Here is a 57,671-nt window from a genome sequence, read left to right as displayed (position 1 = left end):
TTTTTAAAACACTGAAAATAAACAGGTTAAAGGTTTAATGTTAAGTTAACGTTACCAAATGGTTTCGTAAGCGTTAATTTTGTAAATTTGATTATTCTGAAAATCTAAAACTTTGAAAAATGAAAAATTTAATCACCCTTTTTGCAATCGTATTAACAGTTTCAATGGCATTTGCACAAAATGCTAATAAAAACACGTATTATTTGGATGGCAATGTGATTAAGGCAACAATATATCACGATAATGGAACGGTTGCACAAACTGGCTACTATACTGCAGACAATAAGCTAACTGGAGAATGGGTGAGCTATGATTTTAACGGTAATAAGACTGCCATTGCGCAATATAATAATGGTGAAAAAGTGGGCACGTGGTATTTCTTTACAAATGAAGACATAAAAGAAGTTTCTTATGCTGATGCCCGTATTGCCAAGGTTGTAACTTGGAAATCTGACGATATTCAAATTGTTTCTAATTAAACTCTAATTCTATTATACATAAAAAACCCTAGCTCAAATGCTAGGGTTTTTTATTTTTCAAGTAATACATTTTAAAATTTGAGTGAGTAGCCCAAACTAATTTCTTGTCCCGGACTCCATTTGGAAAATAGTTGATCTTCTGCTCCAAACGATTGATAAACGCTTTCAATATCGTCATTTAATAAGTTGTCAAACTTTAAGGATATTGTTGAATTTCTGTTTGATCCAAAGCTTTTTGAAATGTTCAGTTTCACATTGTGAAAGGGCATTGTATAAACATCTGCCACATCTGCTGCGCCTACAATTTGAAGGGTTTTTCCCTGAGTATTGTAGAAAAGGCCTCCTTGGAGTCCAGTTTCCGCATCTTTATAATTGAAGCCAAGATTTATTAAATAAGGGCTTTGGCCTTGCAATTGTCTATTGTCGTCAAGAGTTTCACCGGTACGTAAATTATCTAGCCTTCCTGTCCTTTCGTCTTCACTGTACTGCTGTTGCGATTCTATAAGTGAGAAATTTAAATTGAAATCTATGTTCTGTAAACCGCTTATAAACCCGAGATTTTTTCTTATTTCTAGCTCACCCCCAAAAACTTTTGCGTCTCCTAAGTTTAGTGGCGTGTATTGTCCATATGCCCTCCTGATAAATGAAAGCTCAATAGGATCAGTAAAAGATTTATAGAATCCGCTTATTGCGAAGAAATCTCCTGCTTCTCCATATTGTTCGTATCTAATGTCAAAATTATTTACATAAGTAGGCTGAAGGTTTATATTGCCAATAAATGTGGTACTGCTTATTGGGTCAAAAATTTCGGCGAGTGAGGCTTCTTTAAATGAAGGTCTTGCCGTAGTTCTTGAATAGGAAGTACGTATTTTTTTGTTTTCATCTTCATTCAAATCAAAAATTAGATTTGCCGATGGGAAAAAGTCTGATTTTTCTAAAATTTTGGCATCTTCCAGTCTGGTTCCGTCCTGTCTTTCACCTGTGTAAATCAAGTCGAATTTTTCAAACCGCACCCCTAAAGCTGCATTCATCCAATTTGTTACCTTAAATTCTTCAGCTATATACCCTGCTGCGATTTGTATTTTTGAATTGTAAGAATCTGAATCGTTGGAGTCTTGGCGCACATAGGTTCCGCTATTTGTATTTGGGTCATAAATATTTTCTGGGATCAATAGTTGGTTTGGATTACCTCCAAATGTTGCCGACGAAAAATTAAGCAACGGCAAAGAGTATTTTATTACTTCAAAGTCTCTTTCTTTTTGGGTAAAAGCACCGCCAATTTTAGCTTTTGCTTCAAATCCAAAAAGATTGTGCTCCTTTTCAAGACCAATTTTTCCGGCAAGATTTAATTCTTCAAGTGATCTAAAAAACCTTGACGCATCGCCAGATTCACTTGGCTCAATTGTGAATACTTCCTCGCCCGTAGTTGGATTTATGGATACTCTAAAAGGAGTTGTGCGAAAATCTTTATCGTCCACCTTGGCAAGGGAGGGCGATAGGTTCCATTCCAAATTCCAGTCATTATTACTGCCAAGGGTATGTGTGCCTTTTAATAGTCCATTTGTAATGGATCTCTGAACGTAGGTAAGGTTGTCTTTTTTAATCGTATTGCTGCTAACTATAAAATTATCCAGCCTAAAAATGCCAGCTTCAGATTCTCCATTTTGGATGTGAAGTACATTAAATTGATATTTTGATTTTTCGGTTTTAAATGTCAACCCACCAAGGGCGCTAATTAAAACGGTGTTGTTTCCTAACTCACCAGTTTGTGTGCGGTCTGCTAAAAGTTCAAAATTAGATCTGTCTGATTCGTCTTTTCTGTATAGCTGGCCATTGATGTATTCATCGTAATACTTTGTTTCATTTCGGTATGACACTGATGCCAAATACCCTAATTTATTTTCGCCTACATCAAATTGATCTCCCGCTGTTATAGCAAAGTTATAGTTCATAAAACTTTGTTCCCGCTCTGCTGCCATTTGTGGGTTAAACCGTTGGGTTAAATCTCGAACAAGCTCTCCGTCCTGTTGCGGTAAAGGCACTTGTTGCGATTGGGGAATAGGATTGTCCCTTAGCCCGTCATCAAAACCTAAAAAGTCTGTACCACTTTTATCGCCTGTTAAGTAGTTGTTTTTGAAATGAAAATCAGCGTTGTAGCCCACTCCAAGCGAAATACTATATTCAGCCCTGCTAGGAATGTCCTTGGTTACGATGTTTATTACACCGCCGGTAAAGTCGGCTGGCTGGTCTGCAGTTGCAGATTTGGTAATCAATACATTTTCTAGAATTTGTGAAGGAAAAATATCCAGTTGCAGTGTATTTCTATCAGGGTCCAAACCGGGCACTTCCATGCCATTTAGTATGGATTTTGTGTATCGGTCTCCTAAGCCCCTAACATACACGTATTTTCCTCCTTGTACCGAAACGCCCGGAACGTTTTGAACTGCTGAAGCCACATCGCTTGCACCAGTTTTTTTAATGGATTCCAAAGACAAGCCATCCATTAGGGTAACTGAGTTTTTCTGAATGCTTAAAACAGAAGCTTCTGTGTTTTTACGGGCAGTTGTGGTAACAACCACTTCATCCAGTTGTCCAGCAGAAGCATTAAGCGTAACATCAACAGTTGTGGTTTGGCCTGGATTTATTTTTACTTCTGTAATTTCCTTAGTTTGATATCCAACGAACGAGAAAACAAGTGTGTAAGTTCCAGCATCTAACTTTAGGTTGTACTTGCCATCAAAATCAGAGGTTGTTCCCGTTTGTGAACCTTTCACAATAACGTTTGCAAAAGAAAGCACGTCATTATATTCACCATCATTTATAACCCCCGTAACAACACCTGTTTGTGAAAAGGAAATTTGAAATAAAAACATTGCAATAAGCAATGGGAAAATATTTTTCATAAAAATATATTTATAAAATTTGCCCGTCTTCTTTTAGAAAGACGAGCAAATTGCTAATTGATTTAAAACAAGTTAAATGAGAATACAAATTTTTAGAAAGCTCCTTTAGATTGTGTGTAAGTCCAAGTAAAGTTTGAAAGATTGGCTCCTCCTGAATTTCCAGAGTTTGCCCAAGAAGCAGCTCTTTCAGTAAATGATGGATTAAGGATTATCGGTGTTTCGCCTTCGCCAGTTTTTTCAACAAAAATGTCATTAGCGTTAGCAACACCACTAGGTAAGCTTACAGTCCAATTTGAAAACGATAGCTTTCCATCGAGGAAGTTTTGTGCCACTGCATTGTTGTCTAACTCTACATCAGAATCTGCTTTAAAACCTACTGCATAAATGTTTTTTAGGGTGCCCATTGCTCTGTCGCGCAAATCTGCATATTCGCCATTTTCTGTAGTAGTATTTCCGATTAACGTGATACCGTCCAATGTGAATCTTCCTTCCAACGATCCTGCTGGGCCGTCAATTTCCAAAGCGTGGTCTGAAACATTTCCTAAGATTGCAACAGAATTTGAAATTGTACCGGAATAAGCCTCGTCTATATCAAGGGCATCATCACCGCAGGCCCAAACTATTGCGTTTGAAACATTTACAGATCCTCCGAACCACTCGATGCCATCATCCACATTTGCTACAACTTCAATGTTTGAAATAGAAGTTCCTGTTCCCACGGCTCCAAGTGTAAGACCGTTGATTTCATTACCATCACCAATAGAAGTACCTCCGTGGCGAATGGAAACATAATTCAAAGTACCTGAATCATCTGCATTATCAGATCCTCCATAAAGACCATTGGTGTCACTGGCTGGAATACCTTCAATTTGGTTTTCAAGGGCATCACCAGACAAAGAGGCTTTTGCCTTACCTAATATTATAACACCGCCCCAAAGGCCTCTGTCATTTTCAGTAAGATTAGTGCCAGATTTTTGTCCCAACGCTATATTATCTGCAATTGAAGTAAAAATAATTGGCTTATCAGCTGTTCCATTGGCTTCAATTTTTGCACCTCTAGCAATAATAAGTACAGCAGCACTAGCTTCTTGACCCGCATAGGCTTTTATTATTGTTCCTTCATTAATGGTTAAGGTAGCGCCGGAGGTAACTGTTACACGGCCATCAAGTTCCCAAATAACATCATTGGTTAATGTCATGTCTGATGTAATTTGACCAGATAGTTTATTGTTTACGGGATCTGGGTCTGGATCAATAATTGGTCCGTCGTCATTACTGCTGCAGCTAACGCTAAGCACAAGAGCAAAAATCGCTATTAGAGGTAAAAAGAATTTTTTCATTAGTTTCATCTTAATTTTATAAATTAATTTCTTGGGGCAAAGATGGTTCTCTTATGTAAGGTTTGTGTTAAACTGAAGTTACCAGTTCGTCATTTTAGGGTTAGCTAAACGTTAAGCCGAAACCAAAAAAAATTGATTGGTTTGCCTTTTGAAAATAGTATCTTGCCTACAAAATTTTTAAAATTATGATGCAATGGGAACAGTTGCTTTCACTACGGAAGCACGGAGATAAAAACAAAAGACTGAGAATTGAGGAGAACGAGACCCGTTTGGGGTTTGAAGTAGATTATGACCGGGTAATTTTTTCCTCCGCTTTCCGAAGTTTGCAGGATAAAACCCAAGTTATCCCGCTTTCAAAGACTTCGTTTGTTCACACCCGATTAACGCATAGTTTGGAAGTTTCCGTGGTGGGCCGCTCTTTGGGAAGAATTGTTGGGAAGGAAATTTTGAAAAAACACCCACAATTGCAGGGTGTGCACGGGTATCAGTTTAACGATTTTGGGGCGATTGTTGCCGCCGCTGCTTTGGCGCACGATATTGGCAATCCTCCGTTCGGTCACAGTGGCGAAAAGGCCATTGGCGATTACTTTCTTAACGGAAATGGCAAACGTTTTAAAAATCAACTTTCCGAGAAGGAATATCAGGATTTGGTTGCTTTTGAAGGAAATGCAAACGGTTTTAAAATTTTAACCGAATCCAAAAATGGCGTTGAGGGCGGACTGCGATTGACGTACGCAACGCTTGGTGCATTTATGAAATACCCCAAACAATCGCTTCCCAAAAAACCTACTTCTCACGTTGCCGATAAAAAATTCGGCGTTTTCCAAAGTGACACTGGATTTTTCAATGAAGTAGTCACAGAACTTGGACTTTTAAGTAGGGGAAATAACGGTTATTCCCGCCACCCACTTACATTTCTTGTAGAAGCTGCAGATGATATTTGCTATACTATTATTGACTTTGAAGACGGTATAAACCTGGGTTTGATTGAAGAAGACATTGCGCTGGAATATTTGATTAATTTGGTTCGAGATAGTTTGAAAAAAGACATCTACTCACGTCTGCAAACGGTGCAGGACAGGTTGGCTTATTTGCGATCACTCGCCATTAATACTTTAATTGCCGAAGCAGCTTCTATTTTTATTGAAAATGAAGAAGAAATTCTGAGAGGAACTTTTTCTGAAGCATTGTTAGACAGAAGTCAATACAAGGCCCAAATTGCTGACATAATAAAAATTAGCATTGAAAAAGTTTATCAAAGTACAGAGGTGATGGAAAAAGAAATAGCAGGCTATACTATATTATCAACTTTGCTGGAAACATTTACTTCTGCTTTTGAAAATTATCAAAATGGAATAGCGCGGCATTATGACAAAATTTTGCTGCAACTTATTGACTCCCATCCTCATCAAAACCGATCTGTCTATGAATATTTAATGGAGTGTTGCAATTATATTTCACGCTTAACAGATGGTAATGCACTTCAGATTTTTCAAAAAATAAAAGGCAATTTGTAGCAAAATCATGTTTATATGGTTTAAAAATGTTAAAAATTGAATTTTAGAGGGTTATATTGTCAATTTTATGATATTTTTAGCAATCCTATATTTGGGAATAGAAAATCAATAATTTATAGATAGGTCTTATCTACCATTAATCACCTAAAAACTTAATTTAAAGCTTATGAAAAAAGTTCTTTACTTAATTATCATTTTTGCTGTAAATGTTTCCTTTGCGCAGGATTACAGCAATTTGGTAAAAACGTATCTTCAGCAAAACCGAACGCTGCATTCTTTACAGCCACAGGATATAACAGATGTATCTATTACCTCGCAGAGTTTTTCAAAAAGTATGCAGGTTCATAACGTATATGTAGAACAACGTTATCAAGGCATTGAGATTTTTAATTCAACATCTCCATTCGTTATTAAAGATGGAGCTGTGTACAGTGCTAAAATTTCTTTCACTGAAAATGTTTCTGCAAAGGTTAATAGTACTGCTCCATCAATATCGGCAGTGGGCGCTATTGGGAAGGCAGCCAATGCACTTGGTTTGCAAAGTCCCTCAAATTTAAGTTTGATTGAAACACTTTCAGACCACGACTATATTTTTTCTAATGGAAATATTTCTTTAGAAAACATTCCGGTAGAGCTTGTGTATCAAAAAATGGAAAATACGGGCAATTTGAGATTAGCTTGGAACTTGAGCATTTATCTTTTAGATGCATCACATTATTACAGTGTTCGTATTGATGCTATGACTGGAGAATTATTAGAAACAATGGATTGGGTTGTAAGCTGTAATTTTGGCGAAGAAGCTCATTCGCACTCAAACGAACAAAGTGTTTTGTTTGCCAATAAAAGTGAAGCCAGCTCTCTTGTAACAAGCGCCGCTGCGGCCTATCGTGTATTTCCATTGCCATTGGTTGGACCCAATGATGGTGCAGATCAATTAGTGAATGATCCATCAGACCCTGTTGCCTCTCCATTTGGATGGCATGATAATGATGGAGTTCCAGGACCAGAGTACACATACACTCGTGGTAACAATGTTATTGCACAAGAAGACAAAAATGGAAACAACGGAGTGGGTGCAAAAGCCGAAGGTGGTCCAACACTTACATTCGATTTTCCATTTAACTTGCCTCAGAATCCAAATTCATTTACCGATGGAGCCATCACCAATTTGTTTTATATGAACAATATGATGCATGATGTTATGTTCCATTATGGTTTTGATGAAGCTAGCGGAAACTTCCAGGTAAATAATTACACTGGAGCCCCAGGTGCTGGTGATTATGTTTTTGCCGATGCCCAAGATGGTAGTGGAATAAATAATGCAAACTTTGGAACTCCTCCAGATGGTGGAGCGCCAAGAATGCAAATGTACCTTTGGACTGCTCCTGGCACAGTATTGGGGACCTATCTGACTGTTAACAACGGACCATTAGCTGGACAATATTACGCTATGGATTCCAATTTCGCAGAGCCATTGACCAATACCCCGATAACAGCAGATCTTGTAGTGGTTGAAGACGATAACTCAGGACCTTCCACAGATACTTATGACGGTTGTGATAATATTACAAACGGATCAAGTATTTCAGGAAAAATAGCTGTTGTAAGGAGAGGTGAGTGTAACTTCACCGTTAAAGTATTAAATGCACAAAATGAAGGCGCAATAGCTGTAATAATTGTGAACAATGTGCCTTTAGAGCCAATTGTAATGGGCGGAAATGGAGCTCAAATTAATATTCCTGCTGTGATGATTTATCAATCTGATGGAGAAGCTTTAATTACTTCACTTTTAAATGGAGATACAATTAATGCAACTTTAGTAGATGATGGATCGGGAACTGATAATTTTCAACGCGATGGAGATTTAGACAATGTAATAGTTGCTCACGAATACGGTCATGGTGTTTCAAACCGTTTGACTGGTGGACGCTTACAAGCTGGATGCTTGCAAAACCAAGAACAAATGGGAGAAGGATGGAGCGATTATCTAGGATTTGTACTTACAATGAAACCTGGTGATACTCGAAATGATCCTCGTGGAACAGGAACTTATGCTTTAGGACAAGGTATTTCAGGTATTGGTTTAAGGACCAAAGCCTATAGCTCAGATTTTGCTGTTAATGATTTTACTTATGATGATATTAAAACACAGTCAGTTCCACATGGAGTGGGATCAGTTTGGGCCACAATGTTATGGGATTTAACTTGGGATTTAATAGATGTATATGGTTTTGATGCAGATCTATATAATGGTACAGGGGGTAACAATATTGCATTGCAACTTGTTCTTGACGGTATGAAATTACAGCCATGTAGTCCTGGTTTTGTAGACGGTCGTGATGCAATACTTGAAGCAGATCAAATTGCCTATGGCGGAGCAAACAGATGTTTGATCTGGAGAGCTTTTGCTAAGCGTGGTCTTGGTGAAAGTGCAAGCCAGGGAAGTTCAGGTAGTAGATCTGACGGTACTGAAGCTTTTGATGTGCCTGCTGGATGCGAGCTAGGAGTTTCTGATAATGGTAACTTAGAAAATAACTTTATAGTTTATCCAAACCCATCAAATGGAGAGATTACAATCAAATCTCGTGTGGATGTTGGAGAAGCAACTATATCAATTTTTGATATGAACGGAAGGAAGGTTTACACGCAACAACTTGAACTTCATACTACTGCAAATGTAAATGCAAGCGGTCTGAACGCTGGAATTTATTTAATACAGATAGAGGGAGATAACCGTTCTCAAACATCTAAGCTGATAATTAACTAAAACTGAAATAGTTTTAAATAGAAAAGAGGCTCAGAAGAGCCTCTTTTTTTATAAATATTTTTTAATGGTTTTATAGATTTCTTCTGAAGAAATACCTGCTTGTTTCTGAAGCTCCTCAACAGTACCATGTTCTAGAAAAACATCGGGAACGCCCAATTGTTCAATTTTCCGCTGATAATTATGGATAGCGGCGAAAGAAGCAATACTCCCTCCCAGACCACCTACGGTAGTACCATCTTCCACAGTGATTATAGTTCCGTATTTCTGAAAAACTTCGTGCAGTAGATTTTCATCCAGAGGTTTTAAAAAGCGAACATCAATGCAGCCCACTTTTTCTCTTTCGGAAGCGGAAAGCAAGTCAATTGCTTTCAACGCATTATGATTTATAGTGCCAATAGTTAATATGAGAATTCTATTCCCTTCCTTTAGAGTTTCAGCCTTTCCAATATCAATTAAATTGAATGGTTTTTGCCACTCGAGTATATTGCCTCTCCCACGCGGATAACGGATAAAGATCGGCAAATCAAGTCCCTTTTGCGCAGTGAACATTATATTCCGCAGCTCTGTTTCGTTACGGGGTGCAAAAATGATAAGGTTTGGAATGCAGTTTAAATATGCCAAATCAAAAATACCGTGGTGTGTTGCCCCATCTTCACCTACAATCCCGGCGCGATCCAAACAAAAAATTACAGGTATTTTTTGAAGGCACACATCGTGGATTACCTGATCGAAAGCCCGTTGTAAAAAAGTAGAATATATATTGCAGAAAACGACAAAACCTCGCGTAGCCATTCCCGCTGAAAAAGTTACAGCGTGTTGTTCAGCAATCCCTACGTCAAAGGCACGTTGGGGAAAAGTGTCCATCATAAACTTTAAGGAACTCCCCGTTGGCATTGCAGGGGTAATGCCAATAATCTTTTCATTTTCTGAAGCTAATTCAACCAACGTTCTTCCAAATACATCTTGAAATTTGGGAGGTTGCGCCTCGTTGGTTTTTGGCGGAAGATCTCCCGTAAGGGCATCAAATTTTCCTGGAGCATGATACACTACTTGATTTTCTTCTGCTTGTCGTAGCCCTTTGCCTTTGGTTGTTATTACGTGAAGTACCTTTGGTCCAGAAACATTTTTAAGTCGCTCCAATTCTGAAATAACCAATTCCAAATTATGCCCATTGATTGGTCCGGAATAATTAAAGTTTAATGCTTCAAAAATATTATCAGCCTCTTTTGCGCCGTTCAGTTTTACTTTGGTGAAATAATTTTTCAGCGCGCCCACACTGGGGTCAATGCCAATGGCATTATCATTTAGAATAATCAAAAGGTTTGTGTCCGTAACTCCTGCGTGGTTCAATGCTTCAAAGGCCATTCCGCTGGCAATGGAAGCGTCGCCCACTACAGCAATATGCTGCTTTTCTATTTCACCTTTTAATTTTGAAGCAATTGCCATTCCCAGAGCTGCAGAAATTGCGGTACTGCTATGTCCAACCCCAAAAGTATCATAGATACTCTCGGCCCGTTTTGGAAAACCACTGATGCCGTTTAACTGTCTATTTGTGTGAAAAATGTGTTTTCTGCCAGTTAAGATTTTATGTCCGTAGGCTTGATGACCAACGTCCCAAACCAAAATATCATCAGGGGTATTAAAAACGTAATGTAAGGCGATGGTAAGTTCAATTACGCCTAGGCTAGCACCCAAATGACCTTCTTTTGTTGCCACAATATTTATAATAAATTCACGAAGTTCCTGCGCTAATTGCGGCAATTTTTCCTTTGGAATTTTCCGAAGGTCGGCAGGATAACTTATTGTATTTAGTACATCTTGTGGCACGGTGTAAAGATACAGTTATTGCGAATTTGTTAATTGATGAATTCGTTAATTTGTTAATTCGTAATTTCGTTTTTAACTATCATTATAAAATTCCAAGAAACTTGAGTATAATAAATCCTTACGACGATACCTATTTTATGAAAAGGGCCATGCAAGAAGCTGAAATGGCCTATGATAAAGGCGAAGTGCCCATTGGTGCCGTAATAGTTATAAACAACCAGATTATTGCCCGTTCGCATAACCTTACTGAAACACTTAATGACGTTACGGCACATGCCGAAATGCAGGCAATTACCGCTGCTGCTAACTATTTAGGAGGAAAGTATTTAATAGACTGTACGCTTTATGTAACGATTGAGCCTTGCCAAATGTGCGCAGGAGCATTGTTTTGGAGCCAGATTTCAAAAATTGTATATGGCGCTAGAGATGAGCAGCGTGGGTGTATTGCCTTAAATACTAAACTTCACCCTAAAACCGAATTTAGGGGAGGAGTGATGGCAGATGAGGCATCAAAACTGCTAAAACGGTTCTTTATCGAAAAAAGGAACTTAAACTAAAATAAAAAGCCTTTCAAAAATGAAAGGCTTTTACAACTCGAAACGTATATCTTTTTAGTCATGGATTACGCGAACTTGAGCCGCAACCATTCCTTTTCTACCTTCTTCTTCAACATATTCTACTTTGTCACCTTCGTTAAGGGCTTCGCCGTTTAAGCCGGTTACGTGTACAAAAATGTCTTTTCCAGTTTCATCATTGGTGATAAAACCAAAACCTTTTGATTCGTTAAAAAATTTTACTGTTCCTTCCATTTTAAATAAAAAATAAATTAATAATAAGTTACAAATGTATAATATTTATGATTTTAGTTGTTAAGAAAATGAAAATTTTTTGAAAACGGATTGCCTTTTAAATCTTTTTTTCCTTCTGATAATCTTGCATTTTTTTAATATTTTCTTTTGTAAGCATATAGTCTTTCACACTTCTGTTTTTCCAGCGGTAATAAATAAACAGCGGCATGAGTACAAGAAATCCGATCATTAAGGATAGACCAATGATTAAATTGCCCGTTGCTTCATCATCAGGCTTGAGGTAAAACCCGATGCCTAAAGCAATAAGTACAGAAATAAAGAGGATACCTATAATGTATTTCATTTTTATTTTTTATTAATTCCAACTTCGCTTATTTTCCTGAAAAATCAATTAATTTTCTGCGATAGGCAGTAAGTAGTTTTGATTTTGAAACGAAACCATAATATCTCCCGTGGCTTATCACAGGAAGATTCCAAGCGCCTGTGTCCTGAAATTTTTTCATAACATCGGTCATTTTATCTTCTTCCAAATTTATAATATTTGGAGGGCTGTGCATAAGCTCCTTGGCTTTCAATTCTTCATACAAGTTTTGGTCAAACATAACTGGTCTTAAATCATCAAGAAGGATAATTCCCTCAAGGGCATTTGTATCTTTGTCAAGCACAGGAAAAAGATTTCTTTTAGATTTTACAACGGCTTGATGCACAATTTCACCAAGATTCATCTGTGGGTAAATTGATATGAAATCACGTTCAATAACAGACCGTATATCCATCAAGGTAAGTACGGCGTGATCCTTATCGTGTGTTATTAGTTCACCCTTTCTGCCCAACTCCATTGCATAAACGGAATGTGGAATGAAGTATTTGGTAATGGAAAAACTAATAGCCGCCGTAATCATCAATGGAATGAAGAGTTCGTACCCGCCAGTTACTTCCGCAATTAAAAATATTGCGGTAAGTGGCGCGTAAAGAACACCCGCCATTAGGCCCGTCATTCCCACCAATGTAAAATTGCTTTCAGAAACACCGTTGGGAAATAGACCGCAGTTGTTCAGAATTTTTGCAACCACATTGCCCATGATACTCCCCATAAACAATACGGGAGCAAAAATACCACCTACGCCACCTGCGCCAAAGGTAAGTGCACTGGCAATAATCTTGAAAAAAACCAGACCTGCCAAAAGTGCTATTACCACCCAAATACTAGTTAAGTCTAGATTAAAGATGTTGTTCTGTAAGGCTATTTCGGGATTTCCTTTTACAAGATTGTTTATTACATCAAACCCTTCGCCATAGAGTGGAGGGATAAAATATACAAGTATCCCAAGTCCTACACCGCCTGCAAGTAGGCGCTTTGCGGGAGAATTTATTTTTTCGAAAATCATTTGAAAATAGGCATATACCTTTGTGAAATAAACAGAGGTAAACCCTGCGGCAAGACCCAGAATCATATAAAATGGCACATCGCTTAAATAAAATGCGTCGGTATTCTTAAAGGGAAGAAGAATATCATTTCCGAAGAAAAAATACGATGTGAGAATACCCGAAATAGAAGCCAACAAAAGCGGAAGCATAGAAATCAAAGTTAAATCCAGACTGAAAACTTCTATTGCGAAAATTAGTGCTGCGATGGGCGCTTTAAAAATTGAAGCCATTGCTCCCGCTGCGGCGCAACCAATTAATAGGGTTCTGTTTGCCTGGTTAAGGTGCAAAACGCGAGATAGGTTTGAACTTAAAGCGGCTCCAGTAGCCACGGTAGGGCCTTCCAGTCCCACCGAACCCCCAAAACCTACAGTTATGGGCGCCGTTAAAATACTGCCAAACATTTGATACCGCTTTATGAACCCTTTCTTTTTTGATATTGCAAATAGCGTGGAAGGAATGCCATGGCTTACTTTCTTTCGAATTACATATTTTATTATAAAATAAACAAGGGTGAGTCCAAGGATGGGAAACACAAAATAAAAGGCCGTATGGTAATATTGTATTAGGTTTCCTTCCAGCATGTGCTGGATAAAGTGCGTAAGGTTTTTAAGAATGACCGCGCCAACGCCAGATAAAAATCCCACAACTATAGCTATTAAATACACAAACTGCGTTTGCGAGATGTATTTAATTCGCCAAATAAGAAAGCGGGTCAGTAAGTTTCGTTTTTGTTTTGGCATTGGGTTTTCAGTTCCGTATTAAGTTTTTCAAAGTCTTGCGGGTAAATTTGATAGAGCGTTTCCACATAGTGCCTATTGTTGTAATACCCGTTTGCAAAATCTGTTTCTGCTTCGGCCAACAATTGCCGAGAGGTTTCACAATCTTCTTTTTCCTTCAAAATTAGGGCTTTATAATATTTTCCATCAGCGGAACGGTCCTTATTGTAAAAAAGCAATTTGTCAAAATCTTTTAAAGCTTCCTCAAAATTACGCTTTTCATAATAAGCAATTCCGCGGTACAGGAATGCCGTGGGCTCTGCCCAATCTTCACCGCTTTCTTCTGTGATTTGGGTTAAATACTTATCGAAATAACTGATTGATTTTTCATAATCCCTCAGTCCCAAATAGGCAATGCCACGCCAATAATCTACACTATGGCCCTGTGGTGCATCTGTAAAATTTGGAGTCAAAGTGTCCGAAGCATCAAAATCTGCGATTGCTTTTTTATAGTCGCGGTAAAACCATAAGTAATTGTAGCCTCTGTAGGGTTGCCAAATAGCAGTATTACAGGCTACGGCTTTGTCCATTTCAATTTTCCACTTATTCGGCATACCGCGTTTTAAATAGGCTACGGAAAGTTCGCGGACAGCATCACAATTATCGGGGTCTATTGCAATGGCTTCCTCAATACGGGTCATACTTTTTGGTGATCCCTGCGGAAGATGGCTGCCTCCATCAAAGACTTCGGAAGATAATTTTTTGCGCTCTTCTTTGGAAAGTGCGCTGTAATCCTTGCCTTTTTCTGCACATGAAAATGCCAGAAATAGCACGAATATACTAAGGAAGTATTTCGATAATTTCTCCATTTTCAATTTTATAGGATACGTAATGGTAATAATTTTTGGGCATTTTATCGGCAGTATAAATTGCCCAATGCGAAGGATCTGAAGTTATTTTTAAAAGTTGGGCAACCATTTGTTTGGTATGTGAAACCTCTTCATAATTTTCATTGATTTCAATAATCTCGAACCATCCGGGATTACCTTCACAGTTTACCAAAAACCTGAAATTTACATAACCAGAATCGGTATAGCCTTCGTTTTTATATGTTTTATGAACACTTTCAGTAAAAGTTCTTTTGTTGTTTTGGTATGCATCAAACGGTGCGCCGTGGTGGGTTTTGTAAATTGTGCGATCTCCACAGAGCTCAAAATTATCATTTAGCAAAGCGGTTTCTTGGTCTATGTAGCCTATATAATACGGATACCTGCTTTCATCTGCCTTAAATTTTCCGTAGAAATTATAATAAACATAACCGCTAAAACCAATAAAGGCTAAAACAAGAAACCCAATAACTAATGCGGCGATCTTTATTGTTTTTTTCCAATTCATCTTTAAAGCTATCAAAAAATCCTGCAAGTGCAGGATTTTTTATTATGAATTTATTTGAACCTTTAGATGAAGTTCCTCCAACTGTTTTTCGTCAATTAGCGCAGGGGCGTCAATCATCACATCGCGGCCCGCGTTGTTTTTTGGGAAAGCAATAAAATCACGGATGGTTTCTTGACCGCCCAAAATGGCAACCAATCTATCCAAACCGAAGGCAATACCACCGTGCGGAGGCGCGCCATATTGAAATGCGTCCATCAAAAAGCCGAACTGTGCTTTTGCTTCTTCGGGTGTGAAGCCCAAATAATCAAACATCAACGCCTGTGTTTTTTTGTCGTGGATACGGATGGAACCGCCGCCAATTTCGTTTCCGTTTAAAACCAAATCGTAGGCGTTTGCTTTTACTTCGCCAGGATTTGTGGCTAAAAGTTCAAGCTGTCCCGGTTTTGGGGAAGTAAAGGGGTGGTGCATGGCGTGGTAGCGCTCCGTTTCCTCGTCCCATTCCAAAAGTGGAAAATCCACAACCCAAAGTGGTGCGAATTCGTCATTCTTTCGTAAACCAAGTTGTTCTGCCAAATGCATACGCAACGCACTCAACTGTGTTCTAGCTTTGTTTTTTGCTCCGGAAAGCACACAGATTAAATCGCCCGCTTTTGCGCCAGTAACTTCTGCCCATTTTGCTAAATCTTCTTCAGTATAAAATTTATCCACGGAAGATTTATAAGTTCCATCCTCATTGCAGCGAACGTAAACCATTCCCAAAGCTCCAATTTGCGGACGCTTCAGCCAATCAATTAAATTGTCTATTTCTTTTCGTGTGAAATTGTTTCCGCCGGGAACCGCAATTCCGATCACCAATTCAGCTTGGTTGAAAACGTTGAAATCTTTGTGTTGCGCAACTGCGTTCAGCTCGCCAAACTCCATCCCAAAACGAATATCCGGTTTGTCGTTTCCGTATTTCGCCATCGCTTCATCATACGTCATTCTTGGGAATTCGGAGATTTCAATGCCGTTAATTTCTTTCAGCAAATGTTTTGTCAAGCCTTCAAAAGCATTTAAAATATCTTCCTGCTCCACGAAGGCCATTTCGCAGTCAATTTGTGTGAATTCCGGCTGGCGGTCTGCACGCAAATCCTCATCGCGGAAGCATTTCACTATTTGGAAATATTTATCCAATCCGCCAACCATCAGCAATTGTTTAAAAGTTTGGGGCGATTGCGGAAGGGCATAAAACTGCCCTTCATTCATTCGTGAAGGCACAACAAAATCGCGCGCACCTTCGGGAGTTGATTTTATTAAATATGGGGTTTCTACTTCAACGAAACCTTGGTTTGATAAATAATTGCGAACGGCAATAGCCACTTTGTGGCGGAAGATAAGATTCTCGCGAACAGGTTTTCTGCGGATGTCGAGGTAGCGATATTTCATACGCAAATCCTCGCCGCCATCGGTTTCATCCTCAATAGTGAAGGGCGGGGTGAGGGATTCATTCAAAATAGTCAGTTCAGAAACTAAAATCTCCACATCGCCGGTAGGCATGTTTGGGTTTTTGGATTCGCGCTCAATAACGGTTCCCGTAACTTGGATAACGAACTCGCGCCCCAGTTTTGTGGCTTTTTCCATTACTTGTTTGGGTGTTCTTTCCTCATCAAAAATAAGTTGGGTAATACCGTAGCGGTCGCGGAGATCCACCCAGACCATAAAGCCCTTGTCACGGGTTTTTTGTACCCATCCCGCGAGGGTTACTGTTTTATTGATATCTGCCGCGCGAAGCTGGCCGTTGTTGTGCGTTCTGTACATTTTATTCTGAAAAAAATTGAGACGGCAAATTTAATAAGTATTAAATGAATTGTTGTGGTTTTAAGGGTATTATTATTTTGGCAGATGGGTTATCAAGAATACAAAATTGTTTTGAAAAGAAAAACCTGCAAGGTTTTCAAAACCTTGCAGGTGATTTATATAATCTAATATAAGTTTTAGACTAATTTCGAAAGGATAAAATTCTATTGATTTTCCATTCTCAGTTGTTGCTTCGCCTTTTGCTTCTTTAACTCTTTCATCCTGCGCTTTTTCCTGAATTTAATCTTGGCGCGGTTTACCAAATAGAACATTACCGGAACCACAATCAAGGTTAGGAAGGTAGCGAAGATCAAGCCGAAAATTACCGTCCACGCCAGCGGGCCCCAGAATATTACGTTATCACCACCTACATAAATGTTTGGGTTGTAATCTGTAAAGAAACCAAAAAAATCTATGTTTAGACCAATGGCTAAGGGGATAAGCCCCAATACGGTTGTTATTGCGGTAAGCAATACGGGGCGCAGACGCGACTTTCCTCCAGCAACGATAATATCAAAATACTGCATTTTTGTGAGCATATCATCATCTTCCATTTCCAATTGCTGCATTTTTCGGTCTATTAGAATCTGGGTGTAATCTATAAGTACGATGGCATTGTTTACCACAATTCCCGCGAGTGAAATAATACCCATCATCGTCATAATAATCACGAAATCCATCTGGAAAACTACCAGACCAATAAACACCCCCGCCAAACTAAGAACAATGGCGGTTAAAATGATGAAAGGTTTGCTCAGGGAGTTAAACTGTGCCACCAAAATAAGCATGATGCCGCCCATGGCATAAAACAAGGCCAACAAAAGGAAACCCATATTGTCTGCCTGTTCTTCCTGCTCGCCAGTAAAGGCAAGATTTATGTCTTTTGGAAGCTCGTAGTTTTGCAGTTCGGTTTTTAAATCGTTTACAATTTCTGTTGCGTTATATCCTCCAAGTACGTTGGAATATACGGTTATGGTTCGCTTTAAATCTTTCCTTTTTATGGAACTGAAAGAAGCGGTATTGTTTTTTGTAACCATTGCCGAAATAGGTACTTGAACAATATTGCCTTGATTGTTTCTGAAAGTGATCGGCTGATTGAAAAGCGCACTTTCATCATAACGTGATTTGTCGGAAAGACGAACGTTTATTTCGTAATCGTCATCGCCTTCTTTATAAGTGGAGGCTTCTTCCCCAAAAATAGCACGGCGTAAGGTTTGTCCAATTTGTGAGGTGGAAATGCCCAACTGGCCTGCTTTCTCGCGGTCCACGGTCACGTCCATTTCAGGCTTGCTTTTGTTTACGTCTATCTTTAGTTCTTCAATACCACTAATGCCCAAACCTTCAATATAAGAGCGCAGGTTTTCAGCTTCGCGAAGCATTTGTTCATAATCCTCTCCGCTCAATTCAATATTGATTGGGTAACCCACGGGTGGGCCTGCGGCATCCTTTTCAACAATAATGGAAGCGCCCGGGAAACCTTTAACCGCATCGCGCACTTCTTCCAAAACGGTGCTACTCTTTACGCCACGGCGCAATTGGAAATCGCGCATGGAAAGGGTTATTTTTCCTTTTTGTGGCATTTCATTGCTTTGTCCGCCATCGGTCTGTGGATTTCCGGCGCCTTGGCCTACCTGCGAAATGGCTGATTCTACCATATAGTTGTAGCCATTGTCGTCATATTTTGCAATGGCGTCAAAAACCTGTTTTTCAACCTGCTTGGTAAGTTCGTTGGTTTTTTCAATATCCGTTCCCTGCGGATATTCTATATAAGTAATAATCTGGTTGGGTTCATTTTCAGGAAAAAAGAGCACTTTTGGCTGTGCAATACCTACCAAAACGAATGATAAAATCAAAAGGATAATTGTTCCAAAAAAGAAAACATAGGCTTTTCTTCCGCGCAAAGCGTATTTTAGGGTTTTTTCGTAAAAATTCTCCAGCTTTTTAAGTGATTTATACTGAAAGTAATCTACCGCGCCTGCCAGAACATATTTATACAGCCAAAGTAAAAGCGCTGCTAGTATCGCTAAATTTCCGAAGCCTCGGAAAGCGGCAACGTCCATTGCAAAGCCGGCTGCCAATAGCAAAATACCCACTCCAACCAAAATCAGGCTCCAGCGTATTAGCTTCTTTTTTGTAAGTGGTTCCTCTTCCACTTTCATAAATTTTGAAGTAAGCATGGAGTTGATGATAAGCGCCACAAAAAGTGACGACGAAAGCACCACCGAAAGGGTGATTGGGAAGTAAATCATAAACTTACCAATCATCCCCGGCCAAAGCCCAAGCGGAAAGAATGCCGCAAGTGTTGTAGCCGTTGAAGCAATAATGGGCCAAGCAATCTCGCCCATCCCTTGTTTGGCTGCTTTTCTCGGAGACATTCCCTCGCTCATTAGCGTATATACGTTCTCCACTACCACAATACCGTTGTCCACCAGCATTCCCAGCCCCATAACGAGCCCAAAAAGCACCATGGTGTTTAGGGTGAAGCCCAAGGATGAAAGGATAAACAGGGACATTAACATAGAAAGCGGAATGGCAAAACCTACAAAAAGCGCGTTTCTAAAACCGAGGAAAAACATCAACACGATTACTACCAAAAGTACCCCGAAGATGATGTTGTTTACCAAATCGTTCACTTGGTTTTCAGTTTTGATGGATTGATCGTTGGAAAGGCTTATGTGAAGACTTTTAGGTAGATAATTTTCCTGCTCCTGGGCTACTATTTCTTTGATCTGCTCAACGGCCTCGATCATATTTTTTCCTGCGCGCTTTTTTACATCAAGCATTACTACCGGATCGCCGTATTCGCGCGCATAGGTTGTAGCGTCTTTTTCCTTAAATTTTATTTCGGCTATATCTTTTAGAAATATGATGCCATCGTCCTTTTTCACTACAACTTTTTCCAGTTCATTCGGGTCTTCAATTTCGCCTGTTATCCGAATGTTTTTTTGAACGCCATTCGTAATTATATTTCCACCGGAAATAGTGCTGTTTTCGCCCTTTATAGCATTAATTATATTATCGAAGCTTACTTGCGAGGCGGTCATTTTATAAATGTCCACAGCTATTTCAACTTCTTTTTCCTCTGCCCCACGAATGGTAGCTTCCTTTATTTGCGGTAGCAACTCAATCTTGTCCTGAAGATATTCGCCGTATTCCTTCAATTTCTGCACAGGATAATCGCCCGTAAGATTTATGTTGAGAATGGGCATTTCTTCTGAAAAGTTCAAGTCAAAAACATTGGGTTCTACCTTAGCACCATTGGTGAGCGTGGGCCAAGTAGTTTCGGCCTTTACTTGGTCAACCTTATCTTTTACCAATTGTTTGGCAACGGGGATTTCTACCGTTTCCTCAAACTCCACAATTATTATGGAATAATCCTGAAGCGTTGTGGAAGTAATTTCTTTTACGCCTCCCACATCTTTAAATTCCTGCTCTAAAGGTTCGGTGATGAATTTTTCTACGTCCTCTGCAGAGTTTCCGGGGTTCACGGAGCTCACGTAGATTTTGGTCTCGATAATTTCGGGAAAAGCCTCTCGCGGCATACTGTAATACGCGAAAGCACCCAAAAACAGGATGATGGCCATAATTACATAGACCGTCATTTTATTGTCAATGGCCCAAGACGATATGCTAAATTCTTTATACGGATTTTTGCTCATGGTGCAATGGGTTTCTTAGTTTTTGATGGTTACTTTCTGGCCGTCGCGAAGGGTTTTTGCACCTTCCTTGATTATTGTGTCGCCTTTTTTAATTCCAGATTTTACCTCTGTATGGTTTTCATAGGAAAGTCCTGTTTCAAGGAGCACACGCTTTGCTACACCAATTGAATCATTAATGGGTTGGTACAAGTAAGCAATGGTTTCCCCTGCGGCATTTTCCTGTAAAATATTTTCAGGTACGGTAATTACGTTTTCGGCGCTGTAATCATTTACTTTCACGGTTGCGATAAGATTTGGTTTTACCAAACCGTCTTTGTTTGGAATCTCTATCTGAATATCAAAACTTCTATTGTTTGGGTTAATATAGTTGCTTACTTGGCGTACTTTCCCAGTGAATTCTTCGTTAATGGAAGCTAAGGTAACCTTAACCTGTGTTCCTTTTTTTATGCTTTTCAGATAGGTTTCTGGAATGGAGGCTTTTACATACATATCGCTTAAATTTACCAAGCGGATAATGGGCGTTTGGCCCGGAACTACTACTTGTCCAGGATCTGATATAATTTCATCTACAACCCCGCTAAATGGAGCGGTGATGACAGTTTTTGATAATTGTGATCGCAACTGTTGGGTGACGTTTTTAGCCGATTCGTAATTGGTCTTGGCTTGCAGATACTGAATTTCTGAACCAATTTTTTGTTCCCAAAGTCTTTGTTGGCGTTCAAAAGTGGTTTGTGCCAAAGCCATTTGGGCTTCTTGTTGCGCCACTTGGCTTGAAAGACCGCCATCGTCAATTTTTGCCAGTCGTTGTCCTTTGGAGACGCGTTGCCCTTCCTTTACATACACATTGGTTAGTACCCCAGAGTACTCAGCATTAAGCACTACGTTTTGATCTGTTTCCACATTGCCTTGAACTTCAACGTAATGTTTGAAAAGCGTATCTTTTATCACTTCGGCAGTAACCAATGCAGGGCGCTCCTTTTTTTCGTGTGTCTCAATGTATTGGTTAAGTTTATCTATTTCAGTTTTTAATTCCCGCTGCTGTTTGTTTAATTCGGCGCGTTTCGCTTTTACAGCGGTCATATCGCCAGCGCTTATTATAGCATCAACAGATTTGTTGTCTCCACCGCAGGATACCAGCGTGGCAATTAGTATTAAAAGAAAGAGTGATTTTTTCATTTGTTGATTTTTTTTATTCTAATTAGTTGAAGTTTTTTAGTATTTATCTTTTATTTCTTCCGAATTAATTCGCAGTTGCGGAATATTCAACACGGTTTCAAGATTTGCTTTTTCATTTATTACTTCCAGCATCGCTTGGAAATATTGTTGTTGGGCGGTATATAACTGTGTTTGGGCCTGGCGCAGATCAAAACTGGTTGAAAGACCTTCGGTGAATTTTATTTGGTTTTTATTTTCAATACGTTCTGAGAGGGCAAGGTTTTTCTTTGAATTTTCATAATTCTCAATCGCAAATTGGTAGTTGCTCTGCGCCGTGGTTAAGTCCAATTTTATTTGTTGTTGCGTCTGTTCAAAATCGGTCTTTGCTTGGTCGAGCGCTATTTTTGTTCGCTGGTTGGCCGCACTTCGCATGCCGCTACTGAAAATGGGTATGTTAAGGCTCACACCTAAAACTGACGACTGAAACCATTTTTGGTCACCATTAAAAAATGTGAAATCATCACTGTTTGCCGAAGTTCCATAATTGACAAAAGCCGATAGACTGGGCAAAAACTTGCTTTTTTCCAAGCGGTTTTCAAAATAACGTTGCTCTATCAGGTTTTGCGCAATTTTATAATCTGCGTTGTCTTCTATATTTAGTGAAGCATCCAAAAGAGCAAGACTGATATTTTGGTTGGCTAATTCATCCAGATCGTCCGTTAAAGTAATGGGCGCTTCCACATCTATGCCCAAGGCCAGATTGAACATTTGTTTAGCAATAGCTTGGCTTCTACGGGCGTTGTTAAGCTGTGTTTCAATGTCCAAAAGTGTTATTTCCAACTGCTCCACGCTTTCTTCCTCGGCCAAACCATTTTCAAAGATTTTACGGGTTTCGTTGAGGTTTTCCTCAAGATTAGACTTGTTTTTTTCGAAAATAGCTACCAATTCCTGCGCTAATAAAACACTACCGTAGGCATTGATAACGCCTTTGCGAACTTCCAATCGCGTTTTTTCGTTGATGTTTTCGGAATATCTCAAAAAAGATTTGGCGGCTTTAAGCCCTACGAGATAACTTCCGTCAAAAATTAGCTGGTTTAATGTGGCAACTGCGTTTGCATTCTGTTTGGTGCCAAAGGTTACGGGAACGAAAGTGCCGGGCTCACCCCCTGTAATTTCTGCTGGCAAAAGGGTAACGGGCTGTTTTAGGTTGTTGTTGTAAGACACATTTGCATCTATCTGCGGAAGCCCGCTCGCCGTGGTTTCCCACTTTTGCTTAATGGCCTTTGCGATATCGCGGCGTGCGTTTATGGATGCATAATTACTGTCCAGCGCAAAGGTTACTGCTTCTTGCAGACTAAAACTGTATTCTTTCTGCTGTTGCGAAAAACCTAAAGTTACAGATAGTAATAAACTGAAAATTAAAAGTTTTTTAATCATTGGTCTGGTGCTCTTTGATGAATTTATTTAGTGTTAGAAAACCTTCTGGCGTTACAATTCCGCGAATATGATATTCAAGATATTCCTCGGTTAAAAATTGCGTTGAAAACTTTTCCAGCGGAAACAGGTTTTGGTCTTTTATTCCGTGAATGCCCAAAAAATATAGCCTTGAAATAAAATCTATGTCAAGGTTGCTTCGATATAAACCTTGGTCAATGCCCCTACGAAGATTTTTCCGGGTACATTCCATCATTTTCTCAAAATGGCTTTCCTTTATACCTTCAAAAATTTCGGGATAATACTTTTGTAGCTGGTATTGAGGCGATGATTGTTCTGCTTCAATGGTTCCCATTACAAACTTTTTTATTTCGAAAAGTTCTTCAATGGGGTTTTGTTCAAGCGAGCAAATTTCATCTATACCAGTAGTAATATTGTGCAGTACGTTGCGGGTACATTCCTTTACCAAGGCCGTTTTATTTTTAAAATGCGTATAAATGGTTTTTTTTGAAATGGCCATTTCATTGGCAATATCGTCCATGGTTACGCTTTTAAAGCCAAGCTTTAGGAATAAATCTGTCGACTTTTGAATTATCTTATTTCTCATAGCGGGCGCAAAGATATGTCAGGAAACTTTTAAAACAAAAATAGTTTCCTTGGTTTTATTTTATTTAACAGAACCTTAACCACTAGGGTATTTTGCAACTATAAATTGTGTGCTTTTGAAATGCTTGTTTTACTTTAGCCGAAATTTTCTTCAACCATGGAAATTCTGAAAAAATACAACGACGACCTTCAAGCGTATCTTGCCAAAGCTGTTTCACATAAAGAGCCGCGACAACTTTATGACCCAATAAAATACATTCTGTCTTTAGGAGGAAAGCGCATTCGTCCAGCGTTGACCTTAATGGTGTGCGATTTTTTTGGAACCGATTATAAAAAAGCGATGAGCGCAGCGCTTGCTGTAGAGCTGTTTCATAATTTTTCGCTAATCCACGATGATATTATGGATAACGCCCCACTGCGAAGGGGGAAGAGAACAGTTCACGAAAAATGGGACGTGAACACAGCGATACTTTCGGGAGATGCAATGCTTATTTTGGCCTATCAATTTTTTGAGAATTATGAACCGAAAATGTTCCAAGAGCTTGCAAAACTCTTCGGTGAAACAGCGCTGCAAGTTTGCGAAGGCCAACAGCACGACATGGATTTTGAAACCCGTGACGATGTTACGCTCGTGGAATATATACAAATGATAGATCACAAAACTGCGGTCTTATTGGGCGCAGCAATGCAAATGGGGGCTATTGTTGCAGCAGCTGCAGAAAGTGATAAAGAAAAAATCTATCAATTCGGAAGAAATTTGGGCATTGCTTTTCAGTTGCAGGATGATTATCTGGATGTCTTCGGCAATCCGGAAACTTTCGGAAAGCAAGTAGGCGGTGATATTATTTCAAATAAAAAAACCTTTCTTTACATAATGGCTGTAGGGCAGGGAACTTTGACACAAGCGGAAGAACTTGATCATCTTTTCAGCATAAACCCCAAAGACCCAACGGATAAAATTCTGACTGTAAAAGAAATCTTTTTAAACTCCGGTGCGGCTGAAGCTACCCGAAAAGAGATTGAAAAATACAGTAACCACGCATACTCATTGCTGGATGGCATTAATATTTCTGAAGAAAAGAAAGAAATGTTTCGTGAGTTTGGCCACAATTTAATGCAACGAAGTGTTTAAAACCTATTCACAAAAGCAAATTTACACTAGAATCCATTTGGGAATATTTTAAGATTTCAAACCGTATAAATCTGAGCAATACAGTCAGCTAGTTACTTTAATTATTGTATTTTTGTACCGTTTTATCAAAAAGACCCATTTGTATATTTATCATGGATAAATTTTCCTTCTTAAACGCGGTTCACCCATCTTACATCGCGGAACTTTACGAAAAATATTTACAATACCCAGACAGCGTTGAGCCCAGTTGGAGAGCATTTTTCCAAGGTTTTGATTTTGGTTCTGAAAATAGTGCACACGAATTTTTCGGTATAGACGAAGCATCGGAAGCGCCACGACTTGCAGAGGGTGACAACTGCGAGGATGTTGTAAAGGAATTTCAGGTTGTGAAACTTATTGATGGTTACAGGACTCGTGGGCATCTTTTTACAAAAACAAATCCCGTTCGTGAACGTAGAAAATATACGCCAACCCTTGCTTTGGAAAATTTCGGGCTTTCGCAACACGACCTTAAAGCCACTTTTAAAGCAGGCGAAATACTTGGAATAGGTGAAACTACCCTGGAAGAAATCATAAAGCATCTTGAGAGCATATATTGCGATTCTATTGGGATTGAGTATATGTACATCCGCAAACCGGACGAGATTCAATGGATTCAGCAGAAGCTGAACATTAACGATAATCAGCCCAATTTTTCCACGGAACACAAAAAGCACATTTTAAAGAAACTCAACGAAGCAGTAGCTTTTGAGAGTTTTCTACATACAAAGTACGTTGGCCAAAAACGTTTTTCTTTGGAAGGAGGCGAAAGCCTGATCCCTGCTTTGGACACCCTAATTGAAAATGCCGCTGAAAAAGGAGTGGAGGAATTTGTAATGGGAATGGCACACCGCGGCCGTTTGAGCACACTGACGAACATCTTCGGAAAAAGTGCAAAAGATATATTTAGCGAATTTGATGGAAAGGACTACGCACAGGATATTTTTGACGGCGACGTAAAATATCACTTGGGTTGGACTTCCAAAAGAAAAACTGAATCTGGAAAAGAAATAAATTTAAATATTGCTCCAAATCCTTCACATTTAGAGACCGTGGGCGCGGTGGTTGAAGGAATAACAAGAGCTAAACAGGACGACCATCACAAAGACAACCCAAACAAGGTTTTGCCAATCATCGTCCACGGCGATGCGGCAATTGCAGGACAAGGTATTGTGTATGAAATTGTGCAAATGGCGCAACTGGATGGCTACAAGACCCAAGGAACTATTCATATTGTAGTTAACAACCAAATAGGTTTCACCACAAATTATTTGGATGCGCGCTCCTCAATTTACTGTACCGATGTTGGAAAGGTTACACTTTCACCAATATTGCACGTAAATGCCGATGATGTGGAAGCTGTGGTACACGCCATGAATTTTGCTTTGGATTTTAGAATGGAGTTTGGACGCGATGTATTCATCGATTTGTTGGGCTACAGAAAATATGGCCACAATGAAGGCGATGAACCGCGTTTTACACAACCCAAACTCTATAAGGCTATTGCCAAGCATAATAATCCAAGAGACATTTATGCCGAAAAACTTATTGCCGAAGGTGTAATTGACAAGGGATATACCGATAAACTGGAGCAAGAATTTAAAGACAAGCTGGAAGAAAATCTTGAAGATTCCAGAAAAGAAGATAAAACCACCATCACTCCCTTTATGCAGGATGAATGGGATGGATATGAATATGCCGAAGAAGATAAAATGATGGAGGATGTTGATACAACTTTTGATTTGAAAAAGTTGGATGAAATTGCCGAAGTCATCACCAAATTGCCTGAAGACAAAAAATTCCTAAAAAAAATAGCCAAACTTGTTGAAGCAAGGCGCCAAATGTATTTTGAAGACAACAAATTGGATTGGGCGATGGGAGAATTGCTTGCGTACGGAACCCTTTTAAAAGAAGGCCACGATGTACGTATGAGCGGGCAGGATGTGGAACGCGGAACTTTTTCACATCGCCATGCCGTTATAAAAGTAGAAGACAGTGAAGAAGAGGTAGTTCTTTTAAACCATTTGAAAGGCGACCAAGGCGATTTTTACATATACAATTCCCTGCTTTCGGAATACGGCGTAGTTGGATTTGATTACGGTTACGCAATGGCAAGCCCGAAAACGTTAACGCTTTGGGAGGCACAGTTTGGCGATTTCAGTAATGGGGCGCAGATAATGATAGATCAATATATTTCTGCAGCTGAAGACAAGTGGAAACTGCAGAACGGTTTGGTAATGCTTTTGCCACACGGCTATGAAGGCCAGGGAGCAGAACACTCTTCAGCCAGAATGGAGCGCTACCTTCAATTATGTGCGACCGACAATATGTTTGTGGCAGACGTAACAACGCCAGCTAATCTTTTTCACCTTTTCAGGCGACAATTAAAAGTAAATTATCGCAAGCCGTTGATCGTATTTACGCCCAAGAGTTTGCTGCGCCACCCAAAAGTGGTTTCCACTAAAGAAGAATTGGCCAACGGAAGTTTTCAAATGGTGATTGACGATGCCGAGGCAAAAGTTACGAAAGTGAAAACATTGGTATTCCTTACCGGTAAATTCTATTACGATCTGCTTGAAAAACGAGAAGAATTGAAAAGAGACGATGTGGCTTTGGTACGTGTTGAGCAATTATTCCCATTGCCAACAGACCAAATGAAAAAAATCCTTAAAAAGTATAAAAATGCAGACGATGTAGTATGGGCGCAGGAAGAACCTAAAAATATGGGTGCCTATTCGCATATTTTAATGCATTTTGAAGAAGCGAGGAATTTCAGAGTTTGCAGCAGAAAAATGTATGCGGCTCCTGCAGCGGGCAGTACCGTGAGGTCAAAAGCACGTCACGCTAAAGTGATTGAAAACGTGTTTGATAAAAATATGGAATAGTTTTTCTGAAAATTTTTACAGAAACAAAAAAAGAAATTAAATTTAAAGAATTGTAAACCTAGGGTTTATATAAATTAAAGAACGTATGGCATTAGAAATGAAAGTCCCATCCCCGGGAGAATCCATCACCGAAGTTGAAATAGCATCTTGGCTAGTAAAAGATGGCGATTATGTTGAAAAAGATCAAGCAATCGCTGAAGTAGACAGTGACAAAGCAACACTTGAACTTCCGGCAGAAGCCAGCGGAATCATCACTTTAAAAGCTGAAGAAGGGGATACAGTTGCTGTAGGCGATGTAGTTTGCCTAATCGACACAGATGCGAAAAAGCCCGGCGACGATGATGCTGAAAAAAAATCTGAAAAAAAGGAAGAATCTCCAAAAAAAGCAGAAGCCAAAAAGGAGACTGCTTCAAAACCATCAACTCCCAACCAAGAGCAAGATAAAAAAACGTATGCAACAGGGTCGCCTTCGCCTGCAGCTAAGAAAATTCTTGACGAAAAAGGAATTTCTTCAAAAGAAGTGAAAGGCAGTGGTCGCGATGGACGTATAACTAAGAACGACGCCTCAAACGCTACACCTTCTATGGGAACTCCAGGTACTGGTAGTCGGGGCAGTGAGCGTAAAAAACTCTCCATGCTACGTAGAAAAGTTGCCGAGCGTTTGGTTTCAGCAAAAAATGAAACCGCTATGCTTACTACTTTTAATGAAGTAGATATGACTGCTATTTTTGAATTGCGAAACCAATACAAAGAGCAGTTTAAAGAAAAGCATGGGGTAGGCCTTGGCTTTATGTCATTCTTTACGTTAGCAGTGGTTCGCGCGCTAGAGCTTTATCCAGACGTAAACTCAATGATTGATGGTGATTATATGATCACCTATGATTTTAAAGATATATCAATTGCTGTTTCAGGACCAAAAGGATTAATGGTCCCTGTAATAAGAAATGCTGAAAATCTAAGCTTCAGAGGTGTTGAAGATGAAGTGAAAAGACTTGCAATTAGAGCTCGTGATGGACAGATTACCGTTGATGAAATGACCGGCGGTACTTTTACAATCTCTAACGGAGGTGTTTTCGGAAGTATGCTTTCAACTCCAATTATTAATCCACCGCAATCTGCAATTTTGGGAATGCACAATATTGTGGAGCGTGCTATTGTGCGTGATGGTGGAATTGTTGTAGCGCCAGTAATGTATGTGGCACTTTCATATGACCACAGAATTATTGATGGCCGTGAGTCTGTGGGATTCCTTGTGGCAATAAAAGAAGCTTTGGAAAGTCCCGAAGAACTTTTAATGGACAATGACGTTAAGCGAGCTTTGGAATTATAATTCCAACCAAAGGATGAAAATAAAAAAATCCGGCCTGTAGAGCCGGATTTTTTTGGTTAGTTAGGAAACATCTTCTCAATAAAAAATAATAGTTGTAATTAAGTTTAATAAAAGAATCAATATTATTGAGATAGTCAGCGCGACTACTAAAGGTTTTTTTGAAGTTTCCGAAGTAGAAAAATCTTTTTCTTTATCCTTTATATAAACTGTATCTTTCATAGTGTAAATATCCAAAATTTCTGAAGAAAAAAAAATACGTGGTAACACGTAATTTTTGTCAATTAGGATATAATTGTTTCTATAACAGCTTGTCATGATGCTCTTTTGCCCATATAAGCAAGCTATTGGTCTTTGGTTCAATATTGAGTTTTGTGATGATGTTGCTACGGTGTTTTTCAACTGTTCTGTATGAAATAAAAAGTTGTGAGGCTATTTCCTTATTTGTTTTATCTTGGGCAATTAGTTTTAAAATCTTTTTTTCTGAAGGAGTAAGTGTGGAGAGTTCGCTATCTTCTACAAGTACCACGCCAATAAGCTCTTTTATCTTTTCGCTAAAAAAAGGAACACCTTCTTTAACGGTTTTAATGCAGTTTTCAATTTCTTCAAGCGCGAATTCTTTTAAGATGTATCCAAAGATATTAAGCTCTTGCGCCTTTTGGTATAGGTCTTTTTCTTTATGAAGTGTTATCAATACGATTTTGGTCTGAATATCGGTTCCCTTGCATTGTTGGGCTATCTCCAGTCCAGACATGTACGGCATCTGAATATCCAAGATGGCTATGTCTGGTTTTTTCTGGGTGATTAAATTGTAAGCTTCTCTTCCATCATTTCCGCTTCCCAATAGATTATAACCCTTTTCTATCAAAAAGTCGCTTAATCCTTTTAATAAAAGGGGATGGTCATCTGCAATAATGATGGATGGTGTAGTTTCGCTCATAATGGAAATTGAAATTCCAGCACAGTGCCGGTGTCTTTTTTAGAAGTTACCTTCATTTGGCCTTTTAAGAATTTTGTGCGTTCCAAAAGTGTTTTTAAACCTAAAGATTTTACATCCTGATATTTTTCGGCAAAATCAAAACCTACACCATTGTCACGTATGGATATCAGGATATTGTTGGCAAACTTTTTTATTGAAACCTTGCCTGCCTCCGCATTTGCGTGTTTAAGGATATTGCTCAGGCTTTCTTGAATGATTCTATAAATATTCACTTCGTCTTCTTTTGAGAATATATCATCTATGTTGTCAATTTCAGCAGAAATGAAAAGTGTTGTGTTTTCATCTATTTGGTTTATGGTATACTCAATTGCCTTGGTGATCCCGAGTTCCTGTAACTGAAAAGGATGCAGATCGCGCGAGATGGCCCGAACTTCCTCAATGGTGTGGTCAACCATTTTTTTGGTATCTGCATCGCCGCTGCTCATCAACTTGTTTTTGATGACCAACAATTGTTGCCCGATGCCATCGTGAAGGTCCTTTGAAATCCTCCGGCGTTCCCCTTCCTGCGAAATGAGCAGCTCCTGGCTGAATTTTTCCTGAAGAACTTTATTGCTCTTTAAGTGTCTTTGGTTTCTGTACAAAAGAATAAGTCCAAAACCCAGAAGAATGGCAATACCCCCGAAAAGCATCGCTTTTTTGAAACTTTCATTATCTTTTTCCAAAAGGCTTATGCTGGTTGTTTTTTCTACCAGTTCTTTTTCTTTTTTTTCAGTTTCATAAAGCGTTTGGTAATATGCGAGGGCATTTGCGGTACTTCGGTTGTAAATGGAATCTTTTATGGCGGCGGAAGCTTGGTTGTTTTCAATGCTTTTTTTGTATTCTCCCATATCATAATAGATTTCTGACAAAAAGGAATACGTTCCCATGATTTCATCCTCCATTCCCAAACTTTTGGCAATCTCTAGTTTTTTCTTTGCCAGCGCTAATGCAACTTCATAGTTGCCGATGGTCTGTAGATATTTGGCTTTTCCGCCCAAAAAGTTCAGTTCGGCAGGGGGATTTCCTGAAAGGTCAAAATCTAAGGCTTCCAATTGATCCAGATGTTTTTTGGCTTCAATGATTTGATTTTGTTCGCAATAATATTCAATAAGCCGAGAATGAATTCCTATGTAGGTAGATTTATTTGAATTGTCACGCTCAAAGCTCTTTTCGGCCATCAGTAGTGCCTTATGCTCTAAATCGCGATTGCCCATTTTTTTATAATCAAGGGCTTGGTTGTAATATTCATAGGATAAAAATCGATTGAGCCCCAAACTCTTCATTTTCTCAATTAATGCATCGCGCTCTATCTTGGCTTTTTGGTGAAAGCCATTCATACTGAACATGCTGATGATGCCCTGTTGGGCATAAACCATGTAATCGTATTCCTGTTTAAGCTCATATAAGGTATAGGCTCGGGTGAAGTCTTCACCGGCAAGTACAAATTTCCCCATTTGTGAATATGCCTGCCCTCTAAAAAGATAAGTATCCGCAATATTCATAGTATCTTTTGATGAAAAATTTTCTAATGCCACGTTGTAGTCCTCGATTGCTCTTTTAAGGTCTACCTTGGTATTGGCACTCCCACGTTTCATATATAATCCACCTAATAAAAGGCTGTCCTCTATTTTGTATTTGCGGGCCAAAACGCTATTGATAACGGTAATTGCATTCAATGGATCATTTGCATAATTGGTAAGCGGATACTGAAGGTTCATTGCTTTTTTTGCTGCCAGCTCTATGCTGTCCAATTCCTGGGCAAGATCTATATATTGTAGGCTGTATTTAATGAAGGCATCTGTGTCTTTTGAGTAAGTACGTTTTAATAAACTGTCCAGCGCTGTAAGCTTCTCCTGTTTGTTAGAGGTCGTATTTACAATCTTTTCATAATGTGAAATATTCTGGCCATACCCTGAAATTGAGTAAAGCGTAAAAAGGAAAAGTAATGCAAAAATTTTTTTCAGCACAAAAAAGTTTATTTCAGAAGAAAGATAAAAGTACTTAAATTATTGGAAATAAACATATCGGCAATCATTCTATTTAACGTAAAAACAATTTCTGCCATAATCAATTACCGCTCTGTGCTGTTTTAAAAAATCTGCACCAATTATCCCGTGAATGGCGTTTTCATTTACTTGCTGAAGTGCGGCGTTTACGTGTGAAAGATCAAAGAGTACAAAATCCATGTTATTAACGCTCCAACTCTTAATGTTAAATTTATTTCCGCGAGAGAGCATGGTTTTCATATTTATGGCCCCGGCCCCGGCAGCTTTAATAATACTCTCCTCGCTTATCAATAAAAAATGGGCGCTATCGGTAAAGCCAACACAGCTCGTGGAAGCACCGGTGTCCAAAATAAATTTGCCCGAAACACCATTGATTTTTGCCGAAAAAAGATAATGGCCGGTGGCAAGCCTTTTTAACGGAATACGGTAAAAACCCTCGGCTTCAATAAATTTGCGTAACTGCATCAGCTTTTTTGTGTAAAGATAGCAAACAAAATAAGTAGCTTTGCAGTTATGCTTACAGATACCCATACCCATTTATACAGCGAGGCCTTTGCCGAGGACCGCAACCAAATGATGCAACGGGCCTTTGACGCCGGCATTGACCGTTTTTTTATTCCCGCCATTGATTCGGGTTATACCGAGGCGATGTATGCCCTGGAAGCAGACTATCCCAAAAACGTTTTTTTGATGATGGGGCTGCATCCTACTTCGGTAAAGGAAAATTTTGAGGAAGAATTGGCCCACGTTGAAGAACAATTTAAAAGAAGAAATTTTTACGCCGTGGGCGAAATAGGCATTGACCTGTATTGGGATAAATCTACCTTGGGAATACAGAAAATAGCTTTTAAGCGCCAAATTCAATTGGCCAAAAAATACAAACTGCCTATCGTTATCCATTGCCGCGATGCCTTTGATGAGATTTTTGAAGTTTTGGAAACCGAAAAGAGCGATGATCTCTTCGGAATTTTTCATTGCTTTACAGGAACTTATGAACAGGCGCAACGGGCATTGTCTTTTAATATGAAGCTGGGTATTGGGGGGGTGGTTACTTTTAAAAACGGAAAAATAGATACTTTTTTGGATCAAATCCCTTTAAAGCACATCGTTTTGGAAACGGATTCGCCCTATCTCGCGCCGGCACCCTTTCGAGGCAAACGTAACGAAAGTAGCTATTTGGCATTGGTTTGTAAAAAACTTTCGGAGATTTATAATGTTTCGGAAGAAGAGATAGCGAAAGTTACTACTGAAAATTCAAAAGATGTTTTTGGAATATAAATAGTTATAAATAATATGACAAAAAAGCCAAACATACTCCTTATATATACAGGTGGAACCATCGGGATGATCAAGGATTTTGAGACCGGGGCGTTGCGCAATTTCAATTTTGATGAACTGCTGAACCATATTCCCGAACTAAAACTCTTGGATTGCAACATTACAACCACTTCTTTTAAAAAACCCATCGATAGCTCTAATATGAACCCGAAATATTGGGTAGATATTGCGACCATAATTGAAGAAAATTATGAAAAGATGGATGGGTTTGTGGTGCTGCACGGTAGCGATACGATGAGCTACACCGCCTCGGCCTTAAGTTTTATGTTGGAAAATCTGGGCAAGCCGGTAATCTTCACGGGCTCACAGCTTCCCATTGGCGATCTGCGGACCGATGCCAAGGAAAATTTAATCACTTCCATCCAGATTGCCGCTTTGCAGGAAAAAGGCGTTTCAAAAATTGCTGAGGTCTGCCTTTATTTTGAATACAAATTATATAGGGCCAATAGAACTACAAAGATAAACGCGGAGCATTTTGAGGCTTTCGCTTCCCTAAATTATCCAGAGCTCGTACTAAGCGGCGTGCATTTGGTGGTGAACAACGAAGCGCTTTATAAACCCAATAGAAGAAAAAAGCTGAAGGTCCATAAAACTTTGGAAAGCAATATTCTTTTGGTGAAAGTGTTTCCGGGGATGGATGAGGCTACCATTAAATATCTTTTTGACTATCCCCAGATGAAGGGCTTGGTGCTGGAAACCTACGGCGCCGGAAACGTAACCAATGCCGAATGGTTTATAAACCCATTAAAATCTGTAATAAAAAAAGGTATTCCCGTTATAAATGTTACCCAGTGTTCGGGCGGAAGCGTCAATATGGGATTATACGAAACCAGCACGGAGTTAAAAAGAATAGGGGTTATTAGCGCAAAGGACTGCACGACAGAGGCGTCTTTGGCTAAATTGATGTATTTATTGGGGCAGAAAATTTCGGCTAATAGCTTCAAAACCATATTTGAAACCTCTTTGCGCGGAGAAATGCAATAAATAAACCGCTTAAATTATTTTATGGCGTTGTTTTTTTTTTGATATTTGGCACTCCATTCAAAAAATGGCTAAATATTAATAGAGAGGTGGCCGAGTGGTCGAAGGCGCACGCCTGGAAAGTGTGTATACGCCACAAGCGTATCGAGGGTTCGAATCCCTTCCTCTCTGCAACAAACGTAACAGTGTATTAATTAACTCATTTGTACTGTCAATTAATATTCTTGCAGATTAACTAAATTATTTTATATCTTTAAACCTTTAACTAAAAACAAACTTTAAGTCGATAGCAATGAAAAAATTATTTTCTATTATGGCGGTTGCCGCAATGGTATTTGTAGGCACATTAAACGCGAACGCAACAACAGCGCAAACAATGCCAACGAGCTCTCAAGCTTTGGTGACGGCAACTACAGTTTCCTTTATTCAAGATGAAACTGCGCCTGCAGCAGAACCCGAAAAAGGATTTCATCAAGAATTGAAAGAGCGTTTCGTGGAGGGGGGTCCTGGATTTATGGGGATCGTATTATTGTGTTTGATTCTTGGATTGGCAATTGCTATTGAAAGAATTATCTACCTTAACCTTTCTACTACCAATACACAAAAATTGGCTCAGGATGTGGAAGACGCTTTAAATAGCGGTGGTATCGAAGCTGCAAAAGAAGTGTGCAGAAACACAAAAGGCCCTGTTGCCTCAATCTACTACCAAGGTCTGGACCGCGCCCACGAAGGTATCGACATTGCTGAGAAAGCAGTAGTTGCCTATGGAGGTGTTCAAATGGGTCAACTTGAAAAGAATGTTTCTTGGATTTCGCTTTTCATCGCTCTGGCTCCTATGCTTGGGTTTATGGGTACTGTAATCGGGATGATTATTGCATTCGATAAAATTCAGGCGGCTGGTGATATGAACCCATCACTTGTGGCTGGAGGTATTAAAGTGGCACTTTTAACAACCGTATTTGGTTTGATCGTGGCTATTATACTTCAAATTTTCTACAACTATATTATCGCTAAGATTGATAGTATCGTAAACAGTATGGAAGATGCTTCCATCACTTTGATCGATATGTTGTTCGACTACAAACAAAAAAACAAAATCTAAACAAACCACAAGATGGCATTACATAAAATTTTAAAAATAGTAGCGTTGCTTCTCGGCGTTGCGGGAGTTATTTTTCTTGCAATGATCATCGCCAAAGGGGATGAGGCTGTATCGGCAACCGGTGAAGGCGTTGATGGTTTCTTGTATGTTGCTTATATTACATTTGCTATAACAATTGTATTTGTTTTGTTCTTTGTACTAAAAGGAATTTTTGCAGGAAACATAAAGAACACCTTGATATCCGTGGGCGCATTTCTACTTATCGTAGTAATCGCATACGTGCTGGCAGACGGAAACCCAATGCCGATGCAGGAAGGCGAAATGCTTTCAGCTAGCGGATCCAAATGGGTAGGAACTGGATTATATGCTTTTTACATATTAGCAATATTGGCTGTGGGCTCAATGGTTTTCAGCGGAATTAAAAAAGTAACTAAATAATGGCAAGAAGAGCAACACCCGAAGTGAATGCAGGGTCGATGGCTGACATCGCTTTCCTATTGCTTATCTTTTTCTTGGTAACTACTACCATTGAAAAGGACAAAGGAATCGCGAGACAGCTGCCACCTAAGGAAGATGTTGTGGATCCGCCAAAAATTAAAGAGAAAAACCTATTTATTGTAAACGTAAACAGGAGCGATCAATTATTGGTTGAAGAAAAATTGATGGAGCTTAAAGATCTCCGTCAAGCCGCGATCGCTTTTCTCGACAACGGTGGAGCACCTTCCGGAAGCCCGGAATATTGCAGTTATTGCAAAGGAAAACGTGACCCAGAATCGTCTGATAACCCCGATAAAGCAGTAATCTCTGTACAAAATGACAGGCTTACTTCATATAAAATGTACATTGCCGTTCAAAATGAGCTGGTGGCGGCATACAATTATTTGAGAGACAGGGAATCAGAAAGATTATACGGATGGAAATTTACCGAAAAGAGTAAAGACCTCGATGAAGGAAAGATAAAGGGTGAAGCCGCTAAAGAGGCACTGCAGGAAAAATTGGAGAATGTTCAAAAATTATTCCCGCTAAAACTTTCAGAAGCTGAACCAAAAAAATCTGGACAATAATATTTAGAATATGTCAAAATTTAAAAAGAAAAAAGACGGCGGATTGCCAGCTATATCTACAGCATCCCTTCCGGATATTGTATTTATGCTACTGTTCTTCTTTATGGTTGTAACGGTACTTCGCGATGACAATCTGCTTGTTCAGAACAAGTTGCCAAAGGCAGATCAAGTTGAAAAGTTGAAGAAGGACCGTTCCGTATATATCTATGCCGGAAAGCCAAGTTCAAGATATCAGGATAAGTATGGTTCTGAGGCTAAAATCCAAATTGGCGATAAGTACACAGATATATCCAATATCAAGTTTGCTTTGACAGAGGCCCGTCAAAAACTACTTCCTGAACTTCAGGATAAGGTAATGGTGGCCCTTAAGGTTGATGAGAAGACTAATACTGGAATGGTAACTGACATCAAGCAGGAGTTACGTGATCTTAATATGTTGAAGATTATATACATTACCACTCCTGGCAATGAAATAAATCAATAAAAGGTATCGACTTTATTTTAAAGCGCCTTGTACCAAAATTTTGGGTCCAAGGCGTTTTTTTATGCGCCATATTTTGAAAATACAAGTATCTTTGATTCGTATGCAAAGCGCACTAAAAATTCTTTTTACACTTTTTCTGGGCCTGGTTTCACTTAAAACAGTGGCCCAGGATAGCATTCCAAAATTCCCCGTTGATTCTTTATATAGGGAAGACCAGTTTTATATCGGCGTTACCTATAATGTGCCACTGAATCTTCCATCGGGCGGAAATATCCGCGGCCTTTCCGGAGGGATACAATTTGGCTTTTTACGGGATATGCCCATTAACAAACAACGAAACGTGGCCATCGCCATAGGCGCAGGGCTTGCGATTGATCAATTGGGTGAAAATCTTTTTATTGGTGAAACAACAAATGATGAAACCATTTTTAGGGTACTCGATGGTAACGTAGATTATACACGAAACCGCTTCAATATGGCAATAATTGAAGCTCCTGTTGAATTTAGATGGCGTACTTCCACGCCTTCCAGTTATAAGTTTTGGAGGGTTTACGGAGGTTTTAGAGTGGGCTATGCCTATTATTACAAGGCAACTTTCAAGCAATCTGGAAACACAGTAAACCAAACTAAAATTCCGGAATTCGATCCATTAAGACTTTCCGCTACACTTAGTCTGGGCTACAATACGTTTAACTTTTTTGCTTCCTACAGTATCAATCCTTTTTTTAAGGATGCCGTTACCATTGATGGTGAAAGTGTGGATATGAGGGTGTTAAAAGTAGGATTGCTGTTTTACATTCTATAACCAAAGGTTGAAAAGAATCAATTGCGGTATGGCTCCCAATAACAAGCCAATGCCCAGTTCAGGATAGGTGTGCGAATCACTATTTAACCGCGATGAGGCTACCCAACCATTTACAAAGAGGAAAAAGGAAATAGTAACCAAAAGGTTTATTTTGAAATGCGCGCTCAGCCCCACAAGAAACATCAAAATACCGGCAACGCCCATTTGGTGCAGGCTTACCTTTAATTTAAAAAGCACCATTACAAGCGCACTGAAGGCTGAAAACAACATGCCTACAAAAAAATAGTACAGCTCTGGATCTTCATAGGGATCAAATATCATCTTGATGATGAGCAGTAAGAGTATGCACTGGATCATTAAGGGAAACTTGCGTTCCCGCACCTCTTTTAGGTAAATCGTTTCTACTACTCCAAGGTTTTTCAGAAGAAAGAAAACCACCAACGGTATTAACACGGTGATTATGCCGATGGCGAAGAGATTGGCGCGCATCAACTCTGGTTCAAGGTATCTCGGTGTAACGTTGAAATAGAGCACGGTGCCCAAAAGCGGCATCAACAATGGATGAAAAATATAGGAAGCAGCTTTTAGAAAAAATCTCATTAAATCTCCTTTCGTAGTCGCGCGACTGGCAGATCCAGTTGTTCGCGGTATTTGGCTATGGTACGCCGGGCAATAGGATAGCCCTTTTCCAATAAGATCTTTGCCAGTTTATCGTCGGTAAGGGGCTTTCTTTTGTCTTCTTCGGAAATGGTTATTTCAAGAATTTTCTTGATTTCCTTGGTAGAAACATCTTCGCCCTGATCATTCTTCATCGATTCACTGAAAAATTCCTTTATCAGCTTTGTCCCGTAAGGCGTGTCAACGTATTTACTATTTGCAACGCGTGAAACGGTGGAAACGTCCATATTGATCTTATCGGCTATATCTTTCAAGATCATCGGTTTCAGCTTGCGCTCATCTCCGGACAAAAAATACTCTTTTTGATGGTGCATGATAGCGTTCATCGTAACGTAGAGCGTCTGTTGCCTTTGTTTGATTGCATCTATAAACCATTTGGCCGCGTCCAATTTCTGTTTAATGAACATTACCGCGTCCTTCTGCGCTTTCGATTTGTCTTTGGATTCTTTATACCCTTTAAGCATGTTGGTATAATCGTGGCTCACGTGAAGCTCGGGAGCGTTTCTGCCGTTCAGGGTTAAATCCAATTCGCCATCCACAATTTTTATCGCGAAATCGGGTACCACGTGCTCCACAATCCTGTTGTTTCCCGAATAGGTGCCGCCCGGTTTTGGGTTCAGGCCTTCAATTTCGTGAATGGCATCGCGAAGCTGGTCTTCCGTAATATCGAATTTCTGAATGAGTTTTTTATAATGCTTTTTGCTGAAATGATCGAAGGAATCATCCAATATATCAATCGCCAATGCAACGGAAGGCGTTTGTTCCCTTCGCTCCAATTGAAGCAGTAAACATTCCTGAAGATCGCGGGCCGCAACGCCGGCGGGATCCAGCTCCTGAACCACTTTTAGAACTTTTTCTACTTTGTCCTCGGTGGTGTAAACATTTTGGGTAAAAGCCAAATCATCAACAATATCCTGGATTTCGCGGCGTATGTAACCGCTTTCATCCACACTGCCCACCAGAAACTCGGCTATTTGCTTTTCCTCTTCGTCAAGGCGATAGGTGCTCAATTGCTGCATTAAGTGCTGGGTAAAGGAAGTTCCCGCGGCATAGGGCATTTGGCGTTCCTCATCATCTGCACTGTAATTGTTTGCGGAAAGTTTGTAGCTCGGCACTTCGTCATCGCTCAAGTAATCATCAACGTTTATATCTGTTTCAATTACTTCGTTGCCTTCGTCATAGCTATCGTCAAATTCATCATTGCTGAATTCATCATCAAAATTCTCCCCTTCGTCCTTCCCGCCCTCCAAGGCTGGGTTCTCCTCCAATTCCTGCGCTATCCGCTGCTCAAAAGCCTGCGTAGGCAACTGTATCATCTTCATCAACTGTATCTGCTGAGGCGATAATTTCTGGGAAAGTTTAAGATTTAATTGCTGCTTTAACATACGTCTAATTACTACTTCATAAAGTTAAAAAAAACCAGCTACTAAAATAATTAAGTAGCCAGTTTTAATACAATCTTATGCTTTTATTGCTTAGAACTCTGCGTTGCCCGGAGTTCTTGGGTAAGGAATTACATCGCGAATGTTGCCCATTCCCGTAGTGAACTGTACCAAACGCTCAAAACCGAGCCCAAAACCACTGTGGACCGCGGTTCCAAATTTACGCAGGTCTAAATACCAATACAGTTCCTCGGTGCTAATGTCCATCGCTTCCATTTTTTGTTTTAGCACATCATAACGCTCCTCACGCTGTGAGCCGCCAACTATTTCGCCGATACCGGGAAATAGTACGTCCATCGCGCGGACCGTCTTGCCATCGTCATTCAAGCGCATATAGAAGGCCTTGATCTTTGCGGGATAATCGAAAAGGATAACGGGGCTTTTAAAGTGCTTTTCAACCAAGAAACGCTCGTGCTCGCTCTGTAGGTCGGCGCCCCATTCCTCGATTATATATTTGAATTTTTTCTTTTGGTTTGGTTTTGAGCGCTTCAAAATATCAATCGCCTCGGTATAGCTTACCCTTTTAAAATTGTTTTCCAAAATAAAACGAAGCTTTTCCCGTAGTTTCATTTCGCTGCGTTCGTCCTGCGGTTTGTTCTTCTCCTCTTCCAGCAAACGGTTTTCCAGGAATTCAAGATCGTCGGCACAATTTTCCAGCGCATAATTGATTACATATTTGATGAAATCTTCCGCCAAATCCATATTTGCGTCCAAATCATTGAAAGCAACTTCTGGCTCAATCATCCAGAATTCCGCCAAGTGGCGGCTGGTGTTTGAGTTTTCAGCCCTAAAAGTAGGGCCGAAGGTATAAACCTTCCCAAGCGCCATTGCATAGGTTTCGGCTTCCAATTGCCCGCTAACGGTGAGATTGGTTTCCTTTTCAAAGAAATCTTCCTTAAAATCTACATTGCCGTTTTCATCAAGCGGCGGATTTTTGGCGTCTAAATTTGTAACGCGGAACATTTCGCCTGCGCCTTCGGCATCGCTTCCGGTGATAATGGGCGAGTGCATATAATTGAACCCGTTTTTCTGAAAATACTCGTGCACTGCAAAAGCCAATTTGGAACGTGTGCGCATCACCGCGCCAAAGGTATTGGTCCGCACGCGCAAGTGTGCCTGTTCGCGCAAGGTCTCCAAGGAATGTCTTTTAGGCGATAAAATGGTGAGCTTTACATCTTCAGGATTGGCCTCGCCCAGAACGGTCAATTTTGAAACTTGTACTTCTACTGTCTGGCCCTGACCCTGACTTTCCACGAGCACGCCGGCAACTTCAATGGCGGCCCCCACGGTTGTTTTCTTAAGAATTTCTTCATCAAAATTTTCAAAATCCACTACACATTGCAGGGTTTTGATGGTAGAACCGTCGTTTAAGGCGATGAACCTATTGCTTCTGAAAGAGCGCACCCAGCCGCGAACAATCACGTCAATGTGGGTTTTTTCGCTTTTCAACAATTCATCTATGGTTTTGTGTTGCATATTCTTATTTTAAGAGGAGCAAATATACTTTTAAATAAAATTCCAAAAAAGTAAAAGCACCAAATTCCAGAGAAGCTAACTCTACTATCGTAGGGCGGATTTTAAACCTTTAGTATAAGTTTGAAATTTCGTTGAATACGGTTTATTCTATTTCATCTTCGTCATCGGTTAAAATCTCGATGGCGGGTTTTTTCATGGTTTCCTTATTTGCGATGCTTCGTTCCAAAGAAAGTAGGAGCGTGGGCAGCAGCAGTAGGTTTGAGAGCATGGCGAAAAGCAGCGTTATGGAAACCAGCGCGCCCAACGCAACCGTCCCTCCAAAACTGGAAATGGTAAATACCGAAAAGCCAAAGAAAAGCACGATGGAAGTATAAAACATACTTACCGCCGTTTCGCGCAGGGCGGCAAAAACCGATTTTTTGATTTTCCAATTGTTGGCTATCAGTTCCTGCCGGTACTTGGCTAGAAAATGGATGGTATCGTCCACCGAGATTCCAAACGCAATGCTGAACACCAAAATGGTGGATGGTTTTATGGGCACGCCCACAAAGCCCATGACGCCGGCTGTAATTATCAAGGGCAGCAGGTTTGGGATAAGCGAGATTATTATCATTTTAAAGCTTCGGAACATCCACGCCATAAACACTGCTATCAGGAAAATGGCGAGGGAAAGGGAGAGAATGAGGTTGTTTACCAAATAATGCGTTCCTTTCTGGAAAACCAAAGCCTTTCCGGTAACGGAAACATTGTAGCGCTCCGGCGGAAAGACTTTGTTTATTTCGTTGTGCAAATCCTCCTCGATGCGTTTAAACCTATCCGGCTCAGTATCTTTCATAAAGGTGGTGATACGCGCAAATTGGCCCGTACTGTCCACATAACTGTTCAGCAGATTGGTGTCTGTATTGCTGCTTTTGGCGTAGCTAAGTATAAAATTCTTTTCCTGGCTGTTGGGCAATTGATAGTATTCAGGGTTGCCGTTATAGTAGGCCTGTTTTGAATATTTCACCAATTCAACCACGGAAAGTGGCTTTGCAAATTCAGGAATTTCCTTGATATGGTCCTGCAGTTCGTCAATTCGTTTTAAGGTGGAAAGGCTCATCACGCCTTTTTTCTTCTTTGTGTCCACCATTATTTCCAAGGGCATAATGCCTTCGTATTCCTTCTCAAAAAAGCGGATATCGTCAAAAAAACCAGTATTCTTCGGCATATCCTCAATAAGGCTTCCCGAGATTTTTATATTGTAGATTCCAATAATACTTGCGCAAAGCAACAGTACCGCAGAAATATAAATGGTTATGCGGCGCTCCTTTACCATTCGCTCAATCCAATTCACAAAACCATTTATCCACGTTTTGTTCAAATGTTTTAGGTGCTTATATTTCGGCACCGCCATATAACTGTAGATTATCGGTATAATCAGCAAACTCAGTAAAAAGATGGCGACAATGTTGATGGAGGCCACAATACCGAATTCACTCAAAAGCTCACTTTTCACCAAAATAAAAGTAGCAAAACCCGATGCCGTGGTAAGGTTTGTCATCAAGGTTGCGTTGCCCACTTTCGCGATTACGCGCTGTAATGACTTTGCTTGGTTTCCGTGGAGTTTTATTTCCTGCTGGTATTTATTTATTAAGAAAATACAGTTCGGAATCCCGATTACGATTATCAACGGCGGAATCAAGGCGGTGAGTACGGTGATTTCATAATGCATCAGCCCCAAAAAACCGAAGGCCCACATCACCCCGATAATAACGGTACACATAGATATGAAGGTAGCGCGCCAAGAGCGAAAAAAGAAGAAAAAGATAAGCGAGGTAACCAGCAGCGCCCCGCCAATGAACAACCCAATCTCGTCGATGATACTTTGTGAATTCAACGTTCGGATGTATGGCATGCCCGAAGTGTAAACCGTAACGCCCGTGTCTTCCTCAAATTTTTTGATGATGGGTATCAAATCGTCAATCACAAAATCCTTTCGGGCGGCGGTGTTTACAATGTCCTTTTTCAGATAAATGGCCGAACGGATGCTCTGCTTGTCCGGGCTGTAAATAAGTCCGTCATAGAACGGCAGTTTATTGAAAAGCTCGTCTTTGTATTCCGCAAGGTTGGCCTGGGTAAATACCGAATCTTTTATGAAGGGCACCAATTCAAAACCGGTGGTGTCAGTCTTCTTTTCAAGTTTTTGCAGGTTGCCCACGGAAAGCGTGAGCTCTACTTCGTTAAACTTGCCAATATCCTTGGAAAGCTGGTTCCACGCCTTAAATTTTTCGGGCGTAAATATGGTAGAGTCCTTGACCCCCATTACAATCAAGTTGCCCTCTTCGCCAAAATGCGACAGAAACTGGTCGTATTCAAGATTAATGGGGTGGTCGTCCGGAAGTAGGTTAGCCTCGGTATAGGTGAAGCGCATGTTTTTCCACTGAAGCGCGAGCAGGACGGTTATGGCTGCTATAACTATTAAAATCCAGGTTCGGTTCCGCAAGATAAAACGGGCCACCCAGCTCCAAAACCCGATGCTAAAAAGTTTGTTCAAAGCAATTTTTTATAGACTTGGCAAAGGTACGTATTTGCGATAAGTAAGAAATTTATTTTCAGGGTATTTTAGGAAGATGTGGGAGTTCCATTTTTTTACTAACTTCTACCACAAATGAAAACAACCTTCACCGAAACCCAAAAATATACCTAGTGGTTGCTATGGCTTTTGCGCTGCACGCATAGAACTGCCGTCGTATAGGATAAAACTTGTGTCATATCGGTTAGAACTGCCATAGTATAGGATAGAACTAGCGTCGTATCGGTTAGAACTGCCGTCGTATCGGTTAGAATAAGCGTCGTATAGGACAGGGTGAATAATTTTACGAATAGAGTATGAGTCTGCACGCATAGAGTTAGCGTCTGCACGCATAGAACTGCCGTCTGCACGCATAGAGTTAGCGTCTGCACGCATAGAACTGCCGTCTGCACGCATAGAGTTAGCGTCTGCACGCATAGGGTGAATAAATAAATTTAGGGTAAAACGAAGCGAACGGCCAAAGGCCAAGGGCTAAAAGCAAAAACTTCCCCCTACACCTTAAGGTAGAAGGTAAACTTGAACGAAATATTATCTGAGAATTTTGGAAGATTGTAATACCCGTAGCGGTAAGCCGCGCTAAGCCCAAACCCAAAGAGAATTTTATTTATTTCAAAACCAGTTTCGTTATAAAGCTGGTCCAGCGTATTAAAAGGGATTCCAAAGTGTTGGTCCCTGTTGCTCATATCGCCTAGGGCATGGCGCGTTATCAGTACCAGTTCCGGCTTCCATTTTTCCGTAAGCTTGAACCTGCGCAAACTATGTTTTATTTGTAGTGTAGTAAGCCTGTCTGAAAAGAATTCGCCAAAATACATCGTCTCAAAACTTTGGACGCCCGCCACCGAAAAGCGTTGCAGTACCTCATCTTTGGTGGGTTGGTTGGGATAAGAGTGGAATAAATGCGTAAGCGGAACATCGCCCGTTGCCAACGATCCTTCCAACAGAATATTGGTTGATGAAAGATCGGTGCGCTTTATGTAATAATCCAACTTCAACCCAAATTTGGTATAGGTAAAATCGCTTTCCACCACATCTTTCACCCCTTGGGTAATCTGCGCACTTATTTTCGGAAAACCATCAAAATACTCTTTCGTGCCGTCTTCATTTGTAAAGAAATTTGTCTTCGGACTAATTCTGAAAGAAACCGTTGCCTCTGCCAACTGGTAATTTCTGTAGGGTACACCATCGTGTATGTAATAATAGTTTTCAATATTTTCCACATTGCTGTGTTCCAAACGAACTTCTGCCAATATTTTTGGTGAAAGTTCACTCGCAATACTCGTATACCATTTTCGGTATTTATAAAATTGGGTGATGTTAACAAGACGAGGTTCAAAGATGGAATAAACACGCGCATCGGTCAAATAATCAAAAGTTCCAATTTCTTTTACATCATCGGCATAATATACACTTAGCCAAGCCTTCTTTTCTTTGTTAACTCGAGCGCTAACACCTACCCCATATTTAGAGGTTTTGTCCTTAAAACCATAAGCATAGTACCCGCCAAATTTGTAATTCTTAAAAAGTCTGTCATTGGTCAATCCCCCAATGCCCAAACGCAGGCCTTCATAATTATTTAGCTTAATTAGGGTCTTTAGATCGATGTCAAAAAAACCTATAGGATAATATCCTGAGGAAAGTGGATGATCTTTTTTGTCCTCAACTCCTGCGATGGTGTCCTTATCTGTTTTTATTGCCGGCTCCTGCGCAAAAGCAAAAAAGGCAATACTGAAAAAGACAGGAAAAAGAAGTTTTCGCATTCGGAAAGGTTGGTTTGTAACCATTTAAAAGTAAAGAGAAAGCGGCTATTATGCCGCTTTATTATATTTAGTTTAACGAAATGTGTATTACACAGTCATTATTTCCTTTTCTTTCTTGGCCAAGATTTCATCAATTTTTTTGATGTGCGCATCGGTCATTTCCTGGATATCGTCCTCAAGGCTTTTTTTCAAATCTTCCGAAATATCCAAACCTTTTAGATCGTGGTTAGCTACCTTTCTATCGTTACGTACACCAATTTTTGCCTCTTCTGCAGCAGCTTTGGCTTGCTTTGCCAACTCCCTTCTGCGCTCTTCGGTCAGTGGTGGTACGTTAATGATCACACTTTCTCCATTGTTCATAGGATTGAAACCTATATTGGCAAGATGGATTCCGCGCTCTATTTCGGGAATCATTTGCTTTTCCCAAGGCTGTATGCTAATGGTCATTCCGTCAGGAGTGCTCACGTTTGCCACTTGGCTCAATGGCGTTGGGCTGCCATAATAATCTACCATCACACTACCTACCATAGATGGTGAAGCCTTTCCGGCACGAATGTTTACCAATTGCTTTTCAAGATGCTTTAGGGCGTTGCCCATAGCTTCTTTGGTGCCTTCAATTATAATATCTATTTCGTCTTCCATAAAAATCAGTGTTCAATATTCAATGTTCAACCCTTCGACTGCGCTCAGGGTAAGTGGTTTAATATAATTTATTACGAATCAAAATTATAAAAGATTCGTGTAATCATGGCTACTTTTATAAATTCACTTTAGTTCCAATCTTTTCACCGGAAACAACTTTTAGTAGATTTCCTTTCGTGTTCATATCAAAAACAATGATTGGCAGCTCATTCTCCTGGCTTAGGGTAAAGGCCGTTGTATCCATCACTTTCAGACCTTTCTGCAATACATCCTCAAAACTGATAAAATCAAATTTTGTTGCCAGCTTATCCTTTTCTGGGTCGCTGGTATAGATTCCATCTACTCGGGTTCCTTTTAATATTACATCGGCACCTATCTCAATAGCTCTTAAAACCGCCGCCGAATCTGTCGTAAAATAAGGATTCCCGGTGCCGCCTCCAAAAATAACCACGCGGCCTTTCTCCAAATGTCTTATTGCTTTCCTGCGGATAAACGGCTCCGCAACCTCATTAATGTTAATGGCGCTCTGCAGGCGTGTGGGCACATCTTCATTCTCAAGGGCGCTTTGCAATGCCAAACCATTGATTACGGTAGCGAGCATCCCCATATGGTCGCCCTGCACGCGGTCCATCCCGCTGCTGGCTCCGGCCAAACCTCTAAAAATGTTTCCACCGCCAATAACGATGGCAACTTCCACTCCCTTATCGGTTATCTGTTTTATTTCGTGGGCGTATTCCTTAAGTCGAACGGCATCTATTCCGTATTGCTGTTCGCCCATCAAGGCCTCGCCAGAAAGTTTTAAAAGAATTCTTTTGTACTGCATAGTTTGGGTTTGCTGTGGCAAAAATAAAGAAAATTATTGATGCTATGGAAGTAATTAAAAAAGTAGTTTTTCTATTTATAAGTACCCAACTGCAAAAAAAGTTTCGGTTTAGTGATGACATCACGCTTTGCAATACGATGTAAGCATGTTCAGAAAGATATAATCCTTAAATACTGTTTATTATGAAATCAAAATTATTTTTTTTCGCATGTACCATTGCCGTTTCTGCGTCGGCACAACAGCCAAAAGTATCATTTCATCCCGTTGAATTTGAAAAGACCGAATGTATCACAGATTCACAACGGCAGGAAGTTAGGCAGCAAAATACTTTGAACAAACAACAGATTCTTCAAACCAACCCAAATGCCTTTCAGCACAAAGGGGGCTCGCCGTTGTTTATTTTTCCCATTAGGCCGAAAGCTGGCTTTGATGACTATGGCTATTATACCATAAATAATTATGTGGACCACAACTTAACACCCAACGGTAATTTACTCGATTATGAATGTGGGCAACGCACCTACGACTGGGGAAATGGTAACCACGAAGGAACAGATTATGTGCTTTGGCCTTACCCGTGGAAACGCATGCAAGAGCAACTGATGGAAGTTGTTGCCGCCGCACCGGGGGTAATTATCAATAAAAGGGATGGTTTTTTTGATTTAAACTGCGTAAACAACGGAAATCCAAACTGGAACGGAATAATTATAGAACATGCCGACGGTTCGCAGGCATGGTACTGGCATTTTAAGGATGGAGCAATCACATCAAAAAATATTGGCGATTCGGTTGCCGAAGGGGAATATCTTGGCGCCGCGGGAAGCTCTGGCAGTAGTACCGTGCCCCATTTGCACTTTGAGATTTATGACGCCAACGACAATTTGATTGACCCATACGAAGGTCCCTGTAACAATATGAACCCTGATAGTTGGTGGGCAAACCAACCCGAGTATTTCCAACCGACTATTAATAGGCTTTCCACGCACAACACACAAACGTTTGACGATGATTGTGGCGTGGTTGAAAACACGTATGAAGAATTGAATTTTGAGCCCGGTGAGGAACTTGTTTTCCGAATTTTTTACCGCGATATTCAAACCAATTCCGAAACCCATATCATTTTCAGAAAACCGGACGGAACCGTGCTGTATGATTGGGTATTCGCTTCGCCGTGGCCCTTTTATCCACAAGCTTGGGCACAGTGGAATTTTATAGTGGACAATACGTGGCCCGATGGGGTTTATAATATTGAAGTGGAATTTGGTGGCAATTCATACGAAACTTTTTTTGGTGTGAATACCAATTTGGGGGTCGAAGTAGAGGCTTTGAATACAGTGGTATTGTACCCAAACCCAACAAATTCACAACTATTTTTGGAGAGTAAGGAACCTATTGAATCCATTTTGGTGTATGACCTTGCTGGAAGAAAAGTGCAAACATTGAAGCCCAATGCTTCTAAAGCTGAAATGGATCTTTCCGCGCTATCATCGGGGATTTATTTAATTAAGGCCACAGTAGGTACAAAAGTCCAAACCTTTAAAGTGAATAAATTATGAAATTTTCCATTTTACCATTAATAACTTTTTTGATATTGCTTGCTCCAAAATCATTTGTGGCGCAAGAACTTACTTGGGCAAAAAGTATGGGCGGCAGCGGTTTTGACCGTGGCGAATCCATAGCCATTGATGCCCAAAACAATGTTTATACGCTTGGATATTTTACCCAAACCGTCGATTTTGATCCTGGAAGCGGCACGTTTGAAGTAACAGCCCAAGGCGAGGCAGATATTTTTCTCACAAAATTTGATGCCTCGGGCAATTTTGTTTGGGCAAAAACAATCGGGAGCAATGATTCTGAATATCCCGATACCTTGGTTTTAGATACTTCGGGCAATTTATTGATAACGGGCTATTTTGAGACCGATCTAGATTTTGATCCGGGTGCTGGTACGCAAATCCTTACGAGTGCTGGAAATCTCGATGCTTTTGTGTTGAAGTTAAACGCAGAGGGTAATTACCTTTGGGCCAAAAGCTTTGGCTCAAGTAGTCCAGACCGCGGCCGGGGCATTGCCGTCGATAATTCCGGAAATGTTGTTACCATTGGGTATTTCAACAATACGGTTGATTTTGATCCGGGCGCAGGCACGGCCAATCTAACGTCTTTTGGCGATGAGGATATTTTTATAGTGAAATTGGATGCTAATGGCAATTACATTTGGGCAAAACAATTGGGTGGCACTCGCGAAGACTTTCCAAATGCGGTGGCCGTTGATGCTGCCGGAAATGTGTATTCCACCGGAAGTTACACGAATAGCGCGCCCGATTTTGATCCAGGTTCCGGCACTTTTCTCTTGGAATCAGCTGGAACTTTGGATAAAATGTTTGTTTCAAAATTGGATGCCGATGGCAATTTTGTTTGGGCAAAACAGGCCAATGGCAGCCACTACAATGTTGGAAATGACATTGCAATCGGTCCCAATGGCGAAGTCTTGGTAACAGGCTATTTTTATGCCACACAGGATTTTGATCCCGGTGCCGCCACTTTTGAACTTACCAGTGAAGGCTTGGCAGATGCCTATATTTTAAAATTGGAAACCAATGGAAATTTTGTTTGGGCAAAACGTATGGGAGGCCCTGTTTATGAAGAAGGAGTTTCCATAAAAACCGATAGCAATGGAGGTATTTACACCACCGGCAGGTTTGAGGAAACTGTAGATTTTGACCCCAATGGTGGCACAGCCAACCTTACTTCTGCAGGGTTTATTGACGTATTTGTGCAGCATTTGAATGCCTCAGGCAATTTTCAATGGGCTTCCTCCGTTGGCGGACCGGACGAAGATCGCGGTTTGGGGATTGCGGTTGATAACGAAGGGAAGGTTTTGTGTACGGGATATTTCAACACTACCGCCGATTTTGATCCGGGCAGTGGGGTTTTCAATTTAACATCACAAGGCGAAATGGATGTATTTATTCTGAAATTGGAAAATGCCCCCCTTGGGATTCCGCAGTATTTGGTATCGGGAGAACCGGTACTATATCCCAATCCGTTTCAAGATATATTGAACGTGGAATCAAAGTCAATAATAAGCACAATTGCAGTTTATGATCTTTCGGGAAGAATTGTTTTGGAAACGTCTCCTGTCGCTTTAAAAACAAAATTGAATCTTGGCAATTTAGAAAGCGGCATGTACCTAGCCATTATTTCTTCCGAAGGGAAAAAAACGGTTAGAAAAATCGTGAAGGAATAAATTTCTGAAAAAAATGTCCGGTCGAGCGCAGTCGAGACCTTTTTATTTTAAAACACATTAAAACCTTTGGTAGATACTTCTTCCAAAGGTTTTCTTTTTTGTAGGAAAAATAATGCAACAGTACAGGAAAAACCCTGTGTAATAAACAGGGAAAATCCTGTTTTATATGTAATAATTTTAGGATAACTTTAAGAATTCAACTAACTTTAATCGACCAAGGTTTGAAAACACACGCCCACACGCCCACACGCCACAAGGCTTCACGTACAGTCATTGAATTTTCTTAAAGCAATGAAAACCTTTATAACCATATTCATCCTGGCTCTTAGCACAACCGCTTTTGCCCAAGACCCACAACTTTTTGAAAATGAATGGTATCTGCAAAACGTAATAATTGACGGACAAGATAATTTTCCGCCCTCAAATGATGATGTGCCTTTTATTACTATCGCATTTATTCAAAATAATTCTTTCATTAGCACCTATGTATGTGATGCATTAGAAGGCACAGTAATTTATACTAATTCTGAATTTTTAGTTAATGGTTGGAGCATGACTCTTGGTGGTTGTTTTGGACCATTTGCACAAGAAAACACCCTTTTCCAGGGTATTTATCTTGACACTTTTTTTGTTGGTAATGTTGACGATCCCTTCAATTATAATATTATTGACGAGAGCAACAGTAAAACTTTGGTTATAACCTCCTCAAGTGGCGATGAAGCAATATATAGTAATCAGTTATTATCGAGGAATAATTTTGAGATTTCCAAATTCTCCATCCACCCCAACCCCGCCAAAAACGAACTCTTTATTGCTGCCCAAAACACCACAGAAAATCTAAAAATCAAAATCTTCAACATAGAAGGCAAACTGTTGAGCACACAAAGCATAACACTTCAAGACCAAAAAGCAATAGATGTCTCCCAACTCCTAAGCGGTATCTACTTTCTAAACATAGAAGATGAAAACGGCAACACAACAACCAAAAAATTCATAAAACAATAACCCATTCACAAACTCACAAACTCACAAATTCACATACTCAATACTAACATCTAAATACTAAAAAAATGGCATCAAATTCAGAAGTAGGCCACGCTAAAAATGTAGCGAACTTCCAAGACCTAATCGCCTTTGTAGAAGGCTATGGCCCCATCTACAACCCATCAAAAACCAGTCTAACCGCAGAACAGCTCACCGCCCTGCACGCCACGGCAAACGCCAGCCTGCAAAACGTAATCAACCTAAACACGGCATACAATGATGCTGTAAACAGCAGGGTAGAAGCCTTCGCAGACCTACGCCCCCTTAGCACCCGCCTTGTAAACGCCTTGGAGGCCACAGACGCATCCCAAGAAAAAATAGACGATGCCAAAGGCTACAACCGCAAGATCCAAGGCCAGCGGGCCACTAAAGAAGAACCCCTAGACCCAAACGCGCCTGCGCCCCGAAGGATCAGCGCCAGCCAACAGTCTTATGATCAGCTCATCCAGCATTTCCAAGGTCTAATCTCCGTCTTGGCCTCAGAACCAAGCTACGCCCCAAACGAAACCGAACTGCAAATAACATCCCTTCAGGCCCGCGCCCAAGATTTAAGCAATAAAAACAACCAAGAGGCAAGCGCAGACACCGCAGTGAGCAACGCCCGTCTGGAAAGAAACAGAATTCTCTATCAAGAAAACACAGGTCTGGTAGACACCGCCCTCGATGTAAAAAAATACGTCAAGTCCCTTTTCGGAGCCTCCAGCGCAGAGTACAATCAAATAAAGGGCATCAAGTTTAAAAAGTATAAAGATTGAACCTCCGCCCATTCAGTTAATAATAGGGGTTACAGTCTAACCAGAAAGCAGGATTTTCATAAATAGCGCATCAACTTTTTATATTCTCGTTGCAACTTTTATACATTTTGCTTCCGCTTTAACAAATCTGCCCTCCGCTTTTTATATAATGGCGGGCGCATTAACAAATCTTGCGACCGCCTTATATATTTTAGCCTCCGCTTTAACACTTCTCACATTGGCTTTAACAATTCTTGTTTCCGCTTTAACAATTCTAGCGTTGGCTTTAACACTTCTTGCGTCCGCACTTATACTATTACCTTCCGCTTTCAACTATAATAAAAAGTACAATTCGTGTATGCCTGGTGCGCAAACAAAAAAAGAGGCTGAAATCAATCAGCCTCTTTTCATTTAAAATATGCTTGTAGCTTACGCCAAAGAAACTCTCTTAAAGCCTACAATTTCTACATCGCCATACGTTTTTACGTAATCTGCAACGCTCTTTTTGTCGTCCTTAATAAAGTTCTGGTCAAGCAACGCTTTTTCGTGGTCAAGCGTAGTGTTATCGCTGATGAAGCGCTCCAATTTCCCCGGAAGGATTTTGTCCCAGATTTGCTCTGGCTTGCCTTCAGCTTTCAATTCAGCTTTTGCATCAGCTTCGGCCTGTGCCAAAACTTCAGGAGTCAATTGCGCTCTTGAAATGAATTTGGGAACGTTTTTAAGTGTCTTGCCCAAACGGCCCAACTCAATATTGTCTTTCTCGATAGCTGCAATACGCGCTTCAGTTTCAGATTCTACAAAAGCAGGATCAAAGTCTTTGTAAGAAAGAGTAGTAGCACCCATAGAAGCCACTTGCATAGAAACATCTTTTGTCAATTCCTCAGCATTGTCAACAGCTTTTGAAAGGCCAGTTAAAGCAGCAATCTTGTTTACGTGAACGTACGAACCTACAAATGGAGCTTCCAAAATTTCGTAACCGCCTATTTCTATTTTCTCACCTATAACACCAGTTTGCTCAGTCAATTTTTCAGCAACTGTCATTCCGCCAAAATCTGCAGCCAAAAACTCCTCTTTTGAGGATGTGTTAAGTGCAATCTCAGCCATTTTGTTTGCCATTTCAACGAAAGAATCGTTTTTGGCAACAAAGTCGGTTTCACAATTCAAGGAAATAGCCACACCTTTGGTGTTGTCGCTATTCACTTTTGCAGTGGCAACACCTTCGCTAGAGTCGCGGTCTGCTCTTTTTTCTGCAATTTTTTGACCTTTTTTTCTAAGGATAGAGATTGCTTCTTCCATATTTCCGTCTGCCTCAACCAATGCCTTTTTACAGTCCATCATTCCGGCTCCGGTAGCTTGTCTTAGTTTATTTACTTCTGCGGCTGTTATGTTTGCCATTTTTATAAATTTTTAAGTTTAATATTAAAAAAAGTCGTTCAAATTAATTTCAGCAAAGAAAAGAACCAAACGACTTTTAGATTTTAAGATAAAGTTATTTATTCTTCTTCGTTAAGAACTTCTTTCTTTGATTTTTGACGCACAGGCTTCTTTGCCTCTTTCATATCTTCTACGTCTTCTTCGTCAGTTGAAGGAACTTCGGCTTTTACTTTTTTAGCTTCTTTCTCTTTTTTGGGAGCTTTGGCTTTTTTTGCCATTCCTTCTTCATCATCGCTATCGTCATCACTACCAGCTTTTCTTTCAGAAAGACCTTCAATAATAGCTTCAGAAACAAAACTCATAATGCTCTCGATAGATTTTGAAGCATCATCGTTAGATGGGATTACGTAATCAATAACGCGTGGGTCGCTATTGGTATCTACCATTGCGAAGATCGGGATGTTCAATTTCATAGCCTCTGCAACTGCAATGTGCTCGCGAGTTGTATCAACTACAAAAAGTGCTGCCGGAAGGCGGCTCATATCAGAAATAGAACCTAAGTTCTTTTCCAATTTAGCACGAAGACGATCTACGGCCAAACGCTCTTTCTTAGAAAGGGTGTTGAAAGTTCCGTCCTGCTTCATTCTATCAATAGAAGCCATTTTCTTAACGGCTTTACGGATAGTTACAAAGTTGGTAAGCATACCGCCTGGCCATCTTTCAGTGATGTAGGGCATGTTTGCGTTCTTTGCTTTTTCAGCAACAATGTCTTTTGCTTGTTTTTTGGTAGCTACAAAAAGAATTTTGCGTCCACTGGCCGCAATTTTCTTTAGGGCGGCATTGGCCTCCTCGATTTTTGCAGCGGTCTTGTAAAGGTTGATAATGTGGATCCCGTTGCGCTCCATATAGATATACGGGGCCATGTTTGGGTTCCATTTGCGGGTTAGGTGGCCAAAGTGCACACCAGCTTCAAGTAAGTCTTTTACTTCTACTTTTTTTGCCATTTTGTTTTAGTTTACGTTCTGTGAAAGGATAGCAACCTGTTCCTAAATTATGGATTTGGTTTAGATGCTAAACTAACTCCGCCATAGACGGATAACAGCTTTTTTAATTAATAATGAATATGAACTTTTCAACTTTAATTGGGTATCCCCAAAGAGATACCCAATCTAGTTGAGTAATATTAACGTTTAGAGAACTGGAATTTCTTACGCGCTTTCTTCTGTCCGAATTTTTTGCGCTCTACCATTCTTGGGTCTCTTGTAAGCAAACCTTCTGGTTTCAGGATGCCACGATTTTCATCGTTAAGCTCGCACATAGCGCGGGAAATTGCAAGACGGATGGCTTCTGCCTGTCCTGTGATTCCACCTCCAAATACATTTACCGAAATATCGAAAGTCTTTTCGTTATCTGTAAGTGTCAAAGGTTGTTTTACTTTATACTGAAGTGTTCCAGTTGGAAAATAGTTTTCCAACTCGCGCTTGTTGATGGTAATGTTTCCTTTACCTTCTTTAAGGTACACACGTGCAACAGCGGTCTTTCTTCTGCCTATTTTGTGAATTGTCTCCATTACTTGTTGTCGTTAAGGTTAATAGTTCTAGGTTTCTGTGCTTCCTGTCCGTGGTTTGCGTCTGCATACACTTTTAGGTTTCTGAACATTTCTGCGCCCAATTTGTTTTTAGGGAGCATACCTTTCACAGCTTTTTCAACAAGCCTTGCAGGGTCTTTTTTGTACATTTCGGTAGCGGTAAGGCTACGTTGCCCACCGGGATAACCCGTGTGGCGAATGTACGTTTTATCATTCCATTTGTTGCCTGTAAGTTTTACGTTACCGGCGTTAATAATAATTACGTTATCACCACAATCTACGTGAGGGGTGAAACTTGGCTTGTGCTTTCCACGAAGTAATTTAGCAACTTCGCTGGCAAGACGACCCAATGCCTGGCCGTCCGCATCTACTAGCAACCATTCTTTTACAACGGTATTCTTGTTAGCAGATACTGTTTTGTAACTTAATGTATCCATTAGTTTTTTGTCAATAGGTTAATAAATCATTGTTTCTCACCCTTTAAACAAAACGGATTTTGTCTAAGAGGGGTGCAAATGTAGTGTTATTTATTTGAAAAGCAAGGGGTGGGAAATAAATTTTCTTTGAAAAAAGATCACTTTGCTGAAAGAATAAAGAGCCAAGAACCAAGACTGGGAAATCATTCCTTCACAAACTTTTTCAAGGCCACATTTTTCCCCGAATACAACTGTACATAATAAACCCCCAAGGCCAAGCTGGAAACATCGATGCTTGGAGAAATTGTGTCAACATCCAATTGCAAAACTTTACTGCCCGTCATGGTGTAAATGTTTACTTGGTCTATGGTTTTGTCTTGGGTATTTAGTTGTAATATGTTTTTTGTTGGGTTGGGGTAGAGGGTTATTGCTGTTGCGAATGGGTTTTCTTCTATTCCTAAGGTTTGGGCGTGTTTTATGATCCAATAATCTTGTTCACCGCGTGAATTTTCGGATTTATCTCCTGAAATATTTGATTGTGAGTTTCCTCCCAAAATATAACTTCCATCTGAAGATTGCATAACTGAAGTTATACCATCAATTTCACTTCCACCAATAGTATTTTGCCATTCAATAATCCCAACGTTGTTTATTTTAACTAACCAACAATCGAAATTGCCTTGCCCGTTTTCAGTTTTATCCCCTGAAATAGTAGACCGGGAGAACCCACCTATAATATAACCGCTATCGGAGGTTTGGTTTGCAGAATATGCTTGGTCAATATCATTGCCCCCAATAGTATTTTGCCATTCTATTGTTCCGTTTGAAGCAAGTTTAACAATCCAGAAGTCGGATTCCCCTTCTGAATTTTCGGTTTTGTCGCCTGATATATCTGAAGATGATCTTCCTGATAAAAGAAAGCCATTATCTAAAGTTTGTACTATAGAATTCAAAACATCTGTCCCACTGCCACCTATAGTTTTGTCCCACACGATGTCTCCAGAAGAATCTAGTTTTACAATCCAGAAATCAAATCCTCCTTTTGAATTTTCAGTTTTATTTCCAGAAATATTTGAGTCTGAATATCCTCCTAGAATACAACCGCCATCATGTGTTAATGCCATTGTAGAAAATGAGTCATATGATGACCCCCCGATAGTTTTCTGCCAAATAATATTCCCCGAAAGGTCTAGCTTTAATAGCCAATAATCATCTTCCCCAATTGCGTTTTCGGTCTTGTCGCCAGAAATGTTTGACCACGAATCTCCACTTATAAGATAACTGTCATTTGAAACTCTTATTTGGGGAAAACTTTCAGAATCACTCCCGCCTATAGTTTTGTCCCATTCTACATTTCCAGAAGCATCAAGTTTCACAATCCAATAGTCATCTAAACCTCTCGAGTTTTCAGATTTATCACCAGAAATGTCGGAGGTTGATTCCCCACAGGCAATGAATCCACCATCGGGAGTCAATTCAATAGAGTGAAGATCATCTAAAGCATTTCCCCCAATGGAATTCTGCCATTCAATATTACCATCTGCATCTGTTTTTACGATCCAAATATCAAAAAATCCATTGGAAGCGTCAGTTTTATCTCCTGAAATATCCGATCCTGAAGCACCTCCAACAATGTAACCACCGTCTGGTGTTTGTTTTATACTATAAAGTGTTTCATCTCCACTCCCCCCAATAGTCCGCTGCCAAAGAATGTTTGGGTCTTGGGCTTGGATGGTAAATACAAAAAAGAAAAGTGATAAAAGTGTAAAGGAGTTTTTCATAGTAAGTGCTTCAATATTTTGGCAGCAAAATACTGATTTCCCATAATCCATAACATAAAAAAGTTAAGAAATTCTTAAAATACA

47 protein-coding genes and 1 tRNA gene are annotated in these 57,671 nt (G+C 40.1%); 20 read left to right on the top strand and 28 right to left on the bottom strand.

Annotation, left to right across the window (positions count from 1 at the left end):
• The first annotated feature begins 119 nt into the window (after positions 1–119).
• Complete coding sequence (locus LS48_RS03505) at positions 120–479, top strand: nicotinic acid mononucleotide adenyltransferase (protein WP_062620028.1); 360 nt, start codon at positions 120–122, stop codon at positions 477–479.
• Between the two features lie 71 nt (positions 480–550).
• Here the strand turns inward: LS48_RS03505 and LS48_RS03500 are convergent, their stop codons facing one another.
• Both LS48_RS03500 and LS48_RS03495 read right to left on the bottom strand, forming a co-directional pair.
• On the bottom strand, positions 551–3,382 hold the full coding sequence (locus LS48_RS03500; RefSeq protein WP_062620027.1) for a TonB-dependent receptor: 2,832 nt from the start codon (positions 3,380–3,382) through the stop codon (positions 551–553).
• Between the two features lie 92 nt (positions 3,383–3,474).
• Complete coding sequence (locus tag LS48_RS03495) at positions 3,475–4,722, bottom strand: beta-helix domain-containing protein (RefSeq protein ID WP_062620667.1); 1,248 nt, start codon at positions 4,720–4,722, stop codon at positions 3,475–3,477.
• A 188-nt stretch (positions 4,723–4,910) separates the two neighbouring features.
• Between LS48_RS03495 and LS48_RS03490 the strand changes: the two genes are divergently transcribed.
• Together LS48_RS03490 and LS48_RS03485 are read left to right on the top strand one after the other, a co-directional pair.
• On the top strand, positions 4,911–6,239 hold the full coding sequence (locus LS48_RS03490) for a deoxyguanosinetriphosphate triphosphohydrolase (RefSeq protein WP_062620666.1): 1,329 nt from the start codon (positions 4,911–4,913) through the stop codon (positions 6,237–6,239).
• A gap of 166 nt (positions 6,240–6,405) precedes the next feature.
• Positions 6,406–9,006 carry a T9SS-dependent M36 family metallopeptidase gene (locus LS48_RS03485; protein WP_062620025.1) on the top strand — a complete coding sequence of 867 codons (2,601 nt, stop codon included), beginning with the start codon at positions 6,406–6,408 and terminating at the stop codon, positions 9,004–9,006.
• A gap of 48 nt (positions 9,007–9,054) precedes the next feature.
• Here the strand turns inward: LS48_RS03485 and LS48_RS03480 are convergent, their stop codons facing one another.
• Positions 9,055–10,833, bottom strand: a complete 1,779-nt coding sequence (locus LS48_RS03480) for a 1-deoxy-D-xylulose-5-phosphate synthase (RefSeq protein ID WP_062620023.1) — start codon at positions 10,831–10,833, stop codon at positions 9,055–9,057.
• A 107-nt stretch (positions 10,834–10,940) separates the two neighbouring features.
• On the opposite strand from LS48_RS03480, the gene LS48_RS03475 reads away from it, so the two are divergent.
• Complete coding sequence (locus tag LS48_RS03475; RefSeq protein WP_062620665.1) at positions 10,941–11,390, top strand: nucleoside deaminase; 450 nt, start codon at positions 10,941–10,943, stop codon at positions 11,388–11,390.
• A gap of 54 nt (positions 11,391–11,444) precedes the next feature.
• Here LS48_RS03475 and LS48_RS03470 read toward each other — a convergent pair whose 3' ends face one another.
• The 10 genes from LS48_RS03470 to LS48_RS03425 form a co-directional block, all read right to left on the bottom strand.
• A complete protein-coding gene (locus LS48_RS03470) occupies positions 11,445–11,642 on the bottom strand; it encodes a cold-shock protein (RefSeq protein WP_045078898.1) in 198 nt (65 codons plus the stop codon).
• A 97-nt stretch (positions 11,643–11,739) separates the two neighbouring features.
• On the bottom strand, positions 11,740–11,985 hold the full coding sequence (locus LS48_RS03465) for a hypothetical protein (protein ID WP_062620021.1): 246 nt from the start codon (positions 11,983–11,985) through the stop codon (positions 11,740–11,742).
• Between the two features lie 28 nt (positions 11,986–12,013).
• Complete coding sequence (locus LS48_RS03460) at positions 12,014–13,810, bottom strand: chloride channel protein (protein WP_062620019.1); 1,797 nt, start codon at positions 13,808–13,810, stop codon at positions 12,014–12,016.
• Complete coding sequence (locus LS48_RS03455; protein ID WP_062620017.1) at positions 13,783–14,655, bottom strand: tetratricopeptide repeat protein; 873 nt, start codon at positions 14,653–14,655, stop codon at positions 13,783–13,785. The genes LS48_RS03460 and LS48_RS03455 overlap by 28 nt, the downstream gene beginning before the upstream one ends.
• Positions 14,627–15,181 (bottom strand): hypothetical protein, encoded by a 555-nt coding sequence (locus LS48_RS03450; protein WP_062620015.1) that lies wholly within the window; start codon positions 15,179–15,181, stop codon positions 14,627–14,629. Before LS48_RS03450 ends, LS48_RS03455 begins: the two co-directional genes overlap by 29 nt.
• Positions 15,182–15,223: 42 nt before the next feature.
• Positions 15,224–16,978, bottom strand: coding sequence for an aspartate--tRNA ligase (gene aspS, locus LS48_RS03445; protein WP_062620013.1), 1,755 nt, complete (start codon positions 16,976–16,978; stop codon positions 15,224–15,226).
• Between the two features lie 203 nt (positions 16,979–17,181).
• Positions 17,182–20,676 carry an efflux RND transporter permease subunit gene (locus LS48_RS03440; RefSeq protein ID WP_062620012.1) on the bottom strand — a complete coding sequence of 1,165 codons (3,495 nt, stop codon included), beginning with the start codon at positions 20,674–20,676 and terminating at the stop codon, positions 17,182–17,184.
• Between the two features lie 15 nt (positions 20,677–20,691).
• Complete coding sequence (locus LS48_RS03435) at positions 20,692–21,852, bottom strand: efflux RND transporter periplasmic adaptor subunit (RefSeq protein ID WP_062620011.1); 1,161 nt, start codon at positions 21,850–21,852, stop codon at positions 20,692–20,694.
• A 36-nt stretch (positions 21,853–21,888) separates the two neighbouring features.
• Positions 21,889–23,268 carry a TolC family protein gene (locus LS48_RS03430; protein ID WP_062620010.1) on the bottom strand — a complete coding sequence of 460 codons (1,380 nt, stop codon included), beginning with the start codon at positions 23,266–23,268 and terminating at the stop codon, positions 21,889–21,891.
• Positions 23,261–23,872 carry a TetR/AcrR family transcriptional regulator gene (locus LS48_RS03425; protein ID WP_062620009.1) on the bottom strand — a complete coding sequence of 204 codons (612 nt, stop codon included), beginning with the start codon at positions 23,870–23,872 and terminating at the stop codon, positions 23,261–23,263. Before LS48_RS03425 ends, LS48_RS03430 begins: the two co-directional genes overlap by 8 nt.
• Before the next feature lie 156 nt (positions 23,873–24,028).
• Here LS48_RS03425 and LS48_RS03420 point away from each other — a divergent pair, with 156 nt between their 5' ends.
• The 3 genes from LS48_RS03420 (at position 24,029) to odhB (ending at position 29,257) form a co-directional block, all read left to right on the top strand.
• Complete coding sequence (locus tag LS48_RS03420) at positions 24,029–25,003, top strand: polyprenyl synthetase family protein (RefSeq protein WP_062620006.1); 975 nt, start codon at positions 24,029–24,031, stop codon at positions 25,001–25,003.
• A 152-nt stretch (positions 25,004–25,155) separates the two neighbouring features.
• Positions 25,156–27,927 carry a 2-oxoglutarate dehydrogenase E1 component gene (locus tag LS48_RS03415; RefSeq protein WP_062620004.1) on the top strand — a complete coding sequence of 924 codons (2,772 nt, stop codon included), beginning with the start codon at positions 25,156–25,158 and terminating at the stop codon, positions 27,925–27,927.
• A gap of 85 nt (positions 27,928–28,012) precedes the next feature.
• On the top strand, positions 28,013–29,257 hold the full coding sequence (gene odhB, locus LS48_RS03410) for a 2-oxoglutarate dehydrogenase complex dihydrolipoyllysine-residue succinyltransferase (RefSeq protein ID WP_062620003.1): 1,245 nt from the start codon (positions 28,013–28,015) through the stop codon (positions 29,255–29,257).
• 298 nt (positions 29,258–29,555) lie between these two features.
• Here the strand turns inward: odhB and LS48_RS03400 are convergent, their stop codons facing one another.
• The 3 genes from LS48_RS03400 to LS48_RS03390 all read right to left on the bottom strand — a co-directional run bounded on the left by LS48_RS03400 (position 29,556) and on the right by LS48_RS03390 (position 32,704).
• A complete protein-coding gene (locus LS48_RS03400) occupies positions 29,556–30,194 on the bottom strand; it encodes a response regulator (RefSeq protein ID WP_062619999.1) in 639 nt (212 codons plus the stop codon).
• The gene (locus LS48_RS03395) at positions 30,191–32,200 is read right to left on the bottom strand and encodes a tetratricopeptide repeat-containing sensor histidine kinase (RefSeq protein WP_062619996.1); all 2,010 of its coding nucleotides are present in this window, start codon (positions 32,198–32,200) and stop codon (positions 30,191–30,193) included. The genes LS48_RS03400 and LS48_RS03395 overlap by 4 nt, the downstream gene beginning before the upstream one ends.
• A 69-nt stretch (positions 32,201–32,269) precedes the next feature.
• Entirely contained in the window at positions 32,270–32,704 is a 435-nt protein-coding gene (locus LS48_RS03390) for a retropepsin-like aspartic protease family protein (protein WP_062619995.1), read from the bottom strand.
• A gap of 48 nt (positions 32,705–32,752) precedes the next feature.
• On the opposite strand from LS48_RS03390, the gene LS48_RS03385 reads away from it, so the two are divergent.
• The 8 genes from LS48_RS03385 to LS48_RS03350 all read left to right on the top strand — a co-directional run bounded on the left by LS48_RS03385 (position 32,753) and on the right by LS48_RS03350 (position 38,013).
• On the top strand, positions 32,753–33,517 hold the full coding sequence (locus LS48_RS03385) for a TatD family hydrolase (RefSeq protein WP_193392785.1): 765 nt from the start codon (positions 32,753–32,755) through the stop codon (positions 33,515–33,517).
• 15 nt (positions 33,518–33,532) lie between these two features.
• Complete coding sequence (locus tag LS48_RS03380; RefSeq protein WP_062619991.1) at positions 33,533–34,561, top strand: asparaginase; 1,029 nt, start codon at positions 33,533–33,535, stop codon at positions 34,559–34,561.
• An 80-nt stretch (positions 34,562–34,641) separates the two neighbouring features.
• Positions 34,642–34,729: transfer RNA gene (locus LS48_RS03375), tRNA-Ser, on the top strand.
• A 121-nt stretch (positions 34,730–34,850) separates the two neighbouring features.
• On the top strand, positions 34,851–35,660 hold the full coding sequence (locus tag LS48_RS03370) for a MotA/TolQ/ExbB proton channel family protein (RefSeq protein WP_062619989.1): 810 nt from the start codon (positions 34,851–34,853) through the stop codon (positions 35,658–35,660).
• Positions 35,661–35,672: 12 nt separating this feature from the next.
• Positions 35,673–36,098: a hypothetical protein gene (locus LS48_RS03365; protein WP_062619987.1), complete on the top strand. Its 426-nt coding sequence runs from the start codon at positions 35,673–35,675 to the stop codon at positions 36,096–36,098.
• Entirely contained in the window at positions 36,098–36,724 is a 627-nt protein-coding gene (locus LS48_RS03360) for an ExbD/TolR family protein (protein WP_045078919.1), read from the top strand. The genes LS48_RS03365 and LS48_RS03360 overlap by 1 nt, the downstream gene beginning before the upstream one ends.
• A 10-nt stretch (positions 36,725–36,734) precedes the next feature.
• Positions 36,735–37,208: an ExbD/TolR family protein gene (locus LS48_RS03355; protein WP_045078920.1), complete on the top strand. Its 474-nt coding sequence runs from the start codon at positions 36,735–36,737 to the stop codon at positions 37,206–37,208.
• A 100-nt stretch (positions 37,209–37,308) separates the two neighbouring features.
• Entirely contained in the window at positions 37,309–38,013 is a 705-nt protein-coding gene (locus LS48_RS03350; protein WP_062619984.1) for an outer membrane beta-barrel protein, read from the top strand.
• Here the strand turns inward: LS48_RS03350 and LS48_RS03345 are convergent.
• The 7 genes from LS48_RS03345 to pyrH form a co-directional block, all read right to left on the bottom strand.
• Positions 38,008–38,613 carry a hypothetical protein gene (locus LS48_RS03345; RefSeq protein WP_045078921.1) on the bottom strand — a complete coding sequence of 202 codons (606 nt, stop codon included), beginning with the start codon at positions 38,611–38,613 and terminating at the stop codon, positions 38,008–38,010. The genes LS48_RS03350 and LS48_RS03345 overlap by 6 nt on opposite strands.
• Positions 38,613–40,076 carry an RNA polymerase factor sigma-54 gene (rpoN, locus tag LS48_RS03340; RefSeq protein ID WP_045078922.1) on the bottom strand — a complete coding sequence of 488 codons (1,464 nt, stop codon included), beginning with the start codon at positions 40,074–40,076 and terminating at the stop codon, positions 38,613–38,615. The genes LS48_RS03345 and rpoN overlap by 1 nt, the downstream gene beginning before the upstream one ends.
• A 90-nt stretch (positions 40,077–40,166) precedes the next feature.
• The gene (gene asnS, locus LS48_RS03335) at positions 40,167–41,609 is read right to left on the bottom strand and encodes an asparagine--tRNA ligase (protein ID WP_062619982.1); all 1,443 of its coding nucleotides are present in this window, start codon (positions 41,607–41,609) and stop codon (positions 40,167–40,169) included.
• Positions 41,610–41,751: 142 nt separating this feature from the next.
• Complete coding sequence (locus LS48_RS03330; protein ID WP_062619980.1) at positions 41,752–44,142, bottom strand: efflux RND transporter permease subunit; 2,391 nt, start codon at positions 44,140–44,142, stop codon at positions 41,752–41,754.
• 530 nt (positions 44,143–44,672) lie between these two features.
• Positions 44,673–45,938: a DUF5686 family C-terminal domain-containing protein gene (locus tag LS48_RS03325; RefSeq protein WP_076692411.1), complete on the bottom strand. Its 1,266-nt coding sequence runs from the start codon at positions 45,936–45,938 to the stop codon at positions 44,673–44,675.
• 87 nt (positions 45,939–46,025) lie between these two features.
• Positions 46,026–46,580 (bottom strand): ribosome recycling factor, encoded by a 555-nt coding sequence (frr, locus tag LS48_RS03320; protein ID WP_062619975.1) that lies wholly within the window; start codon positions 46,578–46,580, stop codon positions 46,026–46,028.
• Positions 46,581–46,695: 115 nt separating this feature from the next.
• Positions 46,696–47,403: a UMP kinase gene (gene pyrH / locus LS48_RS03315; protein WP_062619974.1), complete on the bottom strand. Its 708-nt coding sequence runs from the start codon at positions 47,401–47,403 to the stop codon at positions 46,696–46,698.
• Between the two features lie 182 nt (positions 47,404–47,585).
• Between pyrH and LS48_RS03310 the strand changes: the two genes are divergently transcribed.
• The 5 genes from LS48_RS03310 (at position 47,586) to LS48_RS15240 (ending at position 52,843) form a co-directional block, all read left to right on the top strand.
• A complete protein-coding gene (locus LS48_RS03310) occupies positions 47,586–48,959 on the top strand; it encodes a T9SS type A sorting domain-containing protein (protein ID WP_062619972.1) in 1,374 nt (457 codons plus the stop codon).
• Entirely contained in the window at positions 48,956–50,650 is a 1,695-nt protein-coding gene (locus tag LS48_RS03305) for an SBBP repeat-containing protein (protein ID WP_062619969.1), read from the top strand. Before LS48_RS03310 ends, LS48_RS03305 begins: the two co-directional genes overlap by 4 nt.
• Positions 50,651–50,941: 291 nt before the next feature.
• Positions 50,942–51,655, top strand: a complete 714-nt coding sequence (locus LS48_RS03300) for a T9SS type A sorting domain-containing protein (protein WP_062619967.1) — start codon at positions 50,942–50,944, stop codon at positions 51,653–51,655.
• A gap of 65 nt (positions 51,656–51,720) precedes the next feature.
• Positions 51,721–52,449, top strand: a complete 729-nt coding sequence (locus LS48_RS03295; RefSeq protein ID WP_062619965.1) for a hypothetical protein — start codon at positions 51,721–51,723, stop codon at positions 52,447–52,449.
• Positions 52,450–52,597: 148 nt separating this feature from the next.
• Positions 52,598–52,843 carry a hypothetical protein gene (locus tag LS48_RS15240; RefSeq protein WP_131807687.1) on the top strand — a complete coding sequence of 82 codons (246 nt, stop codon included), beginning with the start codon at positions 52,598–52,600 and terminating at the stop codon, positions 52,841–52,843.
• A 14-nt stretch (positions 52,844–52,857) separates the two neighbouring features.
• Here the strand turns inward: LS48_RS15240 and tsf are convergent, their stop codons facing one another.
• The 5 genes from tsf to LS48_RS03270 all read right to left on the bottom strand — a co-directional run bounded on the left by tsf (position 52,858) and on the right by LS48_RS03270 (position 57,587).
• Positions 52,858–53,823 carry a translation elongation factor Ts gene (gene tsf / locus LS48_RS03290; protein WP_062619962.1) on the bottom strand — a complete coding sequence of 322 codons (966 nt, stop codon included), beginning with the start codon at positions 53,821–53,823 and terminating at the stop codon, positions 52,858–52,860.
• A 98-nt stretch (positions 53,824–53,921) separates the two neighbouring features.
• The gene (gene rpsB, locus LS48_RS03285; protein WP_062619960.1) at positions 53,922–54,806 is read right to left on the bottom strand and encodes a 30S ribosomal protein S2; all 885 of its coding nucleotides are present in this window, start codon (positions 54,804–54,806) and stop codon (positions 53,922–53,924) included.
• A 179-nt stretch (positions 54,807–54,985) separates the two neighbouring features.
• Entirely contained in the window at positions 54,986–55,372 is a 387-nt protein-coding gene (rpsI, locus tag LS48_RS03280; RefSeq protein WP_045078935.1) for a 30S ribosomal protein S9, read from the bottom strand.
• On the bottom strand, positions 55,372–55,827 hold the full coding sequence (gene rplM / locus LS48_RS03275) for a 50S ribosomal protein L13 (protein ID WP_045078936.1): 456 nt from the start codon (positions 55,825–55,827) through the stop codon (positions 55,372–55,374). Before rplM ends, rpsI begins: the two co-directional genes overlap by 1 nt.
• Before the next feature lie 182 nt (positions 55,828–56,009).
• Positions 56,010–57,587, bottom strand: coding sequence for a T9SS type A sorting domain-containing protein (locus LS48_RS03270; RefSeq protein ID WP_076692410.1), 1,578 nt, complete (start codon positions 57,585–57,587; stop codon positions 56,010–56,012).
• Positions 57,588–57,671 lie beyond the last annotated feature (84 nt).

This window comes from Aequorivita aquimaris, assembly GCF_001573155.1.
Lineage (GTDB): Bacteria > Bacteroidota > Bacteroidia > Flavobacteriales > Flavobacteriaceae > Aequorivita > Aequorivita aquimaris.
Note: the sequence above shows the minus strand (reverse complement) of the source record. Positions and strands in the feature narration are given on the sequence as shown.

Bases quoted from the DNA above. Each gene is read 5' to 3' on its own strand.
- LS48_RS03505 (WP_062620028.1), top strand. From the start codon at position 120: ATGAAAAATTTAATCACCCTTTTTGCAATCGTATTAACAGTTTCAATG.
- LS48_RS03500 (WP_062620027.1), bottom strand. From the start codon at position 3,382: ATGAAAAATATTTTCCCATTGCTTATTGCAATGTTTTTATTTCAAATT.
- LS48_RS03495 (WP_062620667.1), bottom strand. From the start codon at position 4,722: ATGAAAAAATTCTTTTTACCTCTAATAGCGATTTTTGCTCTTGTGCTT.
- LS48_RS03490 (WP_062620666.1), top strand. From the start codon at position 4,911: ATGCAATGGGAACAGTTGCTTTCACTACGGAAGCACGGAGATAAAAAC.
- LS48_RS03485 (WP_062620025.1), top strand. From the start codon at position 6,406: ATGAAAAAAGTTCTTTACTTAATTATCATTTTTGCTGTAAATGTTTCC.
- LS48_RS03470 (WP_045078898.1), bottom strand. From the start codon at position 11,642: ATGGAAGGAACAGTAAAATTTTTTAACGAATCAAAAGGTTTTGGTTTT.
- LS48_RS03465 (WP_062620021.1), bottom strand. From the start codon at position 11,985: ATGAAATACATTATAGGTATCCTCTTTATTTCTGTACTTATTGCTTTA.
- LS48_RS03460 (WP_062620019.1), bottom strand. From the start codon at position 13,810: ATGCCAAAACAAAAACGAAACTTACTGACCCGCTTTCTTATTTGGCGA.
- LS48_RS03455 (WP_062620017.1), bottom strand. From the start codon at position 14,655: ATGGAGAAATTATCGAAATACTTCCTTAGTATATTCGTGCTATTTCTG.
- LS48_RS03450 (WP_062620015.1), bottom strand. From the start codon at position 15,181: ATGAATTGGAAAAAAACAATAAAGATCGCCGCATTAGTTATTGGGTTT.
- aspS (WP_062620013.1), bottom strand. From the start codon at position 16,978: ATGTACAGAACGCACAACAACGGCCAGCTTCGCGCGGCAGATATCAAT.
- LS48_RS03440 (WP_062620012.1), bottom strand. From the start codon at position 20,676: ATGAGCAAAAATCCGTATAAAGAATTTAGCATATCGTCTTGGGCCATT.
- LS48_RS03435 (WP_062620011.1), bottom strand. From the start codon at position 21,852: ATGAAAAAATCACTCTTTCTTTTAATACTAATTGCCACGCTGGTATCC.
- LS48_RS03430 (WP_062620010.1), bottom strand. From the start codon at position 23,268: ATGATTAAAAAACTTTTAATTTTCAGTTTATTACTATCTGTAACTTTA.
- LS48_RS03425 (WP_062620009.1), bottom strand. From the start codon at position 23,872: ATGAGAAATAAGATAATTCAAAAGTCGACAGATTTATTCCTAAAGCTT.
- LS48_RS03420 (WP_062620006.1), top strand. From the start codon at position 24,029: ATGGAAATTCTGAAAAAATACAACGACGACCTTCAAGCGTATCTTGCC.
- LS48_RS03415 (WP_062620004.1), top strand. From the start codon at position 25,156: ATGGATAAATTTTCCTTCTTAAACGCGGTTCACCCATCTTACATCGCG.
- odhB (WP_062620003.1), top strand. From the start codon at position 28,013: ATGGCATTAGAAATGAAAGTCCCATCCCCGGGAGAATCCATCACCGAA.
- LS48_RS03400 (WP_062619999.1), bottom strand. From the start codon at position 30,194: ATGAGCGAAACTACACCATCCATCATTATTGCAGATGACCATCCCCTT.
- LS48_RS03390 (WP_062619995.1), bottom strand. From the start codon at position 32,704: ATGCAGTTACGCAAATTTATTGAAGCCGAGGGTTTTTACCGTATTCCG.
- LS48_RS03385 (WP_193392785.1), top strand. From the start codon at position 32,753: ATGCTTACAGATACCCATACCCATTTATACAGCGAGGCCTTTGCCGAG.
- LS48_RS03380 (WP_062619991.1), top strand. From the start codon at position 33,533: ATGACAAAAAAGCCAAACATACTCCTTATATATACAGGTGGAACCATC.
- LS48_RS03370 (WP_062619989.1), top strand. From the start codon at position 34,851: ATGAAAAAATTATTTTCTATTATGGCGGTTGCCGCAATGGTATTTGTA.
- LS48_RS03365 (WP_062619987.1), top strand. From the start codon at position 35,673: ATGGCATTACATAAAATTTTAAAAATAGTAGCGTTGCTTCTCGGCGTT.
- LS48_RS03360 (WP_045078919.1), top strand. From the start codon at position 36,098: ATGGCAAGAAGAGCAACACCCGAAGTGAATGCAGGGTCGATGGCTGAC.
- LS48_RS03355 (WP_045078920.1), top strand. From the start codon at position 36,735: ATGTCAAAATTTAAAAAGAAAAAAGACGGCGGATTGCCAGCTATATCT.
- LS48_RS03350 (WP_062619984.1), top strand. From the start codon at position 37,309: ATGCAAAGCGCACTAAAAATTCTTTTTACACTTTTTCTGGGCCTGGTT.
- LS48_RS03345 (WP_045078921.1), bottom strand. From the start codon at position 38,613: ATGAGATTTTTTCTAAAAGCTGCTTCCTATATTTTTCATCCATTGTTG.
- rpoN (WP_045078922.1), bottom strand. From the start codon at position 40,076: ATGTTAAAGCAGCAATTAAATCTTAAACTTTCCCAGAAATTATCGCCT.
- asnS (WP_062619982.1), bottom strand. From the start codon at position 41,609: ATGCAACACAAAACCATAGATGAATTGTTGAAAAGCGAAAAAACCCAC.
- LS48_RS03325 (WP_076692411.1), bottom strand. From the start codon at position 45,938: ATGCGAAAACTTCTTTTTCCTGTCTTTTTCAGTATTGCCTTTTTTGCT.
- frr (WP_062619975.1), bottom strand. From the start codon at position 46,580: ATGGAAGACGAAATAGATATTATAATTGAAGGCACCAAAGAAGCTATG.
- pyrH (WP_062619974.1), bottom strand. From the start codon at position 47,403: ATGCAGTACAAAAGAATTCTTTTAAAACTTTCTGGCGAGGCCTTGATG.
- LS48_RS03310 (WP_062619972.1), top strand. From the start codon at position 47,586: ATGAAATCAAAATTATTTTTTTTCGCATGTACCATTGCCGTTTCTGCG.
- LS48_RS03305 (WP_062619969.1), top strand. From the start codon at position 48,956: ATGAAATTTTCCATTTTACCATTAATAACTTTTTTGATATTGCTTGCT.
- LS48_RS03300 (WP_062619967.1), top strand. From the start codon at position 50,942: ATGAAAACCTTTATAACCATATTCATCCTGGCTCTTAGCACAACCGCT.
- LS48_RS03295 (WP_062619965.1), top strand. From the start codon at position 51,721: ATGGCATCAAATTCAGAAGTAGGCCACGCTAAAAATGTAGCGAACTTC.
- LS48_RS15240 (WP_131807687.1), top strand. From the start codon at position 52,598: ATGGCGGGCGCATTAACAAATCTTGCGACCGCCTTATATATTTTAGCC.
- tsf (WP_062619962.1), bottom strand. From the start codon at position 53,823: ATGGCAAACATAACAGCCGCAGAAGTAAATAAACTAAGACAAGCTACC.
- rpsB (WP_062619960.1), bottom strand. From the start codon at position 54,806: ATGGCAAAAAAAGTAGAAGTAAAAGACTTACTTGAAGCTGGTGTGCAC.
- rpsI (WP_045078935.1), bottom strand. From the start codon at position 55,372: ATGGAGACAATTCACAAAATAGGCAGAAGAAAGACCGCTGTTGCACGT.
- rplM (WP_045078936.1), bottom strand. From the start codon at position 55,827: ATGGATACATTAAGTTACAAAACAGTATCTGCTAACAAGAATACCGTT.
- LS48_RS03270 (WP_076692410.1), bottom strand. From the start codon at position 57,587: ATGAAAAACTCCTTTACACTTTTATCACTTTTCTTTTTTGTATTTACC.